The sequence below is a fragment of the Defluviitalea raffinosedens genome, from assembly GCF_016908775.1.
GTDB lineage: Bacteria > Bacillota > Clostridia > Lachnospirales > Defluviitaleaceae > Defluviitalea > Defluviitalea raffinosedens.
Genome location: NZ_JAFBEP010000012.1, coordinates 1 through 57671, shown reverse-complemented (window position 1 = coordinate 57671; position 57671 = coordinate 1). Strand labels below are relative to the sequence as shown.

51 protein-coding genes, 1 tRNA gene and 1 riboswitch (1 of these 53 running past the window's edge) are annotated in these 57671 nt (G+C 35.3%); of the genes, 7 read left to right on the top strand and 45 right to left on the bottom strand.

The genetic code is table 11. The features are described 5' to 3' along the window. The 3 genes from gltX to JOD07_RS09730 form a co-directional block, all read right to left on the bottom strand. Positions 1–1344, bottom strand: partial view of a glutamate--tRNA ligase gene (gltX, locus tag JOD07_RS09740; protein ID WP_158740846.1) — the 5' portion only. It extends 300 nt beyond the left edge of the window; only the first 1344 of its 1644 coding nucleotides appear in the window; it begins with the start codon at positions 1342–1344; the stop codon falls past the left edge of the window. A gap of 91 nt (positions 1345–1435) precedes the next feature. Further along, positions 1436–1507, bottom strand: a tRNA-Glu gene (locus tag JOD07_RS09735). Between the two features lie 86 nt (positions 1508–1593). Beyond that, on the bottom strand, positions 1594–2484 hold the full coding sequence (locus JOD07_RS09730) for a VIT1/CCC1 transporter family protein (RefSeq protein WP_204613742.1): 891 nt from the start codon (positions 2482–2484) through the stop codon (positions 1594–1596). A gap of 160 nt (positions 2485–2644) precedes the next feature. Here JOD07_RS09730 and JOD07_RS09725 point away from each other — a divergent pair, with 160 nt between their 5' ends. After that, positions 2645–3634, top strand: coding sequence for a GIY-YIG nuclease family protein (locus JOD07_RS09725; protein ID WP_204613740.1), 990 nt, complete (start codon positions 2645–2647; stop codon positions 3632–3634). On the opposite strand, the gene JOD07_RS09720 is transcribed toward JOD07_RS09725, so the two are convergent. The 9 genes from JOD07_RS09720 to JOD07_RS09680 form a co-directional block, all read right to left on the bottom strand. Next, positions 3609–5006 (bottom strand): PilX N-terminal domain-containing pilus assembly protein, encoded by a 1398-nt coding sequence (locus JOD07_RS09720; RefSeq protein WP_158740852.1) that lies wholly within the window; start codon positions 5004–5006, stop codon positions 3609–3611. The genes JOD07_RS09725 and JOD07_RS09720 overlap by 26 nt on opposite strands. A 10-nt stretch (positions 5007–5016) precedes the next feature. Further along, positions 5017–5415, bottom strand: coding sequence for a PulJ/GspJ family protein (locus tag JOD07_RS09715; RefSeq protein WP_158740854.1), 399 nt, complete (start codon positions 5413–5415; stop codon positions 5017–5019). Positions 5416–5425: 10 nt separating this feature from the next. Next, the gene (locus JOD07_RS09710) at positions 5426–5851 is read right to left on the bottom strand and encodes a type IV pilus modification PilV family protein (protein WP_158740855.1); all 426 of its coding nucleotides are present in this window, start codon (positions 5849–5851) and stop codon (positions 5426–5428) included. Positions 5852–5896: 45 nt separating this feature from the next. Further along, positions 5897–6592: a hypothetical protein gene (locus JOD07_RS09705; RefSeq protein ID WP_158740857.1), complete on the bottom strand. Its 696-nt coding sequence runs from the start codon at positions 6590–6592 to the stop codon at positions 5897–5899. Next, the gene (locus JOD07_RS09700) at positions 6579–7145 is read right to left on the bottom strand and encodes a PilN domain-containing protein (protein WP_158740859.1); all 567 of its coding nucleotides are present in this window, start codon (positions 7143–7145) and stop codon (positions 6579–6581) included. Before JOD07_RS09700 ends, JOD07_RS09705 begins: the two co-directional genes overlap by 14 nt. Next, the gene (gene pilM / locus JOD07_RS09695) at positions 7145–8203 is read right to left on the bottom strand and encodes a type IV pilus assembly protein PilM (RefSeq protein ID WP_158740860.1); all 1059 of its coding nucleotides are present in this window, start codon (positions 8201–8203) and stop codon (positions 7145–7147) included. The genes JOD07_RS09700 and pilM overlap by 1 nt, the downstream gene beginning before the upstream one ends. 67 nt (positions 8204–8270) lie before the next feature. Next, complete coding sequence (locus tag JOD07_RS15685; RefSeq protein ID WP_158740862.1) at positions 8271–8705, bottom strand: prepilin-type N-terminal cleavage/methylation domain-containing protein; 435 nt, start codon at positions 8703–8705, stop codon at positions 8271–8273. Between the two features lie 113 nt (positions 8706–8818). Then, positions 8819–10027, bottom strand: a complete 1209-nt coding sequence (locus JOD07_RS09685) for a type II secretion system F family protein (protein ID WP_158740863.1) — start codon at positions 10025–10027, stop codon at positions 8819–8821. A gap of 13 nt (positions 10028–10040) precedes the next feature. Further along, entirely contained in the window at positions 10041–11705 is a 1665-nt protein-coding gene (locus JOD07_RS09680; RefSeq protein WP_201800594.1) for a GspE/PulE family protein, read from the bottom strand. Between the two features lie 314 nt (positions 11706–12019). Between JOD07_RS09680 and JOD07_RS09675 the strand changes: the two genes are divergently transcribed. Then, positions 12020–12619: a cupin domain-containing protein gene (locus tag JOD07_RS09675; protein WP_158741012.1), complete on the top strand. Its 600-nt coding sequence runs from the start codon at positions 12020–12022 to the stop codon at positions 12617–12619. Between the two features lie 28 nt (positions 12620–12647). Here JOD07_RS09675 and JOD07_RS09670 read toward each other — a convergent pair whose 3' ends face one another. From JOD07_RS09670 to JOD07_RS09645, 6 genes are all read right to left on the bottom strand, one after another. After that, complete coding sequence (locus JOD07_RS09670) at positions 12648–13505, bottom strand: metallophosphoesterase (RefSeq protein ID WP_158740865.1); 858 nt, start codon at positions 13503–13505, stop codon at positions 12648–12650. A 307-nt stretch (positions 13506–13812) separates the two neighbouring features. Continuing rightward, on the bottom strand, positions 13813–14553 hold the full coding sequence (locus tag JOD07_RS09665; protein ID WP_158740867.1) for an MBL fold metallo-hydrolase: 741 nt from the start codon (positions 14551–14553) through the stop codon (positions 13813–13815). A gap of 7 nt (positions 14554–14560) precedes the next feature. Continuing rightward, positions 14561–15772, bottom strand: coding sequence for an MFS transporter (locus JOD07_RS09660; RefSeq protein WP_158740869.1), 1212 nt, complete (start codon positions 15770–15772; stop codon positions 14561–14563). After that, a complete protein-coding gene (locus tag JOD07_RS09655) occupies positions 15763–16779 on the bottom strand; it encodes an ROK family protein (protein ID WP_158740870.1) in 1017 nt (338 codons plus the stop codon). The genes JOD07_RS09660 and JOD07_RS09655 overlap by 10 nt, the downstream gene beginning before the upstream one ends. Positions 16780–17134: 355 nt before the next feature. Then, on the bottom strand, positions 17135–18214 hold the full coding sequence (locus tag JOD07_RS09650; protein ID WP_158740872.1) for a hypothetical protein: 1080 nt from the start codon (positions 18212–18214) through the stop codon (positions 17135–17137). Positions 18215–18335: 121 nt separating this feature from the next. Continuing rightward, positions 18336–18518: a DUF6472 family protein gene (locus tag JOD07_RS09645; protein WP_158740873.1), complete on the bottom strand. Its 183-nt coding sequence runs from the start codon at positions 18516–18518 to the stop codon at positions 18336–18338. A 277-nt stretch (positions 18519–18795) separates the two neighbouring features. On the opposite strand from JOD07_RS09645, the gene JOD07_RS09640 reads away from it, so the two are divergent. From JOD07_RS09640 to JOD07_RS09630, 3 genes are read left to right on the top strand one after another with little or no spacing between them, the layout of a single operon-like run. Beyond that, complete coding sequence (locus tag JOD07_RS09640) at positions 18796–18948, top strand: hypothetical protein (protein ID WP_158740875.1); 153 nt, start codon at positions 18796–18798, stop codon at positions 18946–18948. Next, positions 18945–20888: a hypothetical protein gene (locus tag JOD07_RS09635; protein WP_204613738.1), complete on the top strand. Its 1944-nt coding sequence runs from the start codon at positions 18945–18947 to the stop codon at positions 20886–20888. Before JOD07_RS09640 ends, JOD07_RS09635 begins: the two co-directional genes overlap by 4 nt. Beyond that, positions 20870–21547 (top strand): S-Ena type endospore appendage, encoded by a 678-nt coding sequence (locus JOD07_RS09630; RefSeq protein ID WP_204613736.1) that lies wholly within the window; start codon positions 20870–20872, stop codon positions 21545–21547. The genes JOD07_RS09635 and JOD07_RS09630 overlap by 19 nt, the downstream gene beginning before the upstream one ends. Positions 21548–21641: 94 nt before the next feature. On the opposite strand, the gene JOD07_RS09625 is transcribed toward JOD07_RS09630, so the two are convergent. The 9 genes from JOD07_RS09625 to JOD07_RS09585 form a co-directional block, all read right to left on the bottom strand. After that, positions 21642–22205: a hypothetical protein gene (locus JOD07_RS09625; protein ID WP_158740881.1), complete on the bottom strand. Its 564-nt coding sequence runs from the start codon at positions 22203–22205 to the stop codon at positions 21642–21644. A gap of 230 nt (positions 22206–22435) precedes the next feature. Continuing rightward, positions 22436–23404, bottom strand: a complete 969-nt coding sequence (locus JOD07_RS09620) for a PfkB family carbohydrate kinase (protein WP_158740882.1) — start codon at positions 23402–23404, stop codon at positions 22436–22438. Between the two features lie 88 nt (positions 23405–23492). Next, positions 23493–29489, bottom strand: coding sequence for an S-layer homology domain-containing protein (locus JOD07_RS09615; protein ID WP_204613734.1), 5997 nt, complete (start codon positions 29487–29489; stop codon positions 23493–23495). Positions 29490–29509: 20 nt separating this feature from the next. Continuing rightward, a complete protein-coding gene (locus JOD07_RS15455; RefSeq protein WP_204613725.1) occupies positions 29510–31612 on the bottom strand; it encodes a methyl-accepting chemotaxis protein in 2103 nt (700 codons plus the stop codon). A gap of 63 nt (positions 31613–31675) precedes the next feature. Next, positions 31676–33151, bottom strand: a complete 1476-nt coding sequence (locus tag JOD07_RS09605; RefSeq protein ID WP_204613723.1) for a glycoside hydrolase family 32 protein — start codon at positions 33149–33151, stop codon at positions 31676–31678. 78 nt (positions 33152–33229) lie between these two features. Then, positions 33230–34081, bottom strand: coding sequence for a carbohydrate ABC transporter permease (locus JOD07_RS09600; RefSeq protein ID WP_204613721.1), 852 nt, complete (start codon positions 34079–34081; stop codon positions 33230–33232). Position 34082: 1 nt separating this feature from the next. Beyond that, positions 34083–34979 carry a carbohydrate ABC transporter permease gene (locus tag JOD07_RS09595; protein ID WP_158740892.1) on the bottom strand — a complete coding sequence of 299 codons (897 nt, stop codon included), beginning with the start codon at positions 34977–34979 and terminating at the stop codon, positions 34083–34085. A gap of 68 nt (positions 34980–35047) precedes the next feature. Next, positions 35048–36382, bottom strand: coding sequence for an ABC transporter substrate-binding protein (locus JOD07_RS09590; RefSeq protein ID WP_204613719.1), 1335 nt, complete (start codon positions 36380–36382; stop codon positions 35048–35050). 171 nt (positions 36383–36553) lie between these two features. Continuing rightward, positions 36554–37525 carry a LacI family DNA-binding transcriptional regulator gene (locus tag JOD07_RS09585; RefSeq protein ID WP_204613717.1) on the bottom strand — a complete coding sequence of 324 codons (972 nt, stop codon included), beginning with the start codon at positions 37523–37525 and terminating at the stop codon, positions 36554–36556. A 300-nt stretch (positions 37526–37825) separates the two neighbouring features. Here JOD07_RS09585 and JOD07_RS09580 point away from each other — a divergent pair, with 300 nt between their 5' ends. Together JOD07_RS09580 and JOD07_RS09575 are read left to right on the top strand one after the other, a co-directional pair. Next, entirely contained in the window at positions 37826–39952 is a 2127-nt protein-coding gene (locus JOD07_RS09580) for a hypothetical protein (RefSeq protein ID WP_204613715.1), read from the top strand. Further along, the gene (locus JOD07_RS09575; protein WP_204613713.1) at positions 39934–40608 is read left to right on the top strand and encodes an S-Ena type endospore appendage; all 675 of its coding nucleotides are present in this window, start codon (positions 39934–39936) and stop codon (positions 40606–40608) included. Before JOD07_RS09580 ends, JOD07_RS09575 begins: the two co-directional genes overlap by 19 nt. 88 nt (positions 40609–40696) lie before the next feature. Here the strand turns inward: JOD07_RS09575 and JOD07_RS09570 are convergent, their stop codons facing one another. From JOD07_RS09570 to JOD07_RS09490, 18 genes are all read right to left on the bottom strand, one after another. Then, entirely contained in the window at positions 40697–41371 is a 675-nt protein-coding gene (locus tag JOD07_RS09570; protein WP_158740902.1) for a hypothetical protein, read from the bottom strand. Positions 41372–41622: 251 nt separating this feature from the next. Further along, on the bottom strand, positions 41623–42396 hold the full coding sequence (ygiD, locus tag JOD07_RS09565; protein WP_204613711.1) for a 4,5-DOPA-extradiol-dioxygenase: 774 nt from the start codon (positions 42394–42396) through the stop codon (positions 41623–41625). 133 nt (positions 42397–42529) lie between these two features. Next, a complete protein-coding gene (gene rsiV, locus JOD07_RS09560) occupies positions 42530–43432 on the bottom strand; it encodes an anti-sigma-V factor RsiV (protein ID WP_204613709.1) in 903 nt (300 codons plus the stop codon). Position 43433: 1 nt separating this feature from the next. After that, positions 43434–43937 carry a sigma-70 family RNA polymerase sigma factor gene (locus JOD07_RS09555; RefSeq protein ID WP_204613701.1) on the bottom strand — a complete coding sequence of 168 codons (504 nt, stop codon included), beginning with the start codon at positions 43935–43937 and terminating at the stop codon, positions 43434–43436. 203 nt (positions 43938–44140) lie between these two features. Next, positions 44141–45538 carry a MocR-like pyridoxine biosynthesis transcription factor PdxR gene (gene pdxR / locus JOD07_RS09550; protein ID WP_204613699.1) on the bottom strand — a complete coding sequence of 466 codons (1398 nt, stop codon included), beginning with the start codon at positions 45536–45538 and terminating at the stop codon, positions 44141–44143. Between the two features lie 165 nt (positions 45539–45703). Further along, positions 45704–46219, bottom strand: a complete 516-nt coding sequence (locus JOD07_RS09545; RefSeq protein WP_158740910.1) for a ferritin — start codon at positions 46217–46219, stop codon at positions 45704–45706. A gap of 370 nt (positions 46220–46589) precedes the next feature. Next, positions 46590–47219 (bottom strand): transporter associated domain-containing protein, encoded by a 630-nt coding sequence (locus JOD07_RS15825; protein ID WP_158740912.1) that lies wholly within the window; start codon positions 47217–47219, stop codon positions 46590–46592. 353 nt (positions 47220–47572) lie between these two features. After that, positions 47573–47797 carry a hypothetical protein gene (locus JOD07_RS09535; RefSeq protein WP_158740914.1) on the bottom strand — a complete coding sequence of 75 codons (225 nt, stop codon included), beginning with the start codon at positions 47795–47797 and terminating at the stop codon, positions 47573–47575. 351 nt (positions 47798–48148) lie between these two features. Beyond that, entirely contained in the window at positions 48149–48985 is an 837-nt protein-coding gene (nadC, locus tag JOD07_RS09530) for a carboxylating nicotinate-nucleotide diphosphorylase (RefSeq protein ID WP_204613697.1), read from the bottom strand. Continuing rightward, complete coding sequence (gene nadB, locus JOD07_RS09525) at positions 48967–50532, bottom strand: L-aspartate oxidase (protein WP_204613683.1); 1566 nt, start codon at positions 50530–50532, stop codon at positions 48967–48969. The genes nadC and nadB overlap by 19 nt, the downstream gene beginning before the upstream one ends. A 13-nt stretch (positions 50533–50545) precedes the next feature. Continuing rightward, positions 50546–51475 carry a quinolinate synthase NadA gene (nadA, locus tag JOD07_RS09520; RefSeq protein WP_330636234.1) on the bottom strand — a complete coding sequence of 310 codons (930 nt, stop codon included), beginning with the start codon at positions 51473–51475 and terminating at the stop codon, positions 50546–50548. 403 nt (positions 51476–51878) lie between these two features. Next, positions 51879–53183, bottom strand: coding sequence for a phosphomethylpyrimidine synthase ThiC (thiC, locus tag JOD07_RS09515; RefSeq protein WP_204613786.1), 1305 nt, complete (start codon positions 53181–53183; stop codon positions 51879–51881). A gap of 39 nt (positions 53184–53222) precedes the next feature. Then, positions 53223–53528, bottom strand: coding sequence for an MTH1187 family thiamine-binding protein (locus JOD07_RS09510; RefSeq protein ID WP_158740919.1), 306 nt, complete (start codon positions 53526–53528; stop codon positions 53223–53225). A gap of 35 nt (positions 53529–53563) precedes the next feature. Then, on the bottom strand, positions 53564–53887 hold the full coding sequence (locus JOD07_RS09505; protein ID WP_204613681.1) for a hydroxyethylthiazole kinase: 324 nt from the start codon (positions 53885–53887) through the stop codon (positions 53564–53566). Between the two features lie 329 nt (positions 53888–54216). Beyond that, a riboswitch (TPP riboswitch) is annotated at positions 54217–54315 on the bottom strand. Positions 54316–54679: 364 nt separating this feature from the next. Continuing rightward, positions 54680–54880 (bottom strand): hypothetical protein, encoded by a 201-nt coding sequence (locus JOD07_RS09500; RefSeq protein WP_204613672.1) that lies wholly within the window; start codon positions 54878–54880, stop codon positions 54680–54682. Positions 54881–55396: 516 nt separating this feature from the next. Continuing rightward, the gene (locus tag JOD07_RS09495) at positions 55397–56275 is read right to left on the bottom strand and encodes an AraC family transcriptional regulator (protein ID WP_158740925.1); all 879 of its coding nucleotides are present in this window, start codon (positions 56273–56275) and stop codon (positions 55397–55399) included. Between the two features lie 42 nt (positions 56276–56317). Then, the gene (locus tag JOD07_RS15675) at positions 56318–56452 is read right to left on the bottom strand and encodes a hypothetical protein (protein ID WP_274596587.1); all 135 of its coding nucleotides are present in this window, start codon (positions 56450–56452) and stop codon (positions 56318–56320) included. Positions 56453–56521: 69 nt separating this feature from the next. Next, entirely contained in the window at positions 56522–57115 is a 594-nt protein-coding gene (locus JOD07_RS09490) for a group II intron maturase-specific domain-containing protein (protein ID WP_243429297.1), read from the bottom strand. Positions 57116–57671 lie beyond the last annotated feature (556 nt).

Here is a 57671-nt window from a genome sequence, read left to right as displayed (position 1 = left end):
TTGAGGATAAGGATCAACGATTTCAAAATACTCATCAAAGAAATATTTAATAAAATCAAAGATCTGTTCACAATAAATTAAATCTTTACGAGGTTTTGCACCGTCTCTTCCTACAGATAATAATTTGATTACAGAATCTTTATGCTCGGTTAAATTGCTTACGATTTCCTGTTTATATTTCTTAGCCCAGTCAAGTAAAAAGCTATAGATTTCTTCAACAGGGATTTTTACCAAAACATCTTTGCTGATGTCATTGAGTTTATTTAAATCAAACAATGCCCCTGAAATACTCATTTTGTTTAAACTAAATTTAAATTCACTAATATTGCTGTCTGGATTTGCCATTCTCCATTCTTCAAAATTAGAATTCAGGATGGTTAACAGATATTCTCTAACCGCCGCCGGGAAATATCCCAGTTCCATATAGTAGCCCAATCCCATTTCAGGATCTTTTCTTTTGGATAATTTCCTCTTTACACCATTATCTATTTTCATCATATGGGCTGTATGGCAATATATTGGAAGCTCCCAACCCAGAGTTTTAAATAATTCATAGTGAATAGGCAGGGTTGAAAGCCATTCTTCTCCCCTGACAACATGGGTAACCCTCATCAAATGATCATCCACAACATGGGCAAAGTGATATGTGGGTATGCCATTGGATTTTAAAAGTACTATATCCTGAAAATTTTCCGGCATGGAAAGAGTGCCTCTTATAGCATCCTCTATTTCAAATCTTCCTTCTTCACTTCCCATAGATTTGAATCTCAGAACAAAACTTTCCTTATTCTTCAATCGCTTTTCTATTTCTTCAAGGGTTAAATCTCTATCCTTAGCCCATTTACCGTAATAACCAGGAGTAACCTTTTCAGCTTCCTGTTGCTTTCTTACCTCTGATAATTCTTCTTCTGTACAAAAACAAGGATATGCTCTGCCTTGTTCAACCAAATACTTCGCAACGGTTTGGTAAATTTCAGCTCGATGGCTTTGATAGTAAGGTCCGTAATGACCAATTTCTCCATTAACAGTTACACCTTCATCGAATTTTAAATCGAAATACTCCAGAGAAGATATAATTGTTTCAATTGCTCCTTCTACCTTACGTTTATCATCCGTATCTTCAATACGAAGCATAAATATGCCGCCATTTTGATGCGCCAAACGCTCATCTACAAAAGCTCCGTATAAATTTCCCAGATGAATAAAGCCCGTAGGACTTGGTGCAAGTCTGGTCACAACAGCTCCCTCTTTTAAATCCCTTTTGGGGAATACGGTTTCTTCATAATAAGATACCGTTTTTGTTATATTAGGGAAAAGCAAATCAGCGAGTTTCTTATAGTCCATTGAATTCTCCTCCATTTAATTAATGAATAGTAAAAATTAAGACGGTTTCTTTGTTTCATTTCAAACAAAAAAAACCGCCCCTTACGTTTAATGACTCATAGGGGATTCGAACCCCTGTTTCCACCGTGAGAGGGTGGCGTCTTAACCACTTGACCAATGAGCCTAAAAATAACAATAACATTATACACTAATGATAAAAATTTATCTATATCTTTTCTAAATTATTTTTAGAAATCTATTCAATTCCTATTAAACATCTATTCCTAAAAACTGTTTTACTAAAATTCCTACTCCAAAGGACAACGCTGCAACTGACAAACTAATTACAGCCATTTCCAAAAATCTCTTTTTAAAAGGCAAATCCTTTGCAACAGAAATATAATATGTAAATGAAAAAATTATGGCTACAACAATAACCAGCATAATCATTAGTGCAGGAACAAATTGGTCACTGGGCAACACAAGATATGGCAACACCAGTAAAACCACTGCAAAGATATACATAATTCCTGTGTATAGCGAAGACTTTAACGCATTGGTATTTCCTTCTGAACGGGCAGATAAATACTCTGACGAAGCCATGGACAATGTCGCCGAAATTCCTGTAATCAATCCTGAAAGTGCTACTAATCTGTTATCTTGTAAAGCAAAACTTAAGCCTGCCAATGTTCCTGTCAGCTCTACCAAAGCATCATTAAGTCCCAGTACCATTGACCCCACATATTGCAGTCTTTCTTCATCTAATAAATCGATCAGGGCCTGTTCATGTATTTCTTCATCTTTAAGGATCTGCTCTGCTTCTGGAACTTCTTGAGCCAGGTTTGAATAAATGTATTGTACATCCTTTTCTCCCTTTTCCATAATTTTAATGGCAAAAGTATATCCCAGAATAAAACTTATAGCAGCATAAAGCCAAACTTTTAACTTCTGGGGTGTTAATTTTTTATTGGTATATTTCTCCCAAATTTCACAATGTACTCCTTCTTCCTCAGCTATTCGCTGCAAGGTTTCTTTTTCTGATTGCTTTTTTACCCGTTTTGCCAAATTCAGATAAATGGCTCTGTCTGTTACTTCATTTTGCTGAAGTTTGAGAATAAACTGCTTTGTTTCTTCAGATATAGCTTTCCCTTGCTTTTCCATATTGAACCTCCTCGCCCTTAAATTTATTCTTTCGCATCTAAAAACTATTATATCCTTTCACTTGCTAAGATTCAATCAATCGTTCTTTCTACTTTTTCTGCTATTTATTCAATATTTAGTGTATAATATTTACTACATGAATTGACTTAATATAGAAAAGGTGAATATCTTGATAGAAATTACAGAAAAGCTAAGGGAAAAACTTAATCAAATTCCTGCTCTCCCAGGAATTTATAAAATGTTGGATTCAAAAGGCAATATCATTTATATTGGTAAAAGCAAATGCCTTATAAAAAGAGTAAAATCATACTTTGTGGATAACCCAAAATGGGAAAAAGTCCAAAAATTAGTTCTGTTCATCGATGATATAGACTACATCGTAACTGATACGCATTTAGAAGCCCGTCTCTTAGAATGTCAATTGATTAAAGAAATAAAGCCTAGTTTCAACTCTCAGATGAAAAATGATCAGAAATATGTTTATTTAAAAGTAGAAAACTATAATAGATTTAACGCCTTATCTGTTGTCCATCAGAGGGAAGAAAATACCTATGGGCCTTTTAGAAAAAGATCCACTCTTTTAAATATCATCAATTCCTTTAAATCCATTTTCCCTCTTGTTAAAAGAAACGGAAGCTATGAATTTGAATACCATGTCATGTCCTCGCCCATGGATCAAAATGCTTTTAATCAAAACAAGGCTGTTTTGTTAGAAATTTTTTCAGACAACACAAAAATGGTACTTTTAATGAGTAAGTTAGAAGAGAAAATGAAAGAATGCTCTATGCAATATAAATATGAAAGTGCAGCAAAATATAGAGATCTCATGCAGGGATTGGAATACATCAGTGAAGGCATATGGCGTTATAAAGATTTGATATCAAAGGATATCTTACTGAAAATACCAATTACTAACGGACACAAACTTTTTTTCATCTCCAAGGGGAATATATTGACGAAAAAGATTTATCCAAATTTAGATACTAAAGATATTGAACTTTTTATCAAAAGCAGTCGTTCAATCAAGTCACCAATGTCTTCAAATACAGATGAAAAGGCAAATGTTGATTTTCACGATATTTTATATTCTGAAATTATTTCTCTTCCAAATGAAATGGTTCAGATCATTTCTCCTGAACAGGAGATTTAATGATCACTCTGTTTTGCTCATTCGTATCAGTTTCTTCACCCCCAGCATCTATTTCTCTGTGTTTCGATACAGTTACAGGCAAAGTATCCTCCGTAAAAAAGTCAGAAAGCTGTTTCATATTTAGATCCCAGCCTCCCCTTTCTGTAATTACTCCTCCTTTAGACAGGATAATCCCTGTAAAAGAACCTCCTTCAAGAAATACACTGCCATTGGGCGCAATTAACACCCCTGTAATGTGGCGCCAGCCTTTTATAACAATATCCCCTTTACTGATGATGATAATATTACCACTGGGACTTTGGCTGCTGTCCGAATAATAGTGATTCGCCAGGATTCTGGCATGATCAGGTATATTCTCTTCGGATACATTATCTTGTACTGTGTAACCATGGGCAGCATACCATGCATCTTCTCTAAGCTCAAAATCTAATAAAGGTATTTCAAAATCAGGTAGTTCATCTACTTTTATACATTTATCCAATAAATCCCTACTAAAATATTCTGGAGCTTTCAAAATTCCCGTATAGTATATGTTTTCATGGATTTGTGGCGTCCAATCCAATTCAACATCTCCATTCACATAGACATTTCCATAAAGCCTGGCCCCTGCTAGTTTTAGATTGCCATTCACATATACATCTCCAAAAATATCTCGAACAGCACCGCTTAGAAAATTCAAATCTCCATTAATATATATTTTTCCCGGCTTGTTTCTGTTTCCAATATCTCCGGAACTATGATCCAAAGTAACAGAAGCATTAAAATATAAATTAGAGACTTTCAAAGAAGGATTATTATCCAAATTGATTGAATCAAATATGATCGTTCCTTCTTCTCCATTGATACTGCTGCCGGTAAATTTGAGTTTCGAGCCATATAAAAAAATATCTTTCATATAAGCGAAACCATTTTCAGTCCAATTGACTGTTATCACTGATTTTACAGTTCTTGTACTGTTGCCTATACGTCCTCTGGAGGTTATGGTATAATCTGCACTGTCTTCTCCGCTTCTACGAGAGCCGGTAATGGTAATCATGGCTTCCGGAGTTCTCCCAAAATTACTTTCAAAAGTATCAAGTATGATAGGCTTATTCATATTGCTTTCTAAGTTAGCAAAAAACTCATCTGCAGAACGGACCCTATCGTATAAATCATTCACCTTCGTACGAATCCAATCAATCGTATAGTTCACCCCTCCTTCTGCTATGTAATAAGCACTTTCGCTGTCAGAATGGATTCTTGTCATTTTAAAAGCAGATGTGGTCATGCCTATGATTGCCAGTCCCAATATCGATACAACAACCAATACCAGTAAAACAAAAGTAAGGGCAAAGCCCTTTTCGTTTTTAATCCATTTTTTAAACAATACCATACAAGCTCCTTTATCTTAGGTAAATGGTTGATTCCACTTCTTCTTCCCCAATTCCTTTAATTACAATTTCTATTTTTGAACTTACTTTATTAATCTCAAATGCCTCTATGTTATAAAACACCGGCGTACTGTTTTTCATAATGGCTTGATTCTCTAGTTTATATATGTCTTTTTCATTTAAAATAAGCATTCCGCTTTCTACCTTTACCTGATCTGCTTTTCTGATTTCTTTCGTCAAATAGTGGATTGCATTGCTTATATTCATTAGATCATTGGTTTCTGTTGTTTGCTGTTTAAAAGTTTTGCTGCCAAGCAATAAAACCGATAAAGTTATAGAGATAATGACTGAAAAAATTGCTAAAGAGATAATTAGTTCTATTAGAGTAACTCCCTGTTCATTATTGATCATTGTAAAACACCTATTCCGCCCAGATTAATAAAGTTTCCATTTTAGCCCTTAAAATACTGTCTTCGTAAACATTCACGATCGCATCGATCAGATTACCCCATTCTTTAAGAGAAATGGTCACATATTTCTCCTCCACAGTCTTACCAAATAAATTTTCAGAAAGTGAAAGTCTTTCAAAACCTTTTTCTGTTCGAAGTCTGTCAAGCCCGGATTCGAAATCAACGGTTTTACTTAGTCCATAAATCATTTCCATATGATTTCTGGCAATATAGGTTGCATCAAAAGATTCTTTTGATCTTTTACTGCTCTTGGCGGAAAACACAAATAACCCTAAAACTGCTGTGAGAATCATAGAAATTAAGGATAGGGATACCAACACTTCTATTAAGGTAAAACCTTGGTTTAAAGAAAACTTAAATCTAAAAAAAGAAATCACTTCTTTTTCACCTTCTTTATTACCAGAAGAAGTTTTCTAATACTTTTAACTTACAGGACGGGTAGAAGTATTATTCTCTTCTTCTGCTATATGTGGCATGCTATATACGTCAATAACTGCATTGCCAACATACATTTCTTTTTGATTTGTAGAATTGAATGCAATATGATTAAGTATCAATTGATATCTATTATTGTTAATTTGATGAATAAAATTTTTTATATTACTATAAGTTCCAGTAAAGCTCAATGTGATACTCATATATTTGACTTGCTCGTTTTGATCAGAATTAATTTGAGTAGTTTCTTTTACTTCCTCTGTAGGATGGTTAAAAGAAAGCGCCAAATTCTCCAGTACACTGACTGTACCATTCACCTCAGGCCGTGGCATAACGACCGTATATGTCGGACTTGAAAAGTTCATGCTGCTTACCTGAATACCCGAGCCTTCGATGATTTTTTGCATATCTGAAATGATTTCGGACTGCAACATGTCCGGATAATACCGATTGGTTATCGATATTGTATGCTGTACAGCTTGTGCATAATCCTCATATAGTTTATTTTCAGGTATTGCTTTAAGCTGATATTCCTGAACCACTTTCTGGGCAAGATCCACCTCTTCTTTCAGCGCCCTCATTTTACTTTTATTTGGTGAATAAATGTAGTGACCATATCCATACCCTATCAATAAGACAAGTAATATACTGATTAGGATGATTTCTCGTCTACTGAGCTTCATTAATTCTCACATCCTTAATAAGGCACGTAACAGAAAAAGTCGTTGTATTTTCACTACGATTGATTACACTCACATGAACCTTATCAAATCTTTCATTGTTTCTCATGTTTCTTTCAAGCTCTGCTATGTCCTTCATAGAAGTTCCACTGCCTTGAATGGACAGTTCAAACATATCTAATGATAGCGATGTAATATTGACATTGGCAGGAAAACATCTTTCAAGAGTATTGAAAATATCGATATCTATAACATCTGTGGATTGAATGAGACGATCAACATTGGTGATGATTTCACCGTATTCAGTGAGAATCTCGTATTTTCTGACGGTTTCATTGTATTGCTGAACATTGGGATTCTTTTCAAATGTATCTATTTCACTTTCCAATAAAGACAACTTTTTTTTCAACTTATTGGAGTAAAAAAAAGAAAAAATCTGTAAAATGAGCATACTTCCTACTAAGACTAATAAAACAGTCACAATTCCTAAGCGCATTCGAGCCATTTTTCTGGATTCTCGTATGTAGGGTGCAAAAAAGTTATACTCTTTATTCATCATGGTATCATCCTGCTTCTTATGCAGCCTGACAAGGCATTGGCATAGTCTGTATATAAGTCCTTTATGTCTGTTTCTGGCTTATTGATTTTCATTTTAATGAGATTTGTACTGACAACATCATAAACAGAGCTTGTAGAAATCCCGGTCTTTAATGAAATATATTCAGAAATACCAGGGATTTTTGAGCTTCCTCCATATAACCATATTTTATGGATTGCTTGTCCTTCATTGGTCTTTGTAAAGTATAAAATAATTTTATTAATCTCTTCAATCCATTCATCCACATGTTTTCTCGTGATACTTTCAATAGTATTATCTTCTCTGCTCTCTAAATTAATTCGAGCACTATCTTTTTTCCTTTGCTCTGCTTCAGATATGGAAAGGTGATAAAATGCTGCAATTTCCTCGCTGATATCTTTACCTCCTAAATCAATTCTTCTTTTATATCTGTATCTGCATTGATCATAAATCATAGCATCTATGGAACTATGCCCCATATCAAGAAGTAAAAAAATAATATTTTTACTTCCTTCACATTGTTTTTTGAATAGATTGATCACTGAATCATGTTTTACATTTAATATATGAGGTTCTAAATTTAGCATTTTTGACAATTTAAAATAGCTCTCCACCATATGCTTGGGAACAGCAGAAACCAGTATCTTCAATCGATTGATACCTTCTTCAACGAATTTATGTATAACTTTAAACTGCAATATATAATAGTCAACAGGATTAGGCAGATTATGTTCCATTTCATAATGAATCATGGATGAGAGTTCATGTTTTTTGATTGCAGGAGCTTCTATTTCCCGGGATAATATGTAAGAGCTCTCGATAATATATGAGATGTAAGAAGCTTTTATATTATGTTGCTTCACCTTATCTTTAAGATAATTCGCTAAAGTTTCGATATCATATAACATTCCATCTTCATAAACTGTTAAAGGTGTTTGAATGCTGCATAAATTCGTAGCAGTAAAGATTTTGCCGAAGCTTTTTCCCTCAACGATTCTAATATTCTGAGAACCTATATCTAATGTAATATTCCTCACTTATAATCACCTTTCATAATTTTCACCCTCTTTTCCTGTATTCAGAAAAGAGGGTGAATGATCAAGCTTATTCGCTAACATCAGTTAATGGATAGAATGTTTCGCCACCGGCAGTAATACTGATCGTACCATTCGTATTAACATTAATTGTAAAATCTTCAGCTGCGACAGATTGAGGCTTAGGAATCGATTCAAGATATTTCGGTACCAAGATGGTACTTAAATCACTGGCAGCAACTGAACTCCCCTCATAACCTACAAAACCAGTTGCTGTACCATTACTTTGGTTAAGTTTTAAATCTCCTTCTGCCAATGCCAAACTCACCGCATTACCTATAATGCTGGCATTATTGCGGTCTGTACTTGTTCTGGCTCTCTCTTGATACCCCACAAGTCTTGGTACTGCAATAACAGCCAATACTGCTAATATTGCTATAACAACGATTAATTCAATTAAGCTAAAACCCTGTGTACTTTTCAAATATTTTTTGATCTTTTTCATATCTACCTTCCTCAAAATTTTTAATTCATTGCAGTATTATTATGTCCTATTTTGATAAAATTACGCTTTTATCATTAAATTGCTGGTATAAATATCTTAAAAATACTTATGGGTTACGAAATTGTCTGACCAAGTTCAAACATCGGTAACACCATAGCAATGACAATAGAACCAATTAACACTGCCATAACAACGATCATTAAAGGTTCCAAAGCTGTTATAAGACTTTTAATCGCAGACTCCACCTCTGAATCATAAAAATCTACTAGTTGTGCTAAAATATCATCCAAAGTCCCGGAATACTCCCCTATCCTGATCGTTGAGATAACCAGAGGGGGGAAAAAGTTTATTCTCTGTAATGCTGAGGCTAACTCTGCTCCTTTTCTCATCTCTTCACTGGCAAGGATCAATCCATCCTCAACAATTTTATTCCTTACAACTTTAGAAACAACTTCCATCGCTTCAATTAAGGAAATACCACTGGAAAGCAAAATGGATAAAGTACTCGCAAACCTGGAGGACACAATTTTTTCTATTGCTTTGTTCACAATGGGTATTTTCATTTTTATGGTATCTAAAACAAATCTTCCTCTGTTCGTCCTGGAAAAAATCCTGAATAAACTAAAAAGCAATAAAATAAATGCTAAAAGTACGTACCAATATCTTATAACAAAATTACTAATCCTGATTAAGACTTTTGTGGGTCCAGGTAATTCTACACCTGAAGTTTCAAACATAGTTACAAAAGAAGGCATTACAAAAGTCAGCAGAAAAAGCATCACAAGAACAGAAGCAATTCCTAAAATAACTGGATAAATCATAGCATTTTTGATTTGATCCTGTATCTTGCTTTCTTTCTCATAATGAAGAGCCATTTGATCCATAATGATATCAAGATTTCCACTGACTTCTCCGACTTCCGTCATATGAATCAGTAGCTGTGGAAAGATGTTTTCATATTTTTTCATGCTTTGGGATAATTCCTGGCCCTTTTGAACATCTATATACATACCCTCAAGTGCTTCTCTTAATTTCTTATTTTCTATTTGCTTTCTTAAAATGTCCAAACCGCTTGCTATGGTTACACCGGCATGGATCATAAAGTAAAATTGGCGGCAAAAATTAGATAGATCCTTTGCTTTTACTTTTTCAAACGATAAAGAGTTCTTTAAAATATCCTTGTCTAACTGCTTAAAAATCTTAATGGGGATATACCCTTTTTCTTTAAGTAAAGCGATTACTTCTGATTCATTATTGGCATCCTGAATACCTTCCAGCCTTTTTCCTGTTTGGGATATTGCTTGATATTTAAATTGAGGCATTTCTTTCAAACTCCTAGTCTAAAGAATATGAAATTCTTATAAATTCTTCGACAGTGGTAATACCTTCTATTACGAGCTTTTTGCAATTCTCACTTAAAGTAGTCATTCCGTTTTTAATCGCAGCATCCTTTATCTCATCTTCAATCGCATTTTTATTTATTAATTTCCTGATTTCTTGATCTACATACATGATTTCATGGATTGCCGTTCTTCCTCTGTAGCCTGTGTTTTTACAGTAGTTGCATCCTTCTCCTTTGTAAAGGATTTTTAATTCCTTGATCTTTAGGATATTCAATTCATTTTCACTCGGTTCATAGGCAATTTTACAGTGATGGCAGATTTTTTTCACAAGCCTTTGGGAAATTACCCCTATTAAAGCAGATGATAAAAGATAGGGTTCCACCCCCATATCCAATAACCGTATGATCGTTGAAGCAGTGTCTTTGGTGTGCAGCGTACTTAATACCAAATGACCAGTAATAGCGGCTCTTATTGCTATCTGTGAAGTCTCCGCATCACGGATCTCACCAATCATAATAATGTCCGGATCTTGCCTTAAGATGGAGCGAAGTACATGAGCAAAGGTCAGGCCAATTTTGGGATTGACCGATGTCTGATTTAATCCAAAAATTTTATATTCTACCGGATCTTCAACGGTTACGATATTTTTATGTTCATCATTAAGCTCTGAAAGTAAAGTATAAAGAGTTGTCGTTTTTCCGCTTCCTGTAGGACCAGTAACCAGCAGAATACCATCAGGATTTCTAATCAAATAATCAATACGTTGACTATCCTCGTTTGTAAATCCTAAATTATCCCTTCCTTTTATGAAGTTATTTCTATCCAGTAATCGAATCACGATTTTTTCACCATAAACCGTAGGATATATGGATATTCTAAGGTCGATTTCCCGGTTATTTGCTTTAATCTCTATCCGCCCATCTTGTGGAAGTCTTTTTTCTGCGATATTCATTTTACCAAGAATCTTGATCCTTGCCACAACAGCTTGATGCGCATTGATATCCAATCTCATAGCTTCCTGCAATTCACCATCAATTCTAAGGCGAACTCTAAGGAACTCTTCGAAAGGTTCAATATGAATGTCACTGGCACGACTGATAATTGCTTGTTTAATAATTGAATTCACAATACGGACAATAGGTGCCATTTCAACATCTGAAATTTCAGCTTCGATTTCTTCTTCTAATTCCCCCTGTTGTCTTCTAAAATCTTCCATTGCTTGTTTCGCAGACTGTTTTCCATAATATCTTTCTATGGCTACCTGTATACTTTTTTTGGTTGCAATATATGGCTTTATTCCACGTCCTGTTGTGATTTTTAAATCATCAATTCCATAGAAATTTAAAGGATCTTCCATAGCAACATGTAAAATCTTATCTTCTTCTTTAAAAGGAAAAACCATATGTCTTCTGGCCAAATCTTCACTAATAAGCTGCGGAACCTTCGGATTAATCCATTCTTCCTCCAGATTAACCCTTGGAATTCCTAGCTGAATTTCAAGGGTTTTTAATAAATCTTCCTCAGTAACATACCCCAATTCGATCAGTACTTCACCTAACTTCTTATTGGTTTCACTGCGTTCTTTCAATGCTTCGTCCAACTGTTTTTTAGTAATCAATCCACTGTTAACTAAAATATCTCCCAAACGCTGATTCATAATGTCACCAACTCGTATGCACTGAAATATTTCTAGTTAGTTTAAATCAAATATGGCTGATCTATACATGGATATCAAAAACAGAAATTTGGTCACAAGAAAAAATTTTACTTATGAAACTCTTGCACCGAGTGCAGTCAGTAAAACCGACAAATTTCTACTTAAACACTATATTCTTTACCCATCGAAATAACTTTCTTTACCCGAGTCATAAAACTGCTCAGAGAAATATCTGATTTTTACCAATAATTTCATCACTTTCTTAATATTGTAATACATATAATATTACAAAACTTATGAAAGGGATGAATCATATGTATTCCGGATATCAATCCTATCCATATCAGAACTACATGAATTCACAAATGTATATGCATACACATTATTCGTATCCTTACTACAATCAGCAACCGATGTATCATCCAGTCTATCCGAATCCTCACACTCCTTCTCATGTTCCTTTTACTCCTCAGATACGACCTGCTAAATTTATTGATTTAAGAGATCACGGCCCTAAACCCTTTGTAGTAAACATTGAAGAAGCAGCAGAGCAAAATAATGCCTTCCGTACTGCCCTCTGGACAGGAGAACATTTGCAAGTTACTTTGATGTGTATTGGTGTGGGAGAAGATATCGGTTTAGAAGTCCATCCATATCTTGATCAATTTATTCGCATTGAGTCGGGGCAAGGTATTGTCAGAATGGGCGACCGAAAAGATCAACTGAATTTTGAAGCCAGAGTGTATGAAGATTATGCTTTCATCATACCTGCTGGGAAATGGCATAACCTCATCAATACCGGTCCTACACCCATTAAATTGTACTCCATTTATGCGCCTCCTCAACACCCCCATGGCACAGTGCACAGAACAAAAGCTGATGCAGAAGCTGCCGAAGTGCATCATGCTTACTAAAAATTGCCGACATAAAACAAGTATCCCTTTAGCGCTTTAAAGTAACGACTACTAATTCTGGGCGATTAAAAATTCGGAGGGGGAAAAGACTATTGCCTAATCCTCTGCTTACAACCATGGATGTCACTCCATTGGTATAGATCCCCTCCGTGTATTTTGGAAAAAACCCTTGATTGGGCGCAATCAGTCCTCCAATAAAGGGGATTCTTATTTGTCCCCCATGGGCATGCCCACTAAAAACTAAATCCACTTTCATATCTTCATATACAGGATATACCTCCGGTCTATGAGAAAGAAGAATGTTAAATTCTGTATCTACATTTCTATATAGATCCTCAAGACTATTTCGGACATATGCACTGCTATCCTCCTGAAGATAAGAACGCTCAGTTTGATAAATTGCCGGATCAGCTATGCCCATCAATCCTATCTTGTCTCCATTTTGATCTAGCAATACAAATGAGTTATCCATAATATTTACATTCCATTCATTTAATTTTTCTTTTAATTCATCAAACCTTTTAGACAATTGCTCATGATTGCCTGAAACATAGTATATAGGAGCTGTTTGAGCGATCTCTTCAATGAATTGTATTGCAACATCCACTTTCGTATTTCGTCTGTCGATCAAATCCCCCGTAATAAAAATCACATCAGGCTTAATTTCCTTTATTTTCTTTGATAATCTCCCATGGAAATCTTTATTGTGTAAATCAGAAACCTGGACAATGATAAACCCTTCAAAACTTTCGGGTATTTTGTGATTGGTATATTGATAGTGGGTTATAACGATTCCATTATTTTGCCATATAAAAAAGGCGCCTAATAATGCAACTGCTGCTGCAATTGAGTAAATCTTCCTGAACTTTTTCGGATTTCCTTTCATAACAAGCCTCACTTTCCTAAAAACAACTTTTTTATATGTTATTTTAATGCTATTACAATATTAGTCTACTTGCTTTTCTCTTGCAATCTTTGCACTAAAAAAGGACATCTATCCATGGATAAATGTCCTAGTCATTATTATTAAGTTCTCCCTTTTCTATAAACTCAGTAAGTTGCTGTGCTGCTTTTTTAAAATTTGAAAATCTTTGCTTCCAACGTATATCAATATTCATATATTTCATCAGCCTATTTCAAATATTGGACATTTTTGATTGTGCCATATTTAATACTCTGCAGAGCATTGGATACTATTTTTGCTCCAGCATATTTAAGGTCTTTAGATTTTGATCATGTATTTTTCTTTCATACTCCGACTGAAAACTAAACTGTCTGCCATGAGATAAGCCTTGTAAATAGTCGATTGTCTTATGAATATCCTCTTCTTGCAAATCCAGGGTATGGCCTGCAACAATTTTTTTAGGCTGATATGTAAGATAATGCTTTAATGTATGGATGTATGTTGCAACATCATCATGTTCCACGTAAATAATAGGTTTTTCCAGGTTGTCACCGACGTACAAAATCCTCTCGTTATGATCAAAAATCGAGATACTGTCTGCAGTATGGCCGGGACTATAAAATAATTCAATCCCTTCTTCATGGAAAATCAATTTATCTTTGAAAGTCACATTAGGCAAACATTTTTCCACACTGCCTTCGATATATTGATGATTGCTTTCCATCTGCTTTTCCCATTGTTCCTCCAGGACTTTCCTGCATAATTCATGACTTATAATATCATACCCTTTGAAACTAATATTCCCCCAAACATGATCCCAATGAAAATGGGTGTTAATTACTATAACCTCTTTGTCATTAAGATGGGTATTGATTCTGCTCTGTATGGGTTCCATAAACTTTGAACCACAAAAAGTGTCAATAACAAAAACTTTTGACAATGTTTCAATCACAAAAACATTTGTAACATACTCCTTTAAACTGTCATAAACATAGGCAACCGAATTAGAAGCAATAACTTGACTGTTCATGAATACATCACCTGATCTCCAATACTTTTTTTCCATCTATCTGTTTATTTAGCGTTTTTACTGCTATCACCATAATTATTAAAATAATTCCTGCATAAAAAGGCATGAATGAATACCCTATATAATTTGCCAAAATACCAAACAGAGGCGGCATAAAGGTACTGCCCACATAAGCACATGCCATTTGAACCCCCATAATCGACTGGGAATATTCTTCTCCGAAATTAACCGGTGTTTCATGGAGCAAACTGGGGTAAATAGGTGCACAACCTATTCCAGACATAACTAAACCTATTCCCGAAAGGACCTGTCCCAATGGCAGTATAAGCATCACAATCCCTATACCAAGCAGTGTTTCTCCCAAATAAACCATCTGACGGTTATTCATTTTCAATGTAACAAAACCTGATAAAAATCTTCCAAAAGTAATACCGAAATAGAAAAAGGATGCCCACTTTGCTGCTGTTTCTGCCGATACTCCATGGGCTATGGTTACAAAACTGCTTCCCCATAAACCAAGGGTTGCTTCTATAGAACAGTAGCAAAAAAATGCAAGCAGTGCCTGTTTCGCTCCCGGCAGCCTTAAAAGCTCATTTTTACTGATCACTTTTTGAATCTGTGTCTTTTGATTGGATTCATTGATATAAATTTCTTCATTATAGGTTGACGAAGCCTTTTTCCATAAAGGCAAGGTAACAATAAGCACTATGGCTAAGGATAGCTGAATCATTGCAACTGTACGATAGCCCATCTGAAAAATAATACCCCGTTCAAGAAAATAGGACATAATAATTGGGCCAGTCATCGCTCCAACTCCCCAAAAGCAATGGAGCCAGCTCATGTGTTTTGCTTTATAATGAAGAGCTACAAAATTATTAAGGGCTGCATCTATGGAACCTGCTCCTAGCCCTAAAGGAATTGCAAACAAGCAAAGTTCAAAAAACACATCACTGATTGAAAATCCAAGCAATGCCAATGCTGTCATAAATACGCTTATAACAGTAACCAGACCGGTTCCAAATTTTCTGATCAACCTATCACTCCATAAGCTGGATACAATAGTTCCTCCGGCTATAATCATTGAAACAATACCTGCATAGGAAATCGGCACCCCCATATTGGGATATATGGACGGCCATGCCGAACCTAAAAGTGAATCCGGCAGCCCTAAACTGATAAATGCCAGATAAATTATGATTAATAAAACTGTTAATACCATTCAACTTTCCCCTCTCTCTTTTGCAGTTCTCTGAATGCAATTTGAATCATTCCTGTCTCAAAATCCTTTTTTATACTTTTTTCAAATTGAATACACGGTAAAAAGTTACCTTTTAGAAGGTATTGAATGTGAAGCATGAGTTTTTCCAAAATCTCTTCTGTTAAAAAGTCTCCATAAAATACAATACGTTCCGGTGCCAATACACAACTGTATATTGCTACGATTTGGCTAAGCATAAATACAACCTCTTGGGAATGATCATAATTCACTTCATTCCATGAAGGCCTTAAAGGGAGCCAACTAACTTCTCCGGCAAAATTCTTGTAACCCTTATATATTTCCTTATTTATAACAATGCCAGCCCCCGGTCCATAGATCCTAGGATAGTAGATTCCAACCACAGTTTGCACTGTTTGACTGTCCTGCCTTGTATAATATCCATAAACAGCAGCATTAATGTCATTTTCATAAATCACCGGTACTCCATATTTGGATTGATAATAAGATAAAAACTTGTCTCCGATAATACCGGAGTAATCATTTACATAAATCACTCCATTCTCCTCTGCTCCCGGAAGACCAAATACTATAACACAGATATTTTCATGTGCTTTAAAAGCATATTCTATCCACTGATCAAAACTGTCAATAACTACATCCGAAAAGTAATCTGTTTTCCGTTCGATACACTCTCCAAATGCATTAATAATCAACAAATGAATCAAATTTTTCCTATTGTGTTCATATCCATAAATAATCAATGCTTTTCTGTAATTACCATTATAAACATATTGCCTTGAAGGCCTGCCTCCATTGGAAGGTACTTCCTCCCCCTCTATGACTTCACCAGACAGAACCATTTCATTGATCAGAGAATTCACAGTAACTACACTTAAATGAGTTAATGCTGCTAATTCCGGTTTGGTAGCTTTTTTGCGTGATTTTAAGGCCTGTCTCAGAAGATTCTTATTAATCTCTTTCATTTGAGTCCGGTTAGCCTTTAACATGTTAGCCACCCCCTTTTATATCTTCGCACGGGTATAATATTTATAAAGATAATTAAGTCTACTTTATTAAGTAACTTTATTAAGTATACGCAAAATCTCAAATATTGTCAACACCCTGAATTTCTGAAACTGTCTCTTAGTTTTTGTAGCAAAAATGTAATATTAATTGTGTTGACAGTTGAATTTACTTTTTATATCATTGAATAGTCTAATATTATAATCTATAGTTTATGCTTTATGCATTTCAGGGCATTTTTTGCCCTAATTTTTATGCGTTCATTTCAATTTGCAATCCTGTATGCAATAAGCACATCGCTAAGTTTTCAATATGCTTAACGATGTGCTCTTAACTTTTTTAAATCGTCCATTGATTATGAATGATGCCTACTAATCGATAACTTCCTTCGTATTTCTCAAAAACTAATCTGAGGCTTTTCCAATCCAACCCTTCATATTCAGGATTAAAACCAGGAAAATAATATTCCACCACCATTGGATCATCATACACTTCAAACTGATTTTCTAACATATTTCCAGAACTTAAAATCTCATTATATCCTACTTCAGGGGCATTCATAAAATCTTCTGAGTATATAAATTGCTCATAATATTCACTGGGAGTAAGCTTGATTTCCTCTCCGCTCCCGTCATAATATCCCCATAAATAGACGTTTGGATTGTCAAAGAAACTTTTCATTTCTTCTTTGCCAAACACCACATCATTTTCTAAGGATACATGGGTATAGGGAGTAAATCGAACACCTTTTTCCGGATGAACATACTCAGAGATTGCTTGTCCATCTTTTTTACTTATGGCATAAATCACTTGATCTGCAATCTCTTTAATTTTTTGGTCAGCAATCTCATCATTTTCACGGACAGTATTTTCTTCAACCATTCTTTGTTCAACTTTTCTGCTGCTCATTTTCCAGGTATTGTCCAAATATTTGAATCTAATCGTTAGCTTATAAGGTCCAAGCAGCATATCTTCTGCCTCTTGAACAAGCTCATACGTATGTTCATCCAGTTTATTCAATTCAAAAGGAAAGTCCTCTGCAATCATAGCAGGGCCACCTTTAGGTATAATATACAATTTGCCATTTTTCTCTTCGTACAAACTGTCTACAAAACTTTCTGCAAGTTTTCTGTCTGCTACCTCCGATACATAGTTCATCAAATCTTCTTTGCTATGAAAATCAATAATTTCATAAGTATTTTCATCCATTTCTAAATGAAGAACCCTGTTAAAAAATTCTTTTTCGATTGCAAGAGCTTGTTCTTTAGTAAGTTCATTAAGTTCTTCCTGCCCTACCTCTTCAGAAGCCTTCGAAACATCTTGTGGTGTTTCAGTTGGCTCTTTTTTATTGGTACAGCCTGTAAAAACAACAATCAAAAACAATATCCCCAGGAAAATACTATTCTTTTTTAAATACATCCAATACCTCCTCTGGTCACTATAAGTTAATGTTTCTCTTTAAAACCGTATATAAGCAAATAAATTTATTTCTTGGTCAATAGACGAAAAAAGCAAATATGTAGTTCTACAGCAAATAGAACTACATCTGTTTTCTTACAATTTTGTATTCATCATTAAAATGAAAATACGGACAATCATGAAAAGAGTTGGTCAAAAACTTACTCATTTCATCTTCATCCAAATTAACATCACATTGATAGCAATTCCAGTCTTCATCATAAATATAGTTTATGCAATACTCACAATTGGTTGTACCTTTCATATATGTTGTCCTCCCTACCTGCACTATAAACACATTCATCGCGTCTTACATTATTCTACAAATCTTTAGCCTCTAGCTCTCTTCTGTATCGTTTTGCCTTTCTCTTTTAGTATACTTTCAACACAGAGAACTTTCAACTAACTCCCTAAATCCCTATGAAGCTTTCAGCTTAATACAGAGTTATATTTATGTTCACCAAAATTTTAATAAATATGTCCAATTTAACAGTATTCGACATATATTGATAGTAGAAAGAATGATAGAGAGGTGAGGTATTATGGCACTGCAATTTCCAACATCAGAAATGCGCAAAAAAATTTGCACTCCAAAGCCAACAAGATGTGACGGAGATTATACAGAATCTGTAAACATGAATGAAATCGTAACTTATGGAAATCAACAAAACCTGTCAAAGGAACCTTTTATTTGAATTTGTCTAATGAAGAAACGCCAGAAGGTGCAGTTGCACTCTTCAGTATTAAACAAGCTGATGGAACCATTATTTCACGGACTGTTAAACGGGGAGCCGCCTACGCTCTTACAGTAGATCAAGCCTTAGAAGCAACTGTACAAGTCCAAAATGGACTACCGGATCAAACTGCCGAAGTTATATTTATGTATTGCGATCAGAACCTCATAAAAGCAAAAGAAGGAAATTGTTGTCCTCCACCCCTTGTATGTGACGACTTTTCAGAGAGTTTATACATTGGGGAAGCGCAGCTCTTTCTTACATGGGAATCTTTATTCCCCGTCAAAGGGACCTTACTGTTTAATTTCATTGCTTCATTTGATCCGACAGATAATCCATCCGCTACGATCAAAGTAGAACGCTTTAAAAAACCTACTGTTGTAAGAAATGTTCCTCTTAAAGTAAGCGATTCGGACAATTCTGATATACCTTTTGTATTAGCTGTTGATGACATTAGGAAAGTAACCGTCACTGCTTCAGAAATAGCCCCATTCATTTCAAGATTAATCTTTAACTTATGCCATCAGGAAAAAAGTGCTGCTACATGTTGTGACGAGCCCTTAAAATGCGAAAACAGCCTTCCCTACTATCAACCAGCAGTACCCAGTCAAAATATAAAAATATGGGAATCTTTTATCCCTGTAAAAGGAACATTTTCCATCGCCAACGAGTATGATGGGACATTAACATTAAATATAGATTTTTTCAACGAAAAAACATTTGAAAGAATTTTAGGGCCTGGAGAAGGCTTTGCAATTACAGCTAAAGAGGTAAAAGCAATCACCATAAGATTAACTCCGTTGTCTACACAATTCGGATATTTTTATTTTCAATATTGTATCCAGGATATCCCTCTGCAAAAAACATGCAAAGCTTCATGCTGTCCAAAGCCTCTGCATTGTTATTTTGATTTTCAATCCTATAATCATCCTATGGATGAGGTTTTGCCCTTATGTATTTCTAAAATTCCAGTAGATGGAGAAATACAATTTTGGATAGAGGGACTTCCACAGCAAAGAACAAAAGTAATCATCAAGCGTTTTGGAAAACCAGACATTGTAAAAACGATTCAAGGATCAAAAATATTTGCTGTAAGAACTACGGATTTGGAAGGAGTATTTGTCCAGTTGAGTAATGGTACCCCTGAAAATTCTATTAGCATAGTACTCTGCATACAGGATCAAGTACCCCTTAACCATGTTTGCTGTCCTGAACCCGTAAAATGTGAATTTTATAGTACTTACTTCTTTATACCCGACTTGGAATATCCTTTGAACAAAAATATTGCCTTATGGGAATCTACAGAACCAGTAAAAGGAACATTTTCGATATTCAATGATTCCCAGGACGGTGTAGAGATGACTGTAAAAATGAGCTATAAGAATGGATGCTTCAGCACACGTACTCTAAAATCCGAAGAAGGGTTTATAATAACTGATGAAGGCATTATATCAGTAAGTGTAAGATTTCCCAGTGAAAATCCTGAAGCAAACAGAGATTTAATCTTTGAATCGTGCACACAAAATATTTTAGACCCATGTAAAAAAGATCATTGCTGCCCACAGCCGCTTTTATGCCAAGATATAATTACAGAGACCTATGATATCAGAAGAAATCAAAACTATTTATTGTGGCATACAGAATTTCCTGCAGAAGCAATAATGCTTTTTTACCTGTTTGACGGTGAATCTGCAACGATTATTATCGAACGATACAATAAAAGTACAATCACAGAAACAATTCTTATGGATAAACCTATAACATTGGCAATAGATCATATCAAAAATGTATTTGTAAAAGTAAACTCTGAATCTATGACAGGATCTGTTGCCATGGAACTTTGTATGCAGGAAGAATTACCGTTGAAAGGAGATGAAAATCAATGGCCCTGCAAGTATTAACAGGTAAACCGAAATTATGCTGCCCTGCTCCATTAGAATGTATGGAATATTTTTATATATATGAGAGCGGCACAATATGGAAAAGCTATATTCCGATAAAGGGAGCATTTATCTTTAATGGAAGCTTTAATCCAGCTGCTGTCACAATTAGGTTTCTCCTATTTAACGGAAAAGTAGTTACTCGAATTTTACAGCCTGGCCAATCCTTTGCATTTACCGGAGATAATGTCAGAAAAATTGAAGTTTCCGTCGCAAATGGTCCTGCAGACCTTTACTTTGAGCTTTGTACCCAAACACTTACAGATATAAATTGCAAACAAAAAAATCCATGTTGTCCTGACTCTTTACAATGCACCTTTTTTTCATCTTATTGGAATATACCAATAAATGAAGACTTTCTTCTATGGCAATCAACAGTTCCTGTAACTGGATCTTTTGAAATTAATCCATCACAACTTTTACCACAAGAAGTTGAAATTAATGTAATCATTAAGCGATTTAACCAACCTGATGTGGTAGAGACTATTACATCAACCACTGTCATTCGTTCAGAAAATATGAAAGCTCTGCTGGTTAATATATCGAATCTGGAAAATCCCGCTGTATTATCTGTTTCAGCTTGTTTAAGAGATCAGGTTAATAAAAAATCTAAATCATAACCACCCATCAAATGAAGTGAACCCCTTTTGTTAGACAAAACAAAGTCTACTAAAAGGGGTTCACTTCAAAGCTCAAACGAAGTTCTTTTTTACTCTATGCTAATACGGCTGCTGTATAATTTCCTAACTGTACGATTTGTTCCAGTTTGTCTATAGCAACCGATTGATGTTCTGTGATTTCATTAAGCTTTTCTAATATTTTGTCATAATCCATATCTTCCTTCATAATTTGCTGCTGTACTTCTTTCATATCTTTTAATTCATTAATTTGTGCAAGAGCGGTTTGAATCTTTGAAGATTCTGCTTCAACATTCCGAATAAATTCATTGAATGTCTGTATCTGCTCTTCTGTCATTCTCTGTCTTGCTCTCGCCTTTTCATTCATTTTAGATTGAACCATGGTAATGGTGTTGTTTTTACTTTCTAACAACTCACTAAGCCGACGGGTATTCGTATGTAATAGGTCGAGCAGGGATTGTACCTGCTGATCCTTGTCCTCAATCTTAGCAACATCCCTTTTCTTTAACTCATCATCAATGATTTGAACGTAAAATGGACGAATATGTAATAGCTCTGAACTTATATCTGTATTCTTGATCACTTGCGCAGGATGGGATAAACAAATAAATATTAAAACACTGCCGATAATCTTTTTCAAAAAAGATCCCCCTTTATGTCTGTATTAAATACTGTATATAATTATATACGATAAAATCTTTTGAAAGTCTTAAAATAAGGTAAATATTTCTGAAAGACAACAACTTTATACCCATCCATAATAGATTGAAAATGATTCACATTAAAAATGCCTCCTGTCAAAATCATTGCTAACAGGAGACATATACGTAAGTGAAACATGAAGAGAAAATACTTAATCTATAATCATTTTTAATGATTTCCTTGAGTTTTTATAAAGTCATAAACTTCTTCTAATGTCGGTATTGCAGGAATGGCTCCTCTCTTCATTGTGATTAAGGCGCCAGTCGCATTTGAAAACCTAAGCATATTTTCAAGTTCTGAAATTTCCAGTTCTTTAATGACTTTACCACTTTCCAAAATTTGATACAGTAACGCCCCCAGGAAGCCATCTCCTGCCCCTGTGGTGTCAATTGCTTTCACCTTATATGGAGAAACATATCCTTCATCATCAGCTTTTCTAAAATAACTGCCTTTATCTCCTAAAGTAACTGTAATGAACGGTATATCATACCCCTTGTATAAAAATTCTGTTGCTTTTTTCATGTCATCAATACCTGTTATAAGTTCAAGTTCTTCTTCAGATACTTTCAGAATATCTGCATATCTGAGTCCTTCCTTAATCTGTTGCTTGGCTTCCTCAATACTTTTCCATAACAGAGGCCTGTAATTGGGATCATAAGAAACAAGCAAATCCTTTTCTTTAGCATATTTTAAGGCCTTAAGGGTTGCACTTCTTGCTGGTTCATGAGTCATTGAGAGAGAACCAAAGTGGAATACTTTTGAATTCTTAATCATTTCCAGATTGATCTCTTCTTCTTTTAACATCATATCCGCACCAGGGTTACGGTAAAAACTAAACTTTCTGTCACCATTCTCATCCAAATGCACAAAAGCCAAGGTTGTTCTAACTTCATCATCAAATACAATGCCTTCTGTTGAAACGTTGATGTCATCTAATACTCCTTTTAAAAAATGTCCAAACTGATCATTACCTAATTTACCAATGAAACCAGTTGCCTTGTTAAATTTTGAAAGTACTGATAATACATTGGCTGGTGCTCCTCCAGGATTCTGCTCAAACAAGAAACACTGATTGGAAGATAATCCTGCAGGCGTAAAATCAATCAATAGTTCTCCTAATGCTACAACATCATACATATCCTGTCACCTCTTCAGCTTGTATCCCCCTGCTTTATATTGATACTTGCAGGGGGTAATATAATCTTTTAATCTGTTTATACTTTTATTAATTTATAAAGTCAACATATTTTAATAAATTCTTAATCATTTTTGCAGCTTCTGCCCGTGTTGCTGTTCCATTGGGAACAAATTCACTTTCACTTCTTCCACTGACAATAGAAGCTCTCACAGCTTTTGCTATTGCTTCTTTTGCCCATGGTTGAATCCCATCCCCATCTGTAAATTCAGACAACAGGTTTTCTTCATTCTCATGAACATCTACTGTTGTACCTGTAAATTCAAAAGCACGTATAATCATAACTGCCATTTCTTGACGTGTAATGTTTTCATGGGGTCTGAATGTACCATCTTCGTATCCATTGATGATCTTAGCCTGAACTGCCTTCTGTACAATACCTCCATACCATGAATTCTCATCTACATCTTTAAAAACAGCTTGTGCCTGATCTGTTGACAAGCCAAGAGCCCTTACCAACATTGCAGCAAATTCAGCTCTTGTTACCTTACCATTAGGATTAAATCTTTTACTGTCTACACCTTTTACAACAAGTTTCGAAGCAAGTAACTCTATATCTTCTTTTGCCCAATGGGATGTAACATCTTCAAAAGATTTGTTATTTTCAACAACTGCATAAATACTGTTACGGTTTCTTTTAATCGTAACAATTGCTTTTCCTTCTTTGACATCAAATATAGAAGGTACAAAGGATAGTTCATGAGTTTGGGGATTATACATTACAGCTGTTGAATATCTATTATCAGACACTTTATCGACATAAATACTTCTTTCCACATAGGTACTGCCAAAATCATTAAATCCTTTGCTTTTACCCTCTGCTTCAATCGTTATGCCAAAATCAATGATATCAGAAAGCACATTTAATCCTGACTCTTGTGCAATCCTCATAACTGCTTTTACTTGTTCATCATCTGCCGAACCAATGGATATTTTAAGTTTACCTTGTTCTACTGATACACCCAGGTCATCGCTTATGGATGAAAAGTCTATCAGACGAATTGGCAATTTGTAGTTTCCATGGTTCGTTTCAATTTCGATCACCACATTGGGAACTTCTTTTTGTACTTTCAGAATGGACTTAATGGGTATAATGACTTCAGCAAGATCTCTTACATTTTTTACATTAATTTTTAGCACTTTTCCATCTGTATTTTTCAATGCAACAAGGGCTTTTTCCATCATGTCTTCATCTGCCGTTACAGTGAATACAATTCTACCCTCTGCAGTTTTCGATGTTTTTCCTTCTATAAGGAGCTCAACCCCTTTAGTATTGCTGAGAACTGTTGATAAAGGTTCATTTACAGGCTGATTTGTTGCACCTGAAGATGGTTTACTATTATTATCCCCACTGCTGCTTCCTGAATCAACAACAGTGAATGAGAATACGCCTTTGTGACGTCCTTGAAGGCTTTCATACACAGCTTCTACAACTGTAGCACCTCTTTTTTTAGCTGTAATCAACCCATGGCTATCCACTTCAGCAATAGTAGGATTACTGATTTTAAAAGTACACTCAAAAGTCACATCTTTTGAATAGTTCTTATCATATACAACACTTACAACGGTCTGTGCTTGCTGACCAATTTTAAGCTTTGAAGGAATTCCATCAATCATAAGAGGTTCTAATTTAACAGGTACATTAACATCATCAAGATTAAGATGTCCAAATCCTCCAGTGTGGTTGTCAACTACTTTGATATATAATTCTTCCCCTATATATTCTGAAGCATTCCACAGGACACGAGAATATTCTTCAGAATTTCGGCCCGTTGCCTTAAATAATTCCTGTTCATCTGATGCTCTTACCAGGGCTACATATAATCGGTCAATGTCATTGCCTCCGCCTATCAGAAAATCAATCTGTCCGTCTCCACCAAGTATAAAGTTCTGTGATTTCATTACTCCTGTAAGGGAATCTCCTCCAAGGGCTTCATTGAATCCCCAGTAATGGTATTTCCCAGGTATTTCTCCAGTAGGATTAAATTTACCACCCCAGTATGTATCAACGTCTGTTACATGAGCATCGGTAAAGGCATTACCTTCTGCAACGATCCATCCAGTTAAATCTCCTGTTGCAAAATCATGGTTAACTAAATGTCCTACATTTTCTGGAGTACTGTTGGTAAATTCGGTCCAATATCCTGGCACAATGCTTCCATCTCCATAGGCAGATTTCATTTCCCACACATTCATTGATTTAACTGTAATATTTCCATCTGCCCATAGTTTAAGGCCCATTGCATCCCCTTTGCTTGGGAAAACTCTTGTTGTCAGACTCTTTCTGTGATTGATATAGGCTTCAACCATTGAACGATCCAGGTAGATATGTAATTGCAGGTTCTCTCCTTTTAAGTCTACTTTTCCACCTTGAATACCTGAACTCATTTTCAAGTCGGGGTCAGAAGTTGTTTTGGTTCTGTCTACGCTGAAAGTTTGATCTTCTTTATTATAATACAGTAAGGTTTCTTCTTCCCCATTTGGCGTACGTCTTACTTTAATACCAAATTTCTTTGCATCTTCTGGTTCAATTTCCAGTTCAATTTCTAAAGTATCTCCCTGAATATCCTGGATGAGTTGATTTGCTTCTTCCAAGCTCTTATTTGATAAGGATACCAGTTGCTTTCCTCTTAAAGATTTCAGTTCTTCTATAGGTTCTAAGCGAAGTTCTCCATCATCCCCTAAGCTTAAACTTATGGGTAATCCAGCATTATGAGCCCATCCTAAATCATAATAGAATTGATTTCCAGCAGTGCCGTTGATCAACTGTGCAATAGTGAAGAAAATCGTTCTTCCTGTTTTGGGATCAACCATGCCTGCTCCGCCAGTAAATTTTGAATCTCCAAGATCCATTAATTTTGGTTCTTCATGGTCTGGAATAAATCGACAGTTTTCTTTATCAAATTCGCCAATCCAGTAAAATACTTCTACATCACTTTTTTCTCCTGCCGGAAGTACTGTCAGGATATACTTTTGGTTTCCTTTTTGATCTTTGACAGGAAGAAGTACCGGCAATTCCCACACGGTTCCTAAATAAGGGTATTTGTCCAAATCTGCCTGATATAGTTCCCCTTTATACTCCCAATTGTATAAATCATCGGATACATAAATGAGTGCTGTACCACTCTTTGTTATCGTAGAACCAGACGTTACAATCTGATACCACTTTTCTCCGTCTTTCCATGTAAAGTTATCTCTGAATTCTCCAAATTTCCCCATACCCGGCTTTTGCTCGTTGATAAGTCTTGGATAAACTTCCCACTCTTTTAAATAAGGATCGTTTATATCCTTTGGTGTTGCCAGACCAACAGCCTGATTAGGAGCTTTACTGTCATTGCCTGCTGTAAATAAAAGTACAGGCTTTCCATTTGCATCATAGGTTGCACTTCCTGCCCACATTCCATCAGGAGCAATATCTCCTTTTTGTGGAGACAATGCTACAGGCATATATTCCCAATGTACCAAATCATCGCTTACCCAATGTCCCCAATGAATCTGATGGAAGAAAGGTCCCTGTGGATTGTGCTGATAGAATAAATGATATTTACCCTTATAGTAAATAGGAGCATGGGGTTCATTCATCCAATGTCCCGGTGGAATTGCATGATATTGGGGACGGTATCTGTCACCATCGTAAACTTTGGGATCAAGGGCGATATCTTCATATTTAATTTGAGGAATATTGCCATTATATGGAGCTAAATCCTGAGCATAGTGGTTCTGAATTTCTTCATCTGTAAAAGCTTTATTATAGATTTTTAACTCGTCGATTAAACCGTTAAACATGTTGTAGTCAAAAACGCCGTTTAATTTCACTGCTTCATTATTTTTGCCAATCATCAGGTTCGCAGCCGAAATATTGATAGATCTCTGAGCAGGAGTCTGTGCTTCTGCAACCAATTCCCCATTCAAGTATATTTTTGCCGTTGATGTATCTTTACTAAAGGTCGCTGCCACATGGGACCACTGGTTCTTTGCCAAAACCTGATCTTCTGACCATACTTCTATCCATTTGTTTCCAATACCTACTTGGAATGACCATGTTCCATGGCGATACATTCCTAAAATAAATCCTTCTCTTTTACCTTTACTGTACTGATTTACAATGGCAGATAGTTTACCACCATCTCCCCATTCATAGGATCTTGGTGCAACCCACGCTTCAATGGTCAATTCATCAGAGATTTCTCCAAACCTGGAAGCTTCTCTTTCAATCCATGTGGAATATCCATCAAATAATAAAGCACCGTTTTTGACACCATTGTTTCTCCATTGAGGATCTGTGGACGGCTTATACTTTGCGTTGTTAAATGTATAGTTAATATAATCTTCTGCATCAGCAGCCTTATCTTTTGCGTATTTCCCCTGCATTTCATCAAATGACCAGTATGCTATCAGCCCTTTATTAACTTCAAAGCCGTCTACCATTATGAAACCTGTGTTTGTTTGATCCACTACTTGAATATATACTTTTTCCCCAAGATATGGCTTAAGCTCCCATGTTACTGTTTCAAAGTCAGAAGAAGAAGGTGTCTCTTTTATAAGCACTTCATCTGTATCGGCATCTAGTAATGCTACATATAAATTTTCTGTATCCCTGTTTCCACCAATCATAAACTCTATTCGAGCCGCATTTCCTATAGTGAATTTAGTTGACTTTATGCTGCCAATTTTCTCCTTTTGACTGACTGCATAATATGCATTTTTAGGATGGATAGAATCAATCTTTTCATTAGATACTAAGAAAGCATCGCCTTCGATTTCCCATCCTTCAAAATCACCTGTTTCAAAATCTGGATTTTGTATTCCATATTTTGATACCGTTGTGGGGGGAATATACCTATTTTGTGCTATCACCCCTTCTGCAGGTATCGTCTCATGGTAGGTAAAGAATGCATCGGCAAAGATCAAGCCCCATCCTTCTGTTGCCTCATCAACAATTTGGATGTAAAGATCCTTACCAATAAAATCTGATAAGTCTGCTCTATATTGCACCATATTCGCCAGACGCATACCTTCGTCTATGTTAGGGAAATTCTTATCCGCAAACTCAGTATTGGCATAGACTGCAACCAACTCATTTTTATCTGCGTCATATACCTCGATATATACTTTATTAGGATCTCCTCCACCGCCAAGCTTAAAGGTGATCCAACCACTGCCTGCCAGCATAAATGTGGAAGAACGAATCTTACCTTTTTCTGATTCAGGATATTTCCATCCATTTAAATGATATTGGCCTTCCTGGTTATATGGAATGGCTTCAGCCCACCAAGTTATGTCACCAGATACACTATCGGGACCAAAAGCACCGCCTTCAACAACCGTCCAGCCTCTTATATCTCCTGTTTCAAACCCTGGATTTTTTATAAGAAAGTTTCTGGCAAGTAATCCCTCTGTAGGTACAGTCTCATGATATGTAAAAAATGCATCAGCAAAAATTAGCCCCCAGTCATTGGTCGCATTGTCAACAATCTCAATATATAATTTTCTTCCTATGTATTCAGATAAATCCGCTCTATATTGTTCCATATTGGCCAAACGCATCCCCAATTCAATATTAGGGAAATTCACATCCGCAAAAGCTGTATTCCCATATATAGCCAAAACTTCATCCGTTTCTGCGTCTCGGATTTTAATATGAACTAAATTGACATTTTTACCTCCTCCAAGTTTGAAAGTAATCCAACCACTTCCTCCTAGTCTAAAAGTAGTGGAACGTACTCTGCCTGTCGCTGCTTCTTCACACTTCCAGCCATTCAGATGATATTTCCCTTCTTGGTTATAAGGAATTGCTTCTACCCACCAGGTCTGATCCCCTGAAACGCTATCTTGACTGAAAGCTTCTCCTTCTAATATGGTCCATCCTGTCATATCGCCTGTTTCAAAGCCTGGATTTACAATTGAATTTGGAATATCTTCCTCAGCATAAACTATAATTGCACCATTAAAGCTAAATACTTGCGAAATGAAAAAAACAAGTAACATAATTACAGCAATAGATTTATGTTTCTTAATTTTAATCATTTTTCCCCCTCCAATTGCAATTATTTGATTTTAAATTTCCCCATAGACTGTGTTAAATCTCTGGCTAACTGGGCTAATTCAACGGCCATGTTGCTTAATTGCTCAGTCGTGGCGAACTGTTCTTGTGTAGCTGCAGAAATCTGTTCTGCAGTACTGGCATTGATTTCTGAAACCAGAGAAATCTGCTCCATATTAGCTAATACTTGTACCTTGTAATTTTCTGTTTCTTTGATATATCCAGAGATTTCTTCTGTATATTCAATAAATTTATTGATAATTTGCTGAATCTTGGCAAATGCTTCAATGGATTGGCTGATAATCGTATTTTGCTCGCTTACAATATTTTCAGATTTATATACCATTTGGGTTGATTGTTGGGTCTTTGAAATAATATTCTGTATCAATTCTTCAATATTGTGTGTAAAATTTGCAGATTGATCTGCAAGCATTCTGATTTCCTGGGCAACCACTGCAAACCCTCTGCCGGATGCTCCTGCTCTCGCTGCCTCTATACTGGCATTTAAAGATAATAGTTTCGTCTGACCTGAAATCGTATTTAGCATACCTGTTATCTTTATAATTTCATTAATCTTATCATTCAAAGATTCCATAGAATCAACAACTTGCTGCGTGATTTCTGTCGTCTTTAATGAATTCATTTGCAAACTTTTCATAATAGAAATTCCATTTAATGTAATAGTTTGCACGTCATTTGAAATCTTATCTATGTACTGAACATTTTCATACATGGACTCAATTTTTCGAGACAGGATTTTAAATGACTCATTTCCTTCATTGACTTCTGCACTTTGCTTAGCTACCCCATCAGCTACCTCTTCAATTGCTTTGGCAATTTCATTGGTTGCTGTGGCTGTCTCTTTTGAAATAATGGCAATATTTTGTGCTGAAGCATTGACTGTCTGTGCAATCTTATCATTTTGCAAACTCATCTGTTTTATCTGTTTAATCATTGAATTAAATGCTGTCCCTAATAATCCAATTTCATCTTTTCCTTTAGTATCTGCCTCAACAGTCAAATTTCCTCTCTCAACTTCATTCATTACCCCAATTAATCTTTTGATGGGCTTTGTAAACTGAATAGAAAAGTAGATACCAATAAACACAAACAGAATTCCTGAGAGAACTGCTCCATAAATAAGCTGTGTATTGATTCTTTTTGCAGGTGCCAGTATTTCATTCTTATCAACAGTATTGATATAACACCAGCCACTCTGTTCTGAATGTATTAAAGATACCAATAACCCTTCTTCATACTCAAAAGTTATCTTTTTTTCACTGCCTGTTTTAGCCAGTATATCAGCCACTAACTGCTGTTCTTCTAAAATACTTTCGTCCTTTATATATATTTGATCCCCGTATATAACATCTTTACTTGGCAAAATAATATATGATTGTGATGTTTCCCCAATTTTCATTGTTGCTAAAGATTCTGTAAAGGTATTCTTTTTTAAATCATATAACAAGATAAATTCACTGCCCCAGCGGGGTGTTAATTTTATGCCATATGTAACACCTGCATCTGACCTTGTAATTGGAAATTCCTCTTTTTTTAGCTGAAACCAGATTCCTTGATTACTTTCCAGAATGTTTTCATACCATTTAGGTCTCTCATCTTTAGAGACATCCATACTCGAAGAGCCTGCAGGATAAATAATCTGTCCTTTGCTGCTGATCAAATATATACATGATATGAATTTATTAGAATTAATAGCTGTAGATATCGTTTCTTTAATGTATGTAATGCCCTTTACCTTCTCCCCGCCTTCTAAAACATCCACTTTACCGCCATATTCCAGAAACTCCGTGTTAGAAGCTAAGGATACAGTTAAATTCTCAATATTTCCTGTAATTGCATCAAAATATTCTTTCTCTCTTAATGTTAAAGTTTCGATATTAGACTTAAACAATTCATCCATTGTAGTATAGGTTGTATAGGTCGCAATTCCTGTATTAAAGCATGTTAAAATGATAATCACTGTCAATACTAATATAATGATTTTTGAAGAAATGCCTTGAATATTTATGTTCAATTTCAGTTTGGGCATAAAGGTAAATTTTGCTACATCCCGTATCGTTTTATTTTTCTTCATATCCTTTTTCACAGCAGACCCTCCCTTGAGAGACCTTACATCAGCAAATAATTTGTCATATATTTGATTAATTATTTAAACACATATATCCCACTTTATAAATTTTTTAATCGTTACCAAATCACAGGATCGGAAAGCGATATGTCCTTCGTTTTTAGGGTAGACCAGACTTGTCATTACATATTCCCCGTCATTTATAAAAATTTCTACAGAAGAAACATCCACAAAAATATTTAACTTAATTCCTTCTTTCATCGAATCAATAGACTGCTTGCGAATATAATCTTTTGGTTTATTTTTGCTTTCAATGGAGTATCCAATATTGCTGCGATCCAGTCTGACTTCTTTCTTGATTCCGTCCACAGTCAATTTTAAGGATTCATCTCCATTTTTAAACAAATCGATATCAAGTACTTTATTTTCCATATTGTCTAATTCGATATATAATTCATGACTTTGAAGTTTGATATGTTCTAATGAATGTTCTTCATTGATATTCAATCCATAAAAGATTTCTTCATTTTTTCGGTAATTTTGGATTTCTTTTACCGGTTGCTGATAGACTTTATTGCTTTTAATGAACAGCTCTCTTGGCAAGGTCATTGAACCTCTCCAATAATGCCCTAAGTCTTTAAGAGGGGATTCTCGCTCCCACATATTCATCCAGCCAATCATAATCCTTCGTCCATCTTTTGCTTTTACTGTCTGGGGGGCATAAAAATCGAAACCAGAATCGAGCTGTTGATAATGCTCAACATGATAATCCCCTGTTGAGTAATCAAAATTTCCTATGGCCGCAATACAAGCATAAATATTTTGACTGCCATATTTCCCTTCAGGAAGTAATTGTGGAGACATAATCAGTACATCACGGCAATCCAGCATAAACAAATCTGGACATTCCCAAACAGTGCCAAAATCCTCTTCCAAAGTAAAACGATTTAAGTACTTCCAATTTTCCAAGTCTTCAGAAGTATAAAATAAGATTTGTCCCTTATAATCCTTTCTTTTAGAGCCAATAACGACATAATACTTTCCGTCTTTCTCCCATATCTTGGGATCTCTGAAATCCTGAATGCGTGCATGACCAGGCACTTCATCTGAAGAAATAACAGGATTTTTGCTGCATTTTTCAAAAGCAATTCCATCCGTACTTTTTGCCAGGCACTGCACCTCTCTTACAGCTTCAGGATTTTCTTTATCCGGATCTGTATGTCCTGTATACATCAGATAAAGTTCTTCACCAATTTGCATAGCGCTGCCTGAAAAACATCCTCCTACATCATAGGGTTGATCAGGAGCAAGGGCTACAGGTAACGTCTCCCACTTAATGAAGTCTTTCGACTTAGCATGCCCCCAATGCATTGGGCCCCATTCACTGTCATAGGGATAATATTGATAAAACAAATGATATTCATCTTTAAAAAGGGAAAAACCATTAGGATCGTTAATCCATCCAATAGGCGCCATAACATGGTAATTATGTCGATACCTATTGATAACTTTTTCTTTGTTTATTTGGATATATTGATTAGCTTCATTTACTGTCACAATTGATCCACCTTTCATTCTTTTAATGTTTTTTTGTATAAGATAAATCTTTTAATCATTATTACTTAGCAATTTGCTTTACTTAATTCCTGTATGAGAAATACCTTCAACAATGTATTGCTGGAAAAATACATAAATCAAAACCATAGGAATCGTTGCTACTGTTAATGCCGCAAGAACCTGATTGGTATAAACCGGCTGTGTATTATTAAGCACATTTAAAATTACCTGTAATGGTAATTTGGCATTGTCTGCAAAAATAAGTACAGGCCAGATATAATCATTCCAGGATAAAATAAAGGTTAAAATTGCAATGGTTGCAAATATTGATTTGGAAAGAGGCATAATAACATTATAGAAAATCGTCCAGCTGTTGGCTCCATCAATTAAGGCAGCTTCTTCCAGTTCCTTTGGGATTCCTATAAAGAATTGCCTAAACAAGAATAAATTCAGTGCATTTCCAATGTTAGGAGCAAGTAACCCTAAAAGGGTGTTTTCCAGCCCCAATTTGTGTACTATAACAAACAAAGGCACGATATTGGTCTCAGCCGGTACAATAAGAACCAAAACAATCAATGTAAACCAGAAATTCTTCAAAGGAAAATCAAATTTAGCCAATGCATATGCCCCCATCGAATTAACAAGGAGATTCAGTGCAACAAGTACAATGGCATACATAAGACTGTTCCTGATTCCTCTAAACAAGTCAAATCTCATAAATACTTCTTTATAAGGCGTAAACCACTCAGTTATACTAATGTTTATTGGAGGAAGAAATGCTGCAGGGGTTTTAAGATCCAGCATGATTTGTGCTTCTGGTTTAAAGCTGTTCACTACCATCCATACAATTGGGAAAAGAAAAATAAATGCCAAAAGAAACATGAATGTATAAAATGGTATGCTTTTAATTAAAGCTTTCATTTTTTTCATATTAATCTTCCTCCTTTATCAAACGACGTTGTAGTAAAATCAGGATAGCAACGATTATAGCGAAGACTAAAGTAATGGCACTGGCATAACCTACATTTCTGTATCTTACACCTGTCTGATAAATATAGTAGACGATAGTCAACGATGAATTTTTAGGTCCTCCACTTGTCATAACCATTGGCTGAACAATTAATTTAAACGCAGCAATTAAAGTTGTAATCATAATGAATACTGTTACATTTTTTAAAGATGGCAGGGTAATGTATAAAAACTTTTGCCAACCGTTCGCTCCATCAAGGCTTGCAGCCTCATAATATTCTGCTGGTATGTTTTTAAGACCTGCAAGGAAAATCATCATTTGATATCCTGCACCTTGCCATGCAGATACAGCAACAATGGTAGGCATTACCTGTGTAGTGCTTGTTAAAAAGGGTTGTTTAGATAGACCTAAGGTAGTTAATGCGGCATTGATTAGTCCCGATTCTGGATTTAATAAAGTCATCCACAAAATTGAAATAACAACCAGGGACATAACAACTGGTGCAAAAAATGAAACCTTAAAAAATAAATTAAATTTTATTTTTCTATTCACCAGTAATGCCAGTATTAATGCCGTACCTACCTGAAGGGGTATAACCATAATAATGAATTGAAATGTATTAAAAAATGCTTTCCACATCAGTTTATCTTCAATAAGATATTTAAAATTTTCCAACCCTATAAACTGAATATCATTAGGTCTTAAAAGATAATAGTCTGTAAATGCATATGAAAAAGATGCAAGGATAGGCCCGAGGACAAAAATTAAAATAAATATAAGTGCTGGTGCTAAAAAAGCATAGGCGATTAATGTCTCTCCAAGTTTATATTTACCAAAGAGTTTTTTAGATTTTAGCATTTTCCCACTCCCTATTTTGAATAATAGGGTAATAGGAATGTCCCATTACCCTATCAGAATCAATCAGCTTATTTTTTATAGCGTTGTGCTTCACGTTCGATAACCTGTACTTTTTCATCAAGAACTGTCTGAGGATCATCTCCATAAAGAACTGCTTCCACTGCTTCCTGGAAGTTTCTTGATATAATTGGATAGATTACAGATAAAGGTCTTGCATGGCCTCCCTTAGCCAGCTGATCAAGCAATACTTTTCTTGCACCTTCTTGATATTCCGGCAAGAATTCAACCGATGACTTTCTTGCAGGTGGCATACCAATTGCTTTAGTTATAGAAACAACAGATTCAGTATTTGTCATCCACTCAACTAATTTTGCTGCTTCTGCAGGGTGTTTGGATTGAGCAGTTACAGCATACTGCCAGGAACCAGTTGGTACATGCAATTCCTTTGTTTTTGGACTAACCGGATAAGGCATTGCTTCGAAATTAATATCAGGATAACTGTTTTCAAGAGTTGGTATTGCCCATGGTCCGTTTAAATATAATGCAGATTTTCCTAATTCAAAGTTGTTTTCTTCTGGAGTTACGCTTACTACCCCTGAATCAACAAGCTTCTTAAAGAATGTCAAGGCTTCAACAGCTTCAGGGCTATTAAAGATTCCTTCAGCAGTTAAACCGTCTTCACCAATAATCTTGCCCCCATTGGACCAAATAAATGGTGCAAATGCGTAAATATACCATTCACCAATATCATTGAATCTCATATCCAATGCTGGATATCCTTCCCCTTCCGTAATGGTTTTGGCTGCTTCAAACAAATCATCCCATGTCCATGGATTGTCTAATGTACCTGGTTGGATATTGTACTTTGCAAGGATATCTTTATTGTAGAAAAGAGCTACTGAAGATTCCATTGCTCCTAAGGCGTATAATTTACCATTAACTGTTCCTTGTTGGAGAATAGAGGGTAAATAATCATCAAGAGATTCTTTAGATATGTACTCATCAATTGGTGCAACAATACCTGCATCTACATAAGCCGCAGTATTAGGTCCGTCTAAAGTGATTACATCAGGTAATTGATTTGTTGTAAGTGCCGTATTGATTTTATCTTCGTAACCAGATCCGCCTCCATCACGAGGTATAAATTCTACTGTAACTTTGATGTCATCATGGGCTTCATTAAAGGCCGCTGCCCGTTCAGCATAAGATTTGCCTTCGTCTGTGTCGTCTGTGACATGAACCCACATTTTTAGTTCAACAGGTCCATTGCCATTCGCTCCTCCAGTTGTTTCTGTTTTTGTGCCAGAATCACCAGATTCTGAGGTGCCTGTAGTTGATTTTCCACAACCTGCTATGGACACCGTTAATGCACATGCAAGCAGTAGTGATAAAATTTTCTTCACTTACATCTCCTCCTTTTTGTTGAAACGTTTCCAAAGTACTTAAAAATAAAAAACGTTGATATATTTCTCTTGGAAACGTTTCAATTTTACGTCTTAAATATATCAACATTTATGTAATATGTCAATATTGTTTTATAATTTTTTTAGATTTTTTTATATTTCTTATAATTTCTAAAACAAACTGGTTTCTCCTTTTCTATATCGCACATTAAGAATGTTTTCTTTGGGAACATTTTTGTGCATAATACTTTCAAGGAGTAACTGTACACTTGTTTGGGCAATTTGCTCTACTGGCTGTTCGATCGTTGAAAGATAAGGATGAAATAAATCGTTATCCTGAATTCCGTCAAAGCCAATGACTTGAACATCTTCTGGTACCCTGCGTCCTCTCAATATTAATTCCTTTATAAGCGCTGCAGCGAACATATCCGTACTCGTAAAAACACCATCTACTTCAGGATAATGATCAAGAAATTTTCTTGCCAGCTTATATTCTTGATGTAAAGGAACAATTTCTTCCATGGTTACATATGGAATATTATGTTTTTTTGCAATATCAATGAATGCTTCTTTCCTTTTGGTTACAGAAGTCTGAATCAATGAACCTCCACCTAAATATCCGAGTTTTTTGCAGCCACCTTTAATAAGAGCTTCTGTTGCAAGTGTTCCACCCATGTAGTTGTCTGCAGTGACATGTGGAATTTCAGAGGAGATATAGCGATCTATAGTTATAACAGGAAAATCTATCTTAATTTTATTGTAAAAATCATGATAAGAAATGACGATGATCCCTGCCACCTGATTCATCTTAAGCATTTCTATATATTGCAGTTCTTTCTCTTTCTCAGTTTCTGAATTACATATCAAGAGTTTATAACCATGTTTATACAATTCACTTTCCACATAGAAAACCAGTTTAGAAAAATAAGGGTGAGCGATCGTAGGAATCATCATTCCAACTAGTTGGCTCGATTGCTTTTTAAAGTTTCTAGCGACTTCATTGGGTACATAGTCTAATTGCTCAATTGCCCATTTTACTTTTTCACGAGTTGCTTCACTAACAGATTGATTGTTATTAATTACTCTTGATACTGTTCCCACTCCGACACCTGCTAATTTCGCAACATCTTTTATACTCGCCATATAATCACCTCTAAATTTGCATAACTATAACTTTTAAAACCCTATAACATCATATTTATCATAAATTTTATAATTCCACAACTAAAATCTATATTACCTTTTTACTCATAAATCTCCAAATGCTTATGTAGGAAAACAACAGCAAACTCCCTTATCAATTGTGGTCAACAGAAACATCTATATTCTTGAAAGATTTATGCAAATTAGTACCTTAACTCTTAATAAAACCCAAAAATATATGTCCAATTTTACCTGTTCGACATATATTGATATTAGAAACAATGAAAAGAGGTGAAAATTATGGCACTGCAACTTTTAACAACAGAAGTCACACGAAAAAATTGCTGTCCAGAACCAATGATGTGCAGTGAAGGATTTACTGCGAGTTTAAACATGAATGATCCCGTAACCCTCTGGAAATCAACAGAGCCCATCAAAGGAACCTTTTTTTTAAGATTAAACACAGGACTAACGCCTCCAGGGACCATTGCTATTTTCGAGATTAAGCAAGCTAATGGAACAATCATTTCAAGGACTGTTCAGCGTGGAACAGCCTATGCTCTCACAATCAACCAAGTCATTGAAGTAAGTGTTCAAGTAACAAATGGCCCAGCAGATCAAACTGCCTTAATTGAATTCAGGTATTGTAATCTGGACACCACAAATGCAGAATCAATTGGAGAAAAGTGCTGTTCTCCTGTCCTTACATGCGATGAACTGGATATTGATATCGTACAATGGACCGCAGAACCCTTATTTACATGGGAGACTTTCTTTCCTGTTAAAGGTGTCCTGGAATTTATTTTCGATTCTGAATTCAATCCATCAGATCAACCATCTGCTACAATTGAAATTGAACGTTTTAATAAACCTGATATTGTAAGAACGATTCCCTTAAACGGGAGTACAGGCAATGAGTCCGAATTATTCTTCATAATCTCTGTTGATGACATTAATAAATTAACTGTCACTTCTTCGGAAATCAACTCATCCAATTCTTTCGTTCAAATTCGATTATGCCATCAGGAAGAAAATCAAATTTCATGCTGTGATCAACCTCTTAAATGTGAAAACAGCTTTTTCGTTAATGCGATACCGCCTCTCCAAAATTTAAAAATATGGGAATCTGATATGCCTGTAAAAGGAACATATTCCATAACTAACTTTTACCTCGAAGCTTTAACAGTAAATATAAAGTTTGCTCATAATAATGCACTACAAAAAACTTTGCTACCTGGTGGAGGTTTTGCAATCACCTCAAAAGATGTAAAAAAAATCACCATAAGATTAAATCAATCCCCTACAGAAGCTGGAGAAATGCTGTTCCAATATTGTGTACAGGATATACCTCCAAGAAAATCTGTCTGCTGTCCAAAATCCCTTCATTGTGATTTTCTGAGAGTGGAATCCTTAAATAATCCTCAAGGTCAAAATATCCCTATATGGCTTTCTAAAATCCCTGTAGACGGTGAAATACTATTTTCAATAGAAGGTCAACCGCAGCAAAGAGCACAAGTAGTCATTAAACGTTATGGAAAACCAGACATCACAAGAACAATTGCAGGAGAAAGAATCTTTACTGTAAGAACTGCAGATATAGAAGGCGTATTCGTTCAACTAAACAATGGTGACCCTGGCGATAATGCAATTAGACTAGTCCTTTGTATACAGGATCAGGCGCTCCATAAGGATATTGGAAGTGAAAGCCTTGACAGTAAAAAAACCGATTGCTGTCCTGAACCAGTAAGATGTGAAACAGATGCTAATCTTCTCATAACGAACCCTGTAGAGTTGCCTTTAAACAGAGACATTGTTTTATGGGAATCAACTGAGCCTATCAAAGGAACATTTTCGATACGCAATGTCTCCGAAACCGATGCAGATATGACTGTAAAATTCCGATATAAAGATGGCTGCATCGGTACACAAACTCTAAAACCCAATGAAGGATTTATGATCACGGATGAGGGAATTATATCAGTCAATGTACGATTCTCCAGCCAAGATCCAACAGCAAGAGGTTTAGTAGACTTTGAATCCTGCACACAAAATATCATTAAACACAATAAAAACAACACTTGTTGTCCTCAACCACTTTTCTGTCAATTTTTATCTGTAGAAGCCCAAAATATCGAAAACAATCAAAAATACCAGCTATGGCATGCAGGATTTCCTGTAAAAGCAATGATAGAAATATCTTTGACTGCCGGTGAATCTGCAGAAATTATTATAGAACGATACGATAAAAAATCAATCACAGAAACGATTCCTGTTAATGTCCCCAGAATATTGGTTGTGGATTACATCAAAAACGTTTATGTAAAAGTACACTCAGAATCAGGAACAGGATCTGTAATAACAGAAATATGTATGCAAGAGCAATTGCCATTGAAAGGGGATGAAAAACTATGCCACTGCAAATACTAAAAGACTTTTCAAAATTATGTTGTCCCAGCCCCTTAGAATGTGATGGTGGATTTATTATAGAAAACTCCGGTAAAGTATGGGAAAGTTATGTGCCAATAAAAGGGACATTTACTTTTGACGGCAATCAGAGCGCTGCCATCACAACCATTAGGATTCTCTTATATAATGGAAAAACAATCACAAGAACTCTACAACCTGGCCAATCCTTTGCATTTACCGGAAATTATACTAAAAGAATTGAGGCTTTCGTCCAAAACCCCCCCTCAAGAATTCTATTCAGACATTGCTTCCAGGAACTATTAGACGCACATTCCAAGTGCCATAGTCCATGTTGTCCGGAATTCTTACAATGCGAATTGCCTGCAACATACAGGAATCTTCCAGAGAACGAAGACTTCCTTCTGTGGCAGTCAACAATTCCTGTAAGTGGATTTTTTGAAATTGGACCCCGTTTATCTTCAGCAATAGAACTTAAAGTAATCATCAAACGCTTTAACAAGCCAGACTTGGTAAAAGTCATTAGACAAGACACCGTCATACATTCAACTGATATGAAATCACTGCTCATCAGGATACTAAATTATCAGGGAGATCCGCCTGGAATCAATCTTTTGCTCTGCTTAAGCGAGCAAGGAAAAGAAAGAAAAACTTTTTAGCCATATTAATATAAAATACCTCCTGTTATACGCTTTTTAACAGGAGGTATTTTATATTAATATGGACTAATTTGGGCAACTAACTCCATTATGCAGTATGGGTTGAACTGTTATGTAATGAATTGTGATCATAATGAAGAAATATATTGATATCGTTTCTGTCAAGTTCTATATTCTCTTCTAATGCTTTAGAGTTTTGCAATCTTTTTCTAATCTCGTCAAATTCAATCCAAAGATTTTCATTATAACGTCCGTATACATGGGATAATGTGACAGGAGATTCATCTAATGTTTTATCCTTCCTATAACCATGATCCTGAGCAATAGACTCTTCAAAATAATCCATACTAGCCAGAAGTAAATCTTTATTCTCCAGAATATCCCTGTTTTCCAGCACACAATATTCCAATGCCCTGTCTATAATATCCGTTTTAGGATTGTCTCTTCTCATATACATTTGGGAATAACTAAAATTCACTTCTCTGTATTTTATCGTATCCTCTATGGTGTCATAATAGCTTTTTTCTAAAATCAATGCTGCCAGATTAGGATTAATTCCCCGATCCATTAGTATATTCCGAACTGTATCATAGTTCCTTATAATTTTACTAAAAAAAAGATTCACATTAACACAATGATCACATCTGTATGCAAATTCTTCTATGTCAAGTAAAGTTCGCCTGGCTTGTTTTGACAATGAAATATGAAATAATCGCAGATATTCTTCTAAATCAGCAATGACAAGATTCGGTGTAATTTTCATCTTTATATCCCTCCTATTTATTACTAACTAAATCTTTTCCATATTTTTCACTTTTATTCCTTTGATTTTTAAATTCAAAAAAATCAATTTATAAAGATATATACTTTTGTATCTGCAGGTATTCTGATAAATCAACAGACATAGTTGTTCAGCAACTTAGTAAATAAATAAGAAAGTTTTTAGTTTTTTCGTAAAGGATATAATTTCATAAAAACACCTCCTGTTATAAATCATCAACAGGAGGTGATATTTTATGATTCCCAAAGATAACTTGTCATGGTTAAAGAACCGAGTTCGCAGGATTGATTAAAAACTGTAATCTTGTCTTCTTCCTCGGAAGCTCCGAGAGCATAGAGTAAAGGATAGAAATGATCCGGAGTGGGTACGGCATGTTTTGCGGCAGGGTACATTTCTTTGAATTTAATAATGTTATCATGATTTTTATTTATGATATTTTCATATATATACTCATCAAACTCATAGGCCCAGTCAAAACCCTTGCTTCCCATATGCCAATCCACCAGTCTTAAATTGTGAACGATATTCCCTGTACCGAAAATTAAAACCCCTTGTTCTCTTAAAATCCTTAATTCTTGCCCTATTTGATAATGAACCTCAGGAGGCGCATAAGCGTCCACACTCATTTGGATTACAGGGATGTCTCTGTCCGGATACATATGAACCAATACGGACCAGGTTCCATGGTCGATTCCCCAGGAGTTGTCATATTCCGCTTCCTTTGAAATAAGTTCTTTCACGAACTTGGCTAATTTAGGAGAACCTGGTGGATTGTATTTCACTTCATACAATTCTTCAGGAAAACCATACATATCATAGATCGTTTTTGGAGATTTCTCATTCATAATCTTGGTGCCTTTTGTAAACCAATGGGCGGATATGGACAGGATTGCTTCTGGCTTTGGTATCCTTTCTGCAATACTTTTCCAGGTTCTTGAATATTCATTATCTTCAATGGCATTCATAGGCGACCCATGTCCTACAAAAATAACTGGCATCTTTGGCATAACCACTCATATTCCTTTCTGTTCAATCTACCTCTTATCAAAAATAGAAATTCTTTTCCATATCATTAATAATATCGTTTTATTAAAATTCTTCAATACCATTTCTGTTATTTTTTAATAATTACCCTTAATCTCACTTTATATACGTATTACTCACCAGAATATCAGATATTACTTCAGTTGGAATAATGAACTCCTGAACGCCCATATATCCCGGTGCTACTTCATATTCATCAAATGAAATGACTAATTTTCCTTCTTCGTTAATATAGAAATTCTGAGCAGGTGATATTTTTTCAAAAGCTTTGGCTGTATCTTCTTCTCCCTCCATATCCACCCAGTAAATTATACTTTCGTCTGCTTTCATCTGCTCCAGCATTTGTTGCTTTATGTTTTCACTGATAATTTCTACATAACTAGAGCCTTTAAACAAACTTGGTAAGGTAATTAGTATTCCTTCTTGTTTATCGATAGTATCGTATTTAAAAATGGTTGAAGAAGAACCTGCCGTATTGACAACATAACGGCCTATAGATAGGATCCTGTCTGTATCGGTCTTCACAACATATCCACTGTCTACACCGAGATGACCGACACCCTCTTGTTTCATTTTTTCCATTTCCGCCATAAACTCTTCATACAGCTTTTTGTTTTCAGCAAGATACTTTTCATTTAGGCTGCTTTCTAATTCCGTATTTTCTAAACCTTCAACAGCAGGCACTTTTATATCTGCATTGAACCCATCTTCATTGACAATATACTCTCTAAAGTTCAGGACTTTCACTATATTTCCTACAAACGGAACCTTTATCAGGGTAGAAGCAAAAGTAGGGCTGCTATTAATCCCCACCGTAAGTACAGCAGCAAAAATAGCAATGGATGCTGCTACTACCCCCGTTCTTTTAAATATATTTCTTCTTTTCATTGTGTATCTTCTCCCCTCTTCCAATGCTTTATTTACCATAGAATCTAATTCTTCAGGAATAGGTGTTTTCAAATACCTTTCTTTAAGAAGTTGCAGATTTTTATCTTCCATACTAAACCTCCTCATCACTTATCTTTATACGCAGCATTTCAAGAGACTTATAGAGCCTGGTCTTTACTGTATTGGTATTCTCATTGAGAATTTCTGCTATCTCATTGATTTTCATATCTTCAAAATACCTTAATGTAACTACTGTACGGTATTTAAAGGGCAAGTTATCCAAGGCTTTTTGCAAATCAAAATCCTCATAATCGTCTATTGCACCAAAATCAAAACTTTCTAAAAGCTCTTCATCAACTACAATATTTTTCTTTTGCTTGCGCAGAAAATCCAGAGATGTATTCACTACAATCTTATAAATCCAGGTTTTTATGTAATCTTGGTTTTTTAATGACTTACCTGAGTAAATTGCCTTATATACAGATTCCTGTACAATATCTAAAGCATCATCCACATTTTTCACATAACTGTATGCCAATCGGTAGTAATTTTCCTTATACTGTTCAGCACATTCGGCAATTTGATCTTCTAACCGTTCTTTCTTAAATAGTGCCAAGTTCCCTCCTCCTCTTTTGTTTTAGATACATATCTAATTGTTTTACACTTTTAAGACGTCTATGTACGCTAAAAAGTTTTAATTTCAAACCAATAAATTTCTACCACAAAAACAAACCCCCGATATGTTTTGTCAAAACATATCAAGGGTTTTATCAACTAAATAAATTCACTTGATTATAAATGTCTGTAAATCTTTATCCATCATTCTAAAATAGAATAAATTGTCTCACAAGCCTCAGAGATTTTACTTATATCAATATTAGAATAATTGATAATGAAATAATGGGGCTTGCTTTTCTCTGGTTCCAGATAATATTCAGATAAAGCTTTCATTTGAATACCTTTTTTCTTTAATCTGTTTGTAACCTCCTGATCGGATAAATGGGTATAGAGCTTAATCAAAAAATGTAATCCAGAATCATTTTCTATGATTTCACACTTCTTCCCGAGTTTGCTTTTCATTATCGTGTCTATGATCAACTTTCTTTGCCTTGTGTAATGAAGCCTCATTCTGTTGATATGTTTTTCAAAATAACCCTTGTTGATCAATGCTGCCAATGTATATTGCTCGAAATTAGAAACTGTACAGGAATAAAAGGATAACTGTTCATAAAATCTATTAGCAAGATGCACAGGCAATACCATATAACTGATACGCATGGTTGACGTGAGAGACTTAGAAAATGTATTCATATAAATTACTTTTTCACAGGCATCTATGCTAAAAAGTGTTGGGATTGGCTTTCCATTATACCTAAATTCGCTGTCATAATCGTCTTCAATGATGTATCGGTCATCTTTTTCATTGGCCCAGGCCAGTACTTCATATCTTCTGCTTGCTGGCATCGTAATTCCTGTAGGAAAATGATGATTAGGGCTAATATGCACCACTTCTGCCCCTGATTTTTTTAGTCCATCAACAGTAATACCCATATCATCCATATCTGCAAATTTACATTCGATATTGTACTGCTTATATATTTGAAGAAGCTTTTTATAGCCTGGATTTTCTATACAATAACTTTTATCTTTTCCCAGAAGTTGTATTATTAACCCATATAAATATTCCGTTCCAGCACCTATTACGATTTGGTTCGGATCTACTAGCATTCCTCTGAATGATTTCAAATGTTCTGCGATCGCAGCCCTGACTTCATATTTCCCTCCGGTAGGAGATGCTTCCATCAATTCTTTTTTCTTATTGGATATGATTTCTCTGGATAGTTTTGCCCAAATGGAAAAAGGAAAGTTATCAGGATTAATTTCATTATTGGACAAATCAATATCATATACTGCCTTTTCTTCTGGTAATTTAATATCCAATGTAATCTTTGCTTCTTTGGGTGTGCTTGTCCTGACATCAATATCTGCTACAAAATATCCTTTCTTCGGTAAGCTGTATACATATCCTTCACTGATTAACTGATCATATGCATTTTGAATGGTAATGGTACTAATCCCATTGTTATGGGCAAAAGTCCTTTTGGAGGGAAGCTTTTCTCCTGGTTTCAGGTTTCCAGATACGATGTCAGATTTTATACATTTATAAATATATTCATAGAGCGGTTCTTTCACATTTTCAAAATCATATGTTAACATCATATCACCTGCAATCTGGCATATAAATTTATATAATTTCAGGAATTTCTACATGTTAGTATTTATTATAAGTTCATGATTGCAAAAATTCAAGAAAATAAAAAAACACCTCCTGCTGTAATTTAGAATCAACAGAAGGTGCAATATAACTTAAGAAATGTGAAATTAATCCAATACTAAAGAAGGCGCCGTATATACTCTGGCTTTCAATTCATTGTCCAGCATATATAAGCCTTTTGGGTCTCCGGCAAAAAGATCGTACTTTTTGATATTATCATCCGCATTTTTTTCTTCTTCCCCTTGCTCCTTAATAAACCAGTCAAGGAACTGCATTGTTCTGAAATCATTGATTTTAAAAGCAGCTTCATATATTTTATTAATGGAAGCGGTTACATACTGCTCATGTTCCAAAGCTTTTGCCAAAGGCTCTCTAAAGTTCTCATACTTTTCATTTGGAGCAGCGATTTCTGTTAAAACAACTTTTTCACCATTATTTAAAAGATATTGTCTAAACAATAATGCGTGATCTCTTTCTTCCTGTGTTTGAACAAAAAACCAGTTTTCAAAACCATTCAAACCTTGATCCGCATAATAATTTGCCATATCCATATACAGATAAGCAGAAAAAAACTCTTTATTGATTTGTTCATTTAAAAGTTTAACTATCTCGGGATTTAACATCTTATCCATCCTCCTATGTTTTTTATAAAATGATAATAATTTTCTGACTTAGCTTGAGTACTCTCAATATTTATATTGAAAATACTTAAATCTATTATACTTAATCCATTCCCGATTCTCAATAAAATTTTTTATTTTTTGATTTTTGTTACATTTATTCTCATCTCAGTAAAATATTTTATAAATATCACTGTCTTCACATTTATTTACTCTTTCTTAAAGAACATGATAAGTTTCTCCATTTGACACCATTCTATACTTGTTCCAAAAAAATACCTCCTGTTGCAAGCCATGCAAACAGAAGGCGCCTACGTAACAATATGAAATTTATGAAAATAGGTATCATTATTTAATCAACTTACACCTAAACTTAGTTATTCATTTTTATAATCTCTACCTGCTTAATTAAATCTTCATCCATAGAATAGACTACTAACTTTAGATTCGATAATTCTACTTCATAACCAGGCTTAACTCTTTCCTCATGCTGTTCTGCATAATTTGCAACAATACCTGCAACGGTATGTCCTAAATCAGTTGGAATATTTAAGCCCATCTTACTATTGATATCCATTACAGAAACTCCACCATTTACCAGTATCCCTTTGCTGCTTTTATAAGTATAAGAACTAAGATACTTTCGAACAGCAAATAATATGGCTATTGCCAAAACACCAATAAGCACATCCAACATAGATCCATGGTTCGTTACTAACTTTCTGGCAACAGCAAATAATAATACATCAACAGCACTTCCTGGCGTATGCTTTGCCAACATCTTGATAAATTCAACCCCAATAATCAACTGGAGTGCATGATTCAAAAAATCTTCCGTACTTAATAGTGTAGCCCCATTGCAAAATGATTGAACCATTTGAAACAAATCTTGTACTAACCCTATTGATAAAATGACAATCCCGACTAAAATAATTAGACTTATGTAGATTTCAACATAACTAGAAATAATAGACACTTTGCCTCTTAGCCTTTGCTTGAGCACGTGATCCCCCCATATTTTTCACAACTTTTTTATTGGTTTTCGAACTTTATCTCATACCTGAAATCTTTTTTAATATTTTACTATAAACTTCCTTACTAAGTCTATAAGAAAAATAAGTCTTTTCTAATCAAGCTTTACTCATTCCTTTTTTACCTTATGTTTCTATTTTATCTACAGTTTTTCCGTACTGGTCTGATGATTTTCCAAAATCGCTTTGCATCATGGAAAAAGTATAAATGTTGTAAGTATTCACTAAACACTTACACCTTTCTTCACATAAAAAAACTCCTGTTGTAAACTAACATCAACAAGAGCTAACTCTACCGAAATACAGACTAATAAATACCATTTATTCATCCCATACTTTTTAGGCTTTTATCCCTTTCTTCTATAAGTCTATTTCTCTTAATAATCAATACAGCCTTGATAATCCACAAAATTATATTAACTGGAATTAATGCTATAATTAAATAATCAAGAATTGACTTCTTTGTCCAATCAAGGTCTGCCGCCCATAATATCCATATGACTACAAGCATTATTTCTGTAAAAGCAAAAATTTTTTCTTTCTTTTCCATATGTCTGCTCCCTAAACAACTTAATATTTTTTGAATTAATTTTCTACTCACTTTTAATATCTCTTGCATATCTTTGTAGAAAAAGAACCTTTACTTGTTTTAGTAAAGACATTCCATAAAAAGTATTAAAATATTAGAAAAATTAAAGGACTTATTACAAATGACCTTCCATCTCTCTTCCTGATTATATCATTTTTCCAACATATATACAATAAAAAAATAAAATATTCATAATTATACAAACAATACTTATTCTTATTTATTTAATTCTATAAAAGAAATAAACATCTCCTGTTATATACTGATATCAACAGGAGATGTTTGGATTCACATATGGAAAAAATAATATCATTAACTTATAAATTTTAAGCTTATATCCATAGCCTTTACAGAATGGGTTAATGCCCCAACGGATATAATATCAACACCGGTCTTGGCAACATCAACCAAATCATCGAGGGTAATTCCTCCGGATGCTTCCAGAATAACTTTTCCTTTGCCTATTTCAACTGCCTTCTTCATCTCTTCAAGGCTCATATTGTCAAGTAAAACCATATCTGCTCCAGCTTCAATGGCTTCTTTAAGTCCTTCTATGGTTTCAACTTCAATTTCAACTTTAATCGTATGAGATATTTTCCCCTTAACATTATGGATCGCTTCTTTAATTCCACCTGCTGCAACAATATGGTTATCCTTAATCAAAACCGATTCTGACAGATTGAATCTATGATTATAAGCCCCTCCAACTCTCACAGCGTATTTTTCAAGAATTCTAAGTCCAGGAGTCGTTTTCCTGGTATCCACTATTCTTACAGGAAAATTTTTAACAATATCGCTGTATTTCCTGGATACAGTAGCTATGCCTGACATTCTTTGAAGCAGATTAAGGGCAAGTCTTTCCCCTTTAAGAATGGCTTTAGTGCTTCCCTCTATTCGGGCAATCACAGTACCTTTGTCAACTTTATCTCCATCTTTAACATTAAATTTAACCACTACATCTTGATCTAATATCTTAAATACTCTTTCAAAGACATTAAGTCCTGCTATAACCCCTTCTTCTTTAGCTAGCAGCTGTGCTGCTGACTTACTTTCATCATCTATTAAAGTGTCTGTCGTTATATCAATGTTATTAATGTCCTCCTTTAATCCATTCTTTATGATTTCATCCACTAAAATCCAATTAAGCATTTAGATTCCTCCCTATTTATCATCATATGACTGCCTATACTTTCTTCCCTGCTTAAAGCAGCCTGAATAATCAAATACGCAACTGTTGCAATATTAAAACATTCATAAAATGCCTTGCTGTCTTCACTGCAAGCTTGTAACCGGTTTAATACTTCCTTCATCATATATAAGGCTGCATATAATCCTTCTTTGCTTCTAAAAATAAAAGCATTTCTTCCCATTGTTTCTCTGACTTTCGTTTTAATTTCCTGAATTTCATTTTGGTCTATGGATTCATAAACTTCGTCATTTTTAATCAAAGGCTCTTCTATTTTTAATTTATTTATGGTTTGATTTATGTCTTCTGCTGCTCTTTTCCCAAATACCAGACCTTCTAACAGAGAATTGCTTGCCAGCCTATTGGCTCCATGAACCTTCGTACAAGCAGTCTCTCCACAGGCATACAGTCTCTCAATACTCGTCCTTCCAAAATAATCTGTTCTTACGCCTCCCATGAGGTAATGCTGTGCCGGACAGACAGGAATATAGTCTTTGGTCATATCAATCCCTTTAGACAAGCAAACCTGGTAGATACTTGGAAATCTGTTTTTAATAAAATCTGCATCCTTATGGGTTATATCCAGATAAACATAAGGAGTATTTTCTTTGATCATTTCATTAAAAATGCTTCTGGAAACAATATCCCTGGGGGCCAAGTCTTTAAGTTTATGATATTTACCCATAAATGCCTCTTTTTTATTATTTCTGAGTACAGCTCCTTCTCCCCTTACAGCTTCTGAAATCAAAAATCTTTTATGATCATTGGGGCTGTATAATACAGTTGGATGGAATTGTACAAACTCCATATCGATGATCTCTGCTCCTGCTCTGTAAGCCATAGCAATGCCATCCCCTGTAGCAATCACTGAATTCGTTGTATAGTTATAAACTTGTCCTATCCCTCCAGTAGCTAAAACAACGGCCTTAGACAGTATTGCATAGGTTTCTGCCCCATTTTTAACTAAAGCACCTAAGCATTTAAAGTCCAGTGTCAACAGATCTATGGCAAGTTGATTTCCCCTAATGATAATATTTTCTCTCTTTAATGCTTCTTTGGTCAAACCCCTCATGACTTCTTTCCCGGTTCTGTCCTGATAGTGAAAAATTCTGTTTTTTGAATGTCCTCCTTCTCTGGTTAATTTTATATTTCCCTTTTCATCTTTATCAAACTGGACGCCCATATCCATAAGCTTTTTGACATTTTCTAAAGCTTCTTCCACCAGTATTTGTACAGATTTTTTATCATTATAGTTATTGCCTGCCTTTATTGTATCTTCAAAATGAAGGAGCATACTGTCTTCGGGACTGATACTGGCAGCTATGCCCCCTTGAGCTAAATTACTGTTATTTTCATTAATCATATCCTTTGATAAAACGATTACACGATATTTAGGATCTATATTGATGGATGTATAAAGGCCGGCTACTCCGCTACCTATGATGAGCACATCACAGTATTCTCTTTTTATTTTATCCAGGTTAAAATTTGCAAGATACCTTCTCTTCATTCTTCTATACTCCTTAAGATACTTTCAGCATCCTTTCAAGAGAGTTTTTAGCTGCTGCCATAATATCTTTGTCGACTTCGATTTCATAAATTTCGTCTTTTAATGCTCTATACACATCTTCCAATCGCGTTTTTTTCATGTTAACGCATATCAACGACGGGGAAAGCAAGTAAAACTTTTTATCAGGATTCTGCTTTTCTAAAGAATGAAGTACACCCATCTCAGTTCCTATAACAAATTCCTTTTCATCCGACTCTTCTACATATTGTATGATTTGAGATGTACTTCCTACAAAATCTGCTTTTGCAACTACATCCGGATTACATTCCGGGTGGACTAATATCTTTGTATTGCTTCTATGCTTTCTAACCATATCCAATACATTGCACTTTACTTTATGATGGGTTATGCAAAATCCTTCCCAACATATGACATCCTTTTGGGGTATCTGTTTCGCTACATAATTCCCTAAGTTTTGATCTGGTACGAATAAAACTTTATCACTGTCAATGGATTGAACCACTTTTACTGCATTGGCTGAAGTACAGCATATATCACTTTCTGCTTTAACTTCCGCAGAAGAATTAATATAACATACCACCGGAACATTGGGGTATTTTTTCTTCAATACTCTTAGCTGATCCGCATCAATCATATCAGCCATAGGACATCCTGCATCATATGCCGGCAAAAGAACTTTTTTATCCGGTGAAAAAATCTTTGCACTTTCTGCCATAAAATGTACACCACAAAAAACGATAATATCCGCATCGGTATTGGCAGCTCTTCTGCTAAGTCCCAGTGAATCCCCAACAAAATCTGCTATATCTTGAACTTCTGGTGCTTGATAATTGTGAGCAAGTATGATAGCCTTTTTTTCTCTTTTGAGTTTATTGATTTCATTAATCATTTCCTGAGTATCCATGGTATTTCTTCCTCTCATCATAAACCTTGCCGCCTAATTTACATTTTTAGATTTAATAGTCTTTTAATCTGATCAGGCGAAGGGGGTAATTAAAATCTTAGCTGTAAGTTGAATTTAGAATTTAATCCATATTTACATATTTATATGTATGTTTACATATGTATTTATATGTGTATATACACCATTATACATAAAAAAAGAAGTTTATCAATAATCAATTTATTTAGTATAGAAATAATGCTGAATTGATATTTGCGCAAAAAATACCTCCTGTTATAAATCACTTTGATTTAATAAACAGAAGGTATTTATATTCAAATACAGAATAGAAATACTGGCAATCAGCCATCACTATTTTATTGGAAAAATTTTATTCTTCAAATTATCATGTTAACTTAATAATTCACTAGCCAGGACTCAATCACAAAATATCGATATGTTCGCCTGCCAGTGCCTTGTTCATACTTCTTACTGCACAAAATTTTCCACACATGGAACATGTATCTTCGAACTCTGGCTTCCTTTCTTCACGGATTCTTTTTGCAGTTTCAGGATCTATCGCACATTCCCACTGGGCTTCCCAGTCAAAGCTTCTTCTTGCTTCTGCCATTCTGTCATCAATCTGCCGTGCTCCTCTTACCCCTTTTGCGATGTCTGCTGCATGGGCTGCTATTTTCATAGCAATAATCCCTTGCTTTACATCTTCTAAATTTGGTAATGCTAAGTGTTCTGCAGGAGTCACATAGCACAAGAAAGCCGCACCGGCTGAAGCTGCAATGGCGCCACCAATCGCAGCCGTGATGTGATCATATCCAGGGGCAATATCCGTTACCAATGGACCTAACACATAGAAAGGTGCTCCGTTGCAAATCGTCTGTTGTATTTTCATATTGGCTTCTATTTGGTCGATCGGCATATGTCCTGGTCCTTCAATCATAACCTGTACATCTTTTTCCCAGGCTCTTTTTGTAAGCTCTCCAAGTCTTACAAGTTCTTCAATCTGACATACATCCGACGCATCGGCAAGACATCCCGGTCTACAAGCATCTCCTAAGGATATCGTCACATCATATTCACGGCATATATCCAAGATTTCATCATAATACTCATAAAAAGGATTCTCTTCACCTGTCATGCACATCCATGCAAATACAAGAGAACCTCCTCTGGATACGATATTCATTTTTCTTTTATGCTCCTTGATCTGTTCTATCGTTTTTCTTGTAATCCCACAGTGCAAAGTGATAAAATCCACTCCATCTTCAGCATGGAGCCTTATGACATCAATAAAATCTTTTGCTGTAAGGGTGGCCAGGTCTCTCTGATAATGGATAACGGAATCATATACTGGTACAGTTCCTATCATAACCGGGCATTCTGCAATCAACTTCCTTCGAAAAGGAATGGTATCTCCGTGGGAAGACAAATCCATGATTGAATGGACGCCCATATTGACAGCTTCCATCACTTTTTTCATTTCCATATCGTAGTCTTTGTAATCTTTCGAAACGCCTAAATTCACATTTATCTTAGTTTTTAGCATTGAACCTACACCCTGCGGATCAAGGCATTTATGATTTTTATTTGCACATATTACTACTTTTCCTGCTGCAACTAATGGCATCAGTTCCTCAACGGTCATCAGTTCTTTTTCAGCTACTTTTTTTAGTTCTTCTGTAATGATTCCTTTTCTTGCGGCTTCCATCTGAGTTGAATATTCTCTCACTTCCATCTATCCCCCTAAAAGACTGAATTTATGCGAATACTAATTTTCTTCTCCTAAAATTTCATTGAGTTTTTGAACCTTTCTGTTCATCATGTTAGTAAATCCTGGACGAATATCTGCCTTTAACACCACTTCCGTTCGGATGCCTTTATTTGCCAGTGCAAAGGTTGCATCTTTCACCACCTGCATCACCTCATCCCAGGGACCTTCTATTTCCGTAAACATGGAAGTGGTTCTGTTTGGCAATCCCGACTCTCGAATCACTTTCACCACTTCTGCAACTTCAGATGAAAGTTCATCTCCAATGCCAAAAGGCGCAATGGCCACTGCAATTAAAGTATTCATACATTAAACCTCCTCTATTTCAAATGGATTATTGGCTATATCTGCTGCACTTGCTTTATAAAGTTCATCAAGAAATTGTATCTGAAAGTATCTCGTAAAGTTTTTGCTACATAAGGTAATATTTCCTCATGAATGGGTAAAAGTGTCCCCACATTGATATACATAGCTTGACCAGATTTAGCCAAAACTTCTCCTTCTTCAGGCAGATACACCATAGCAGCAGAACCTCCGACAGCCAGTTGTGCATTGGCTACGAGATTAATGGTTACCATATTGGTAATGGAACCTACCATAGGGTTAGTCTTTTTTACAGTTTCCACTGTCTGGGCAATCTGATTTTGAATCTCCTCTTTTGTCATTTTCTCCTCTTCCTTTCTATGATTTCATAGCATTTTACGAATATAGACTGCATCACCATCTTTCTTACTGTTTCTTCAAAAAATTGTTAGTCAAAAAACAACTGTGTTATACAGATAAAATAAGAAAATTGGGGCCTTTGCAAGAATTATTTCGCATATAAGAGTTGCGCTTGTGAACCACTCGCACCGAACGCGTTCGGTAAAATCAACAAAATACAATATGTGAGAGGCTATATTCTGCCGCAGAGCTTTTTTGACATAGGAAATTCCACAGAATTTCCTATGTAATAAAAAAAGCGCTCCTTCATAAGGAACGCATTTCATCATTAATCTAACAATTCATTGCTTCCCTACGACAGTGTTAACTGACAGGTTCAAAGGGTCAGGTTTTACCTTCTCAACTCTTACGAGTCCCCCCGCAATCTTTTCATACAACATTATTAATTTTTAAATCTTGTCTTCCACAATATTATTCTATGGCTTTTTGTTAATGTTTTTAATCAACCATAATAAAATTGGATACTGTATACTTCTTCCATATTGTATTTTACCATTTAAGTGATATAAAATCAATAAATTTTCAAATACTATTATTTTTTACACAAGAATACATTTATGAAATTAATCCGTTAAACTACTTGAATTTCTCTTTAATCTGTTCCTTATTTCTGTTTAGGCTTTGTCATAACATCATAACAAAGAAAATGTCCATTATCAGTTCTTATGGAATAAAATTCTGTTGTATGCCTTTTTAGCGATAAGCATTTTAACGGTTTGTCTTTTTCGAATATGCTATAAAAAAGAATCTTGGAAATCTAAAAATAATATCCCCGTTTTTTGCATGGAATATCTTTGAACTAGAATTTCTATCAGTTCACTTTCAAATGCTTTTCTCTCTAGATCAGGTAAGACATTGAGATAAAGTCTTAAACCAGTAACGAGATACCATTCCAGGATATCGTTGTGAGATTTCATAACGTGATCAATCACCATTATGATACGTCTAGTGAAATCAAGTTTATTGCCCTGAAAATTTAATATACACTATTTTTTACGATATTGCATGCCAAACTACGAATAGAATCACTTCAAAATAGGGAACAAGACCAAAACTCTGCCGCCGCAATAAACTTACTAAATATTTACAACACTAGATCCCTATAGTCATGCAATGAAAGCTATGTCAAGGCAAATAGTTTACAAAGGATTGATAATAAAAAAATTTGCCAATGACATAACTTCTGCATTGGCAAATCGTAGTCAAAACCACATATTTTATAAATACAACCTCTCTTAATCCTGTTTATTTACGAGAAAGTCTCACAACTGTCTCCACATGCAACGAACGGGGTGAATTGATGTCTTTTACACTGTCGGTAGTCGGAAACACGTCATCGCCACTTTTTGCACTATCAGTAGGCGGGAAGGCGGGAATATATCCACCAATTGTATCATTTACGAGAAGGGCACTCTTACTAGGAGTACCCTAAATAATAAATATTAATGTAATTAATAGTCTTTTTTCTTTACTGGAATCCAGATTTCGCTTCGATACTTTGGATTTCCAGTATCTGGACTCTCATTCCATAAAATTTCAGGACCTTCAACCGCCTCGTATCCTGAAGATGGAAACCACTCTGAGTATATCCTACCCCACACATTTTGAAGTGTTTCCGGGAAGGGCCCAATGGATTCAAAGACTGCCCAGGTACTGTCTTCTACTTTCAATACATCAAATTCTGCAGTTTCATCACTTGAGGTTGCTACACCAATGTAATGATCCAATTCACATTTTTCTTCCATTCTTCCTTTCGAGAAGTTCGTAGATGCACTAATAATTCCTGTTGGTTCTACATTTGACAGCACCTTCAGCTTTTTGATGACCTCAGGGGTTAATAGTTCAATCATTTCTGCAATTTCCGGATTCACACCATTAAATCTAATTGGTACTCTCTTCTTGAATCCTACGATCTTAAATGGTCCTTTTTCAACAATACGATAATTCATTTCGCATCCTCCTTTAATTGATAATTGAAAGGTCATTCGAGGATAAGCTTTTAACTGTGTATTCTCACTCCTTGCCTCAGAAGGGAGAATGCCATGCAGGGAATGAAAAGCACGGGAAAATGAATCAGCCGAATTATAGCCGTATTTGACGGCTACATCAATTATTCTCAAATTATTATCTTTCAAATCAAGTGCAGCCAACGTCAGTCTTCTTCTCCGAATATATTCTGATAAACTTATACCTGCTAAAAAAGAAAACATCCGCTTGAAATGATACTCTGAACAATAAGCGATTTTAGATACTTCACTATAATCAATTTCCTCTGTTAAGTGCTCTTCAATATACGCTAATGCATTATTCATACTTCTTAAAGCATCCATCCAACAACCTCCTTTCATCATAAATAATATCAGAGGATGTATTTATTCATCCGACAATCTGTGCACAGCTTTGTAGGTAAGCAGCTCAACATCAATAATCCACTTAATTACGATAATCAATGTTTTTGGCAACACCATCTTTTTATCCTCGATAGAGTAGAGTAGTGGGATTGCCACCCCCCCTCATCAAACCGTACGTGCGGTTTTCCCGCATACGGCTTTCCGATATTCTTCTTCCTTCAGCATTCAGCCGCATATACTAGCCAATCCTGCCTGCATAGTCAATTCTCTGACCTTGGCCGCATTTCCTAACCTGTAATTGCGTTGTTTCTTCCGATTGTACCACCGAGTAAATTTGAAATTGATATACTTATCTATCTTCCATAACCATGGTCTGGCAAACCGTCTGGCATAATAATTTCTCATGCCGATAATTTTAGGATTAAGTAGCTTCACCATTTCCTCCACGCTCAACAACAGTTTGATTGGACTTGCAAACACCTCTTTGATGTTGGCTCTCATTTTCTTCATAGCCTTTTGGGATGGTACCTGCTGTAATGTCCAATACCACTTCCAGCTTTTGTTTCTGAAACGCTGAAATCTATTATTGAAGCCAAAAAAATCAAAGCTGTCTTTTCCGAAATACATATCACCAAGCCTTGTTTTCTCACTATGTAGTGTTAGTTCCAGTTTTCCCATAATCCACTTGACTGCATGTAAGGCTTCCTCTGCACGAGATAATCTCTTGTAAAGTTGTGCTCCTTCCCTATGTACAGTTTTGTTGTCTGTACAATCCTTGGTACTATGAGCACTTCTGACTGCCTCTTTGCAGCATTGCAACTTCGCTTCCGCTTATATGCTTCCTCTTTACAGTTTACTGTGCAAAGTAGGCTCTCTCCAGTTCCGGCAAATACTTTCCTAACGTGTCGTTACCTCTACACCGCAGGGTTCTTAGGTATTGCATTTAGGGTTCTTCATACCGTCTGCTGTCTTCGCTGTTGATGTCCCAGCTCGACTCCCTGTTGTTCCCTTTCAGGAATGTAAATAACGGTGCGGCAGTATTCACTTTATGTTACGACCCGTCAGTTTGTCTGCTCTTTTCAGAGCATTTCGTAACGCTTCAACGCATGAATTACTTCATACGCTGGTTACTGACTAAGTGGCTGCCCTACCTTTGCCACTACAGGACTTTCACCTGTTAGCATTTGCCAGCTTCGCTGGACGCACACATCAATACGACAGTCTCTACATGGCCCGAGCCGTTGATATTGATGTTTTTCGCATTACTGGTAGGCGGAAACTGGATTTATGTCAATATAGTAGACACAAAAACTCAAATTTTTATGCAGTTTTTCTTAAAGCATCTTCAAGCTGTTGAGGAGTCATATAACCGATA

Excerpts from the sequence above, each read along its gene's own strand:
- JOD07_RS09730 (WP_204613742.1), bottom strand. The coding sequence starts at position 2,484 with ATGGAAAAGCAAGGGAAAGCTATATCTGAAGAAACAAAGCAGTTTATT.
- JOD07_RS09720 (WP_158740852.1), bottom strand. The coding sequence starts at position 5,006 with ATGGTATTGTTTAAAAAATGGATTAAAAACGAAAAGGGCTTTGCCCTT.
- JOD07_RS09715 (WP_158740854.1), bottom strand. The coding sequence starts at position 5,415 with ATGATCAATAATGAACAGGGAGTTACTCTAATAGAACTAATTATCTCT.
- JOD07_RS09705 (WP_158740857.1), bottom strand. The coding sequence starts at position 6,592 with ATGAAGCTCAGTAGACGAGAAATCATCCTAATCAGTATATTACTTGTC.
- JOD07_RS09700 (WP_158740859.1), bottom strand. The coding sequence starts at position 7,145 with ATGAATAAAGAGTATAACTTTTTTGCACCCTACATACGAGAATCCAGA.
- JOD07_RS15685 (WP_158740862.1), bottom strand. The coding sequence starts at position 8,705 with ATGAAAAAGATCAAAAAATATTTGAAAAGTACACAGGGTTTTAGCTTA.
- JOD07_RS09685 (WP_158740863.1), bottom strand. The coding sequence starts at position 10,027 with ATGCCTCAATTTAAATATCAAGCAATATCCCAAACAGGAAAAAGGCTG.
- JOD07_RS09680 (WP_201800594.1), bottom strand. The coding sequence starts at position 11,705 with ATGAATCAGCGTTTGGGAGATATTTTAGTTAACAGTGGATTGATTACT.
- JOD07_RS09675 (WP_158741012.1), top strand. The coding sequence starts at position 12,020 with ATGTATTCCGGATATCAATCCTATCCATATCAGAACTACATGAATTCA.
- JOD07_RS09670 (WP_158740865.1), bottom strand. The coding sequence starts at position 13,505 with ATGAAAGGAAATCCGAAAAAGTTCAGGAAGATTTACTCAATTGCAGCA.
- JOD07_RS09665 (WP_158740867.1), bottom strand. The coding sequence starts at position 14,553 with ATGAACAGTCAAGTTATTGCTTCTAATTCGGTTGCCTATGTTTATGAC.
- JOD07_RS09660 (WP_158740869.1), bottom strand. The coding sequence starts at position 15,772 with ATGGTATTAACAGTTTTATTAATCATAATTTATCTGGCATTTATCAGT.
- JOD07_RS09655 (WP_158740870.1), bottom strand. The coding sequence starts at position 16,779 with ATGTTAAAGGCTAACCGGACTCAAATGAAAGAGATTAATAAGAATCTT.
- JOD07_RS09650 (WP_158740872.1), bottom strand. The coding sequence starts at position 18,214 with ATGTATTTAAAAAAGAATAGTATTTTCCTGGGGATATTGTTTTTGATT.
- JOD07_RS09645 (WP_158740873.1), bottom strand. The coding sequence starts at position 18,518 with ATGAAAGGTACAACCAATTGTGAGTATTGCATAAACTATATTTATGAT.
- JOD07_RS09640 (WP_158740875.1), top strand. The coding sequence starts at position 18,796 with ATGGCACTGCAATTTCCAACATCAGAAATGCGCAAAAAAATTTGCACT.
- JOD07_RS09630 (WP_204613736.1), top strand. The coding sequence starts at position 20,870 with ATGGCCCTGCAAGTATTAACAGGTAAACCGAAATTATGCTGCCCTGCT.
- JOD07_RS09620 (WP_158740882.1), bottom strand. The coding sequence starts at position 23,404 with ATGTATGATGTTGTAGCATTAGGAGAACTATTGATTGATTTTACGCCT.
- JOD07_RS09615 (WP_204613734.1), bottom strand. The coding sequence starts at position 29,489 with ATGATTAAAATTAAGAAACATAAATCTATTGCTGTAATTATGTTACTT.
- JOD07_RS09600 (WP_204613721.1), bottom strand. The coding sequence starts at position 34,081 with ATGAAAAAAATGAAAGCTTTAATTAAAAGCATACCATTTTATACATTC.
- JOD07_RS09595 (WP_158740892.1), bottom strand. The coding sequence starts at position 34,979 with ATGCTAAAATCTAAAAAACTCTTTGGTAAATATAAACTTGGAGAGACA.
- JOD07_RS09585 (WP_204613717.1), bottom strand. The coding sequence starts at position 37,525 with ATGGCGAGTATAAAAGATGTTGCGAAATTAGCAGGTGTCGGAGTGGGA.
- JOD07_RS09580 (WP_204613715.1), top strand. The coding sequence starts at position 37,826 with ATGGCACTGCAACTTTTAACAACAGAAGTCACACGAAAAAATTGCTGT.
- JOD07_RS09575 (WP_204613713.1), top strand. The coding sequence starts at position 39,934 with ATGCCACTGCAAATACTAAAAGACTTTTCAAAATTATGTTGTCCCAGC.
- JOD07_RS09570 (WP_158740902.1), bottom strand. The coding sequence starts at position 41,371 with ATGAAAATTACACCGAATCTTGTCATTGCTGATTTAGAAGAATATCTG.
- ygiD (WP_204613711.1), bottom strand. The coding sequence starts at position 42,396 with ATGCCAAAGATGCCAGTTATTTTTGTAGGACATGGGTCGCCTATGAAT.
- rsiV (WP_204613709.1), bottom strand. The coding sequence starts at position 43,432 with ATGGAAGATAAAAATCTGCAACTTCTTAAAGAAAGGTATTTGAAAACA.
- pdxR (WP_204613699.1), bottom strand. The coding sequence starts at position 45,538 with ATGTTAACATATGATTTTGAAAATGTGAAAGAACCGCTCTATGAATAT.
- JOD07_RS09545 (WP_158740910.1), bottom strand. The coding sequence starts at position 46,219 with ATGTTAAATCCCGAGATAGTTAAACTTTTAAATGAACAAATCAATAAA.
- JOD07_RS09535 (WP_158740914.1), bottom strand. The coding sequence starts at position 47,797 with ATGGAAAAGAAAGAAAAAATTTTTGCTTTTACAGAAATAATGCTTGTA.
- nadC (WP_204613697.1), bottom strand. The coding sequence starts at position 48,985 with ATGCTTAATTGGATTTTAGTGGATGAAATCATAAAGAATGGATTAAAG.
- nadB (WP_204613683.1), bottom strand. The coding sequence starts at position 50,532 with ATGAAGAGAAGGTATCTTGCAAATTTTAACCTGGATAAAATAAAAAGA.
- nadA (WP_330636234.1), bottom strand. The coding sequence starts at position 51,475 with ATGAGAGGAAGAAATACCATGGATACTCAGGAAATGATTAATGAAATC.
- JOD07_RS09510 (WP_158740919.1), bottom strand. The coding sequence starts at position 53,528 with ATGAATACTTTAATTGCAGTGGCCATTGCGCCTTTTGGCATTGGAGAT.
- JOD07_RS09505 (WP_204613681.1), bottom strand. The coding sequence starts at position 53,887 with ATGACAAAAGAGGAGATTCAAAATCAGATTGCCCAGACAGTGGAAACT.
- JOD07_RS09500 (WP_204613672.1), bottom strand. The coding sequence starts at position 54,880 with ATGGTGATTGATCACGTTATGAAATCTCACAACGATATCCTGGAATGG.
- JOD07_RS09495 (WP_158740925.1), bottom strand. The coding sequence starts at position 56,275 with ATGGATGCTTTAAGAAGTATGAATAATGCATTAGCGTATATTGAAGAG.